This is a genomic window from Mesorhizobium sp. M0715 (assembly GCF_040320355.1).
Taxonomy (GTDB): Bacteria; Pseudomonadota; Alphaproteobacteria; order Rhizobiales; family Rhizobiaceae; genus Mesorhizobium.
Window position 1 is genome coordinate 115,344 of sequence record NZ_JAMYPL010000001.1, and the last position, 56,309, is coordinate 171,652.

A 56,309-nucleotide genomic window follows, 5' to 3' on the forward strand; every position below is an offset into this window, starting at 1 on the left:
GCAGCGCCGCGGCCAGCGTGCCCTCGTCGAGATAGTCGAGTTCGCCGCCGACAGGCACGCCATGCGCCAGTCGTGTCACCTTGATATCGAAGCCGGACAGCTGATCGGTGAGGTAATGCGCGGTCGTCTGGCCCTCCACCGTAGCATTGACGGCGAGGATGATCTCCTTGACCTCGCCACCGGCGACGCGGTCGATCAGCGAGCGCATGTTGAGCTGCTCGGGGCCGATGCCGTCGAGCGGGGACAGCGTGCCGCCGAGAACGTGGTAACGCACATTCATCGCCGCCGCGCGCTCCAGCGCCCACAGGTCGGAGACGTCCTCGACGACAATGATGGTGCCGGCATCTCGGCGCGGATCGGTGCAGATCATGCAAGGGTCCGATGTATCGACATTGCCGCAGGTCGAGCAGATGCGCACCTTGTCGGCCGCCTCGGCCATGGCGGCGGCCAGCGGCGACAGAAGCTGCTCCTTCTTCTTGATCAGATGAAGGGCGGCACGCCTGGCCGAACGGGGACCCAGCCCCGGCACCTTGGCCAGGAGCTGGATCAGACGTTCGATCTCGGGACCGGCGATTCGCTTCGACATCGCTCTGATCTAGGATTTTTCAGAGCGCTTTGGAACATCCGCATACGCATGACCGCCATATTGGCCTTGGCGGACCAAAATGGGCGGGGCCCATGGGATCATGGAGAGCAGATCAGTTGGTTTCGAGCGGCCGGCCCTGGCTGACGATCATCGCGCCGACAGCGTCGGTGTTCTCAGGCGTCGACTGGAAACCCATAGACGCCTCTTGCGGCGCTTCCTCGACCGAGGAGATGACCCTCGTCCTTGTGTTCAAGGTTCCGCCAAAACGGGCGGCATCCGGTTCCTCCATCGGCTCCTGCATCGCCACCACCGTCGGCTCCGCCGAGACACGCGCAGATTTCGCGGCCGGCGCGGCGGCCGCGGTCATATAGGTCTGTTGGGCAGGAGCGGACCGGACGGTGGCCGGCTTGGCCGGACGCACCGGCTCGGCGGACGCGACCATCGTCACCGGCTCCGCCGGCTTCTGCGGCGCCGCCGAGGCAATGGCGACCTGCGGCTCGTCCGGCAGCGGCTGCCAGTTGCGGCCGCGCTTCTCGTAAAAGGCATTGCCGCCGGCAACCATGGTGTAGTGCATGTTCTTGTAGGGGAAGCGTAGGCCGGCGGTGTGGAAGAACATGGTGTTCTTGAGCTTGGACTTGCGCTCCCCCTTCAGCACCGCGTCGGCGGCTTCCTCGACATCGGGCATTGCGCGTGAATTCATCGGCCTTGTCATGACGCCGGGGGCAAACTGCCCGCGCTCGCCCACCACCGCGCAGATGGTGCTGCCGTGCTTGCCGGAGCGCAGCCGGTTCATCACCACCGTGCCGACCGCGATCATGCCGTCGCGGCTCGAGCGGTTGGATTCAAAGAACATCGCCCGTTCCAGGCATTCCTTGTCCTTCGGCGTGTGGCTGTACGCCCGGGAGCTCAGGAAACCCGGCGTGATGGCGTCGGTCAGGCTGGCGACGGACATGCCGTGTGAAGTGGTCTGGCTACAGGCAGCCAAAAACAGGGGTGAAATGACGGCGCCGAGCAACAGCGGCGTCTTCCATCGCGTAGAAATCAACAGGTAACCCTCTCACTTCGTGCCCGCCCCCAGGCTGCGGCAAGAATGAGACACTTTCGGGCAAAATGATGGCCAAAACGTTATTAACAACGCGCTGTTGCCAAATTGGCACAATTTCCTGGTTTTCCAGATAGATCGCACCCATCATTTCACAAAGGCGATGACCTCTCTCTCTTTGTTTCGCCGCAATTGCCCCAAGGGAAAGCACTACGCGCTTTTCCCGGGCAAACGCTGTTAATTTCTCCTGGAACCGGTCTGCAGCCCGGCCGCAATCACGGCCGCTGGCCAGGCTCAAGCTCCTCGACCTTCTCCGAAAACAGGCCGCGCCGGAGGAACAGCGTCCGCGCCTCCCTGGCCGTCGGGGCGATCTTTCCCGGCCAGTCGCTGTCAATGAACTCAGCCTTGGTGAAGTCCGGATTTGTCTCGCTTGCCGCCTCCAGGAATTCGGCGATCTCCAGCACGATCGCGCGCTCGTCCTTCGAAAGCGCCGATGTGCCGGCTTCGATCGAAGGGCGATGGACGAAATCCTCGAACAGATAGAAATAACCCTTGATGCCGACGAGATCGACGCCGTCGTCACAATCGGCCAGGATTTCCAGGATCTCGTAGATCCTGTTGCGGATACGCTGCTCGATCAGTCTTTCGGAGGGCTCTTCGGTCATGTCGATGATGGGCGCGCACGCCGAATGCTAGAAGGGCAGTTTCATTCCCGGCGGGATCGGCAGACCTGCGGTCAGCGCCTTGGTCTTTTCCTGCATGATCTGCTCGACCTTGGTCTTGGCGTCGTTGTGAGCGGCCAGCACCAGGTCTTCCAGGATCTCGACATCGTCTTCCTTGAACAGAGACGGATCGATCTTCAGCGACTTCATCTCGAATTTTCCGGTCAGCGTCACATTGACCAGGCCGCCGCCGGCCTGGCCGGACGCTTCCAGCGTGGCGATCTCGTCCTGCATGGCCTGGAACTTGGCCTGCATTTCCTTCGCCTTGCCCATCAGGCCGAGAAGATCTTTCATGGTCGGGTCCTTTGCGGATTCGTGGCTGGATTAGGGTTCATCGTCGTCAGCCGGCGGCTCGACCGGCACTTCAGCCTCTGTCGTTTCGGCTTCCGGCGCGTCTGGAATGCGCACGTCGATGATCTTGGCGCCGGGAAAGCGCGCCAGGATAGCGGCCACGGTCGGGTCGCTCTTGGCATCGAGAAAAGCCGTCTCGCGCTTGGCCGATTCCATTTCGGCGAGCGTCTGGCCGCCCTCTTCCTTCGACAGCGAGACCAGCCAGCTGCGGCCGGTCCAGGCGCGCAATTTCGTCGTCAGGTCGTTGAGCAGCATCTTGGGCGCATCGCCGGTCAGGCCGACGTCGATGCGGCCGGGCTCGATGCGCACAAACCGGATGCAGCTCTTGACCAGCACCTTGAAGGCGATGTCACGCTGCGCATCGGCGAGCGCAATGATGTCGGCCAGCGATTTCAGCGGCGCCGATTCCATGGCCGGCTCCGGAGGAGCGACGTAGGCAACGGCAGCAGGCGAGGCTTCGACCAGCCGCATGGTCTGCGCACCGCCAGGACCGGCGGGCATGCGCGTCTGCGCCACCGCGCCGGCGCCACCGCCGTTGCCGGAACTTGCAGGCGCGCCATTCGGGCGCGGCGCGCCGCTTTGGACCGACGCTCCGCCCTCGAGCGATCTCAACGCCTCGTCCAGCGTCGGCAGGTCGGCGGCATGCGCCAGCCGGATCAGCACCATTTCGGCGGCACTGACCGGCCGGTTGGAGGACTGCACTTCGGGAATGCCCTTGAGCAGCATCTGCCATGTCCGCGACAGCACCCTGACCGACAGCGTCCTTGCGAAATCGGCGCCGCGCTGCCGCTCGTCCTCGGACAGCGAGGCATCCTCGATGGCCGTCGGCACGAAACGCAGCCGGGTGACGAGGTGGTTGAACTCGGCAAGATCGGTCAGCACGGCTGCCGGATCGGCGCCGGTGTCGTATTGCGCGCGGAATTCGCCGAGCGCTGCCGCCACATCGCCCTTCATCACATGTTCGAACAGGTCGACGATGCGGGCGCGGTCGGCAAGTCCCAACATCGCCCGCACAGCCGCGGCACCGACAGTGCCGGCGCCATGGGCAATCGCCTGGTCGAGGATGGAGAGCGAATCACGGGCCGAGCCTTCGGCGGCGCGCGCGATCATCGCCAGCGCGTCGTCGTCGACCGCAATGCCTTCCTGGGCCGAAATCGAGCCGAGATGCGCGACCAGCGCGCCGGCGTCGATGCGCCTCAGGTCGAAGCGCTGGCAGCGCGACAGGACAGTGATCGGGACCTTGCGGATTTCGGTGGTGGCGAAGATGAATTTGACGTGCGGCGGCGGCTCTTCCAGCGTCTTCAGCAGGCCGTTGAAGGCCTGCGTCGACAGCATGTGCACTTCGTCGATGATATAGACCTTGTAACGGGCCGACACCGGCGCATAGCGCACGCGCTCGATGATATCCCTGATGTCGTCGATGCCGGTATGCGAGGCGGCGTCCATCTCGATGACGTCGACATGGCGGCCCTCCATGATCGCCTGGCAATGCTCGCCGAGCACCGCGAGGTCGACCGAAGGCTGGTCGATATCAGCGGTTTTATAATTCAGGGCCCGCGCGAGGATGCGCGCCGTCGTGGTCTTGCCGACGCCGCGCACCCCGGTCAGCATCCAGGCCTGGGCGATGCGGCCGGTGGCAAAGGCATTGGTGAGGGTGCGCACCATCGGCTCCTGGCCGACCAGCTCGGAGAAGTTCGAAGGACGGTACTTGCGCGCCAGCACGCGATAGGCGGCGGCCTTGCCTATCTCCAGGCTTTTTGGTCCCGAATTTCCGGCTTCGCTCATACGCCCGTAAAGCTCCAAATGGCCGCGCCCGAAGGCGGCCGATTCCTGCGCGTAGTCTCGCCCGCGCTGCAATGCGTCGTCAATGTCGCGAGAGGGGCCGATGAGGTGGGAGGCTGGAACAATGACCCGTTCCGGGCTCGTTAGGGCTGCTTCCTTCCGGACCTGACCCGGTTGGCGAGTGGATCGTCCACCACCAACCTCCCGCTTTCCATATCGGCAATTGCGCGACGAAATGCAAGTCCGCCGAAGAAATCGCAAAAATATGGAATTGGCGCACCAATGGGTGAGGGGCGCAATGATTCGCTTGCAGCCCCCTTGCCGCCGCTCTAGCCTTCATGTGTTGAGCAAACCAAGAAAAGCAAGGGAAACGCCGATGCTGCCGGGCCTGGAGGCCGGATTTACGCTGGACGCACGGCTGGAGGCGGACAGCGAACAGTTGATGTGGCTTGGGCTGTGCGAATTGCGGGTGATGAACGACCGCCGCTGGCCATGGCTGCTGCTGGTGCCGCAGCGGCCCGGCGCGGAGGAAATCCATGACATGACGCCGCTCGACCAGACGATGCTGACCTTCGAGACCAATATGGTGGCGCAGGCGCTGAAGAAGGCGACCGGCTGCACCAAGATCAACACCGGCGCGCTCGGCAACATCGTGCGCCAGTTGCACATCCATGTCATCGCGCGTTCGGAAGGCGATCCCGGCTGGCCAGGCCCTGTGTGGGGACATGGTCTGCGAGAGCCCTATCAACGTTCCGACTTGCGACGGTTTGCCGAAACGATCAAGGCGGCGCTATAAGCGTTCCCCGTGTCCATCCCTCAACGTATCCCAGAGTCCCCATGAGCTTCCGCCTGTTTGACGCGCCTTTGCGCGAGCCGAGCCAGTTCGTCGGCTTTGCCGGCAACATGATCGACCGGCAGTCCGAGAACCGCGCCGACGATTCGGTCGACAAGGCGCTGGCCGACCCGGCGACGCGGCTGCTTCTGATGCATGGCGGCCGGCTCTATCTGAAGCTCGGCGCTGGCGGCGCTCTCGACCCTTGGTTCGGCGCGACCGAGAGCGAGCCCTTCAAGGTTTCCCTGGCGCAAGGCATCCTGCTCGGCTTTTCCGAACGAGGACCGGTGCTGGCCGTGCCCGCCGGCGTCGAACCCGAACAGCTTCCGGAAGCAGTCAAGGCCATCGACTACCGCTCGGTCTACATGCAAGGGCTGATCGACGAGGCGGCGGCTGGCGCGATGGCGCAAGGGGCGGCCCTGCTTGCCTGGCATGCCAGCCATCGCTTCTGCAGCAAATGTGGTACGGAATCGCAGATGCGGGCCGGCGGCTACAAGCGCCATTGCCCGAATTGCGGCACCGAGCATTTTCCGCGCACCGACCCGGTGGCGATCATGCTGACGGCGACGCGGGAAAAATGCCTGCTCGGACGCGGCCGGCATTTCGCGCCGGGCATGTACTCGGCCCTTGCCGGCTTCATCGAGCCGGGCGAGACGATCGAGGCGGCGGTGCGCCGCGAGACGCTGGAAGAGGCCGGTATCCGGCTTGGCCGCGTCGTCTACCACGCCAGCCAGCCCTGGCCGTTCCCCTATTCGCTGATGATCGGCTGCTTCGGCGAGCCGCTCAATGACGATATCCAGGCCGACCTCAACGAGCTTGAGGACTGCCGCTGGTTTTTTCGCGACGAGGTGCGCCTGATGCTGGAAAGGACGCACAAGGACAATCTGGTCACGCCGCCGAAAGGCGCCATTGCGCATCACCTCATCCGCGCCTGGGTCAATTCAGAATGATGGCAGCGAACACCGAAAGACATTGCAGGAGCAGGACATGATCCGTCACACCGTCGTTTTCACGCTGAAGCATCCGCCGCATTCGCTGGAGGAAAAGCGGTTCCTGGTCGACGCCAAGAAAATCCTAACCGCGATCAGAGGCGTCACGCATTTCGAGCAATTGCGGCAGATCAGCCCCAAGAACGACTATCATTTCGGCTTCTCGATGGAGTTCGCCGACCAGGCCGCCTACAACAGGTACAACGACCATCCAGACCATGTCGCCTTCGTGCGCGACCGCTGGGTGCCGGAGGTCGAGGCCTTCATGGAGATCGACTATGTGCCGCTGGGCGCGGTGATTTAGGGCATGGTCCCGAAAAGTGGAAACCGGTTTTTGGACAAGATCATGCCCAGTAGCGATCAGTCCGCCACTTTCCACTGCTCACGCGACTCGCTGGCCGGATAGACGCCGAGAATCCGCACTTCGCGCGAGAAGAAACGAAGCTCGTCCAGCGCCAGCTTGACCAGCGGATCGTCGGGATGGCCCTCGATGTCGGCGTAGAACAGCGTCGCCGTAAACGCCCCCAACTGGTAGCTCTCCAGCTTGGTCATGTTGATGCCGTTGGTGGCAAAACCGCCCATCGCCTTGTAGAGCGCGGCCGGCACGTTGCGGACGCGAAAGATGAAGGTCGTCATCATCTTGACGTCGGGTGATGGGCGTTCGGCCCATTGCTTGTTCTTGGTCAGGACGACAAAGCGGGTGACGTTGCTGTCGGTGTCCTCGACGTTTTGCTCGATGATATCGAGCCCGTAGAGGGTCGCTGCCAGTGCGGGCGACAGTGCCGCCATGGTGCGGTCCTTGACCTCGGAGACCATCTTGGCGGCGCCAGCCGTGTCGCCAGCGACGATCGCCTTCCAGCCGTTCTTGCGGATGTATTTGCGGCACTGGCCAAGCGCGTGGATGTGGCTGTGCACGGTCTCGATCTCGTCGCGCTTCACGCCCGGCAGCACCATCAGCTGGAAATGGATCGGCAGAAAATATTCGCCGACGATGTGCAGCTTCGATTCCGGCAGCAGATGATGGATATCGGCGACGCGTCCGGCAATGGTGTTCTCGATCGGGATCATGGCGAGATCGGCCTTGCCGGTCTCGACCGCGTTGAACGCATCCTCGAAGGTCGGGCACGGCAACGGCTCCATCGATGGATAGACGTTGCGGGAGGCGGTGTCGGAATTGGCGCCCGGCTCGCCCTGGAAGGATATTCTGTTGGTCTTTTCAGGCATGCCGATATCTCAGGTTGAAAGGATCTGTCTGGCGCGTTCGAGGTCTTCCGGCGTGTCGACGCCGAGCGGCAGCGACTGGACGATCTCGGCGTCGATGCGCATGCCGGCTTCCAGCGCCCGCAACTGTTCCAGCCGCTCGCGCCGTTCGAGCGGCGACGGCTTCAGCGCGACGAAACGCTCAAGTGCTTCGCGGCGATAGGCGTAGAGGCCGACATGATGATAGAGCGGCCCCTCGCCCCAAGGCGCCGTGGCACGGGTGAAATAGAGCGCCCTCAGCCTGCTGCCGGAAAGCGGCGAACCGACGATCTTGACGACATTGGGATTGGTCTTTTCCTCGTCGCGGACGATCTCGACGCCGAGCGTGGCGATGTCCACCGCACTGTCCTCGAAAGGCCTGAGCGACGCGGCGATAATCTGCGGATCGATGGTCGGCAGGTCGCCTTGCACATTGACGATGGTTTCGACCTTGCGCCCGGGGTCGAGCGCGATCAGCGCCTCGTGGATGCGGTCGGAGCCGGATTCGTGATCCGTGCGCGTCATCACGGCCTCGAACCCGTGCGCGCGCACCGCTTGCGCCACGCTTTGCGTGTCGGTCGCCACCACCACCCGGCCAAGGCCGGCTTCGGCGGCGCGGCGGGCGACATGGACGATCATCGGGGCGCCTGCGATGTCGGCCAGCGGCTTGCCCGGCAGGCGGGTCGAGGCCATGCGGGCCGGGATCAGGATCAGCGTGGACATTTCGGGTGCAAGGCGTCTCGAAAGAGGACAGGGAAAGTGGCAAAAGGTCTCACTGGAAGCGCCCTTATAGGTGTTGCAACGCCGCAGCAAAAGACCTAGTTTCCGCCCGATTTGACCGCCCTGGCAGGACGGGTCACGATACCGACGGACGGAGTGGACGGTTCTGTCCGCCGGAAAAGGGAGCAAGGGGCGTATGGATTCCAACGAAGTCAACAAACTGCTCGCCGGATTGCTCGGAACCGTTTTCGTCGTCTTCTCGGTCGGCATTGTGTCCGATGCGCTGTTTGCCTCGCCTGCGCCGGAAAAGCCCGGCTTCGCCATCGAGGCCGCGGAGCCCGCCGAAGGCGGCCCGGCCGCTCCTGCCGCAGCCGAAAAGCCGATCGCAGATCTTCTGGCCAATGCAAATGCCGAACAGGGCGCTGCCATCTTCAAGAAGTGCCAGGCCTGCCATTCCGGCGAAAAAGGCGGTCCTAACAAGGTCGGCCCCGATCTGTGGGATATCGTCGACCGTCCGGTCGCCTCTCACGAGGGCTTCGCCTATTCGGCGGGCATGAAGGAATATTCCAAGGGCGGCACAGAGAAGTGGACCTACGATAACCTCAACCACTTCATCACGTCGCCCAAGAAGGACGTTAAAGGCACGGCGATGGGCTTTGCCGGCCTGCCGAAGGAAGAAGACCGCGCCAACGTCATCGCCTATCTGCGCACGCTGTCCGACAATCCCAAGCCGCTGCCGGCACCGGGTGCCGCCGCCGATGCAGGCGCGCCCGCCAAGCCTGCCGATGCAGCCGCTCCGGCAAAGCCGGCTGATGGTGCCGCGCCCGCGAAACCGGCCGCTCCTGCCGCCCCGGCTCCGGCCGCACCCGCACCGGCGCCTGCCCAATAACCAGATATCATCTCGACGACCTTGAAAAAGCCGGGTTCAGCCCGGCTTTTTTGTTGGGAAAACCGCATAGGCGGCGACAAAGCCGCGCATGGCGGTTTTCACGAGCGCCAAATCATCTAGATTGCCCATGAGCGGGCATTGCGAAGAGGATAGTGCATGACGGTTGGCCGAACGCTTCTCAAGTCGTTCCTGGCGGCAGCCCTTCTGGCGGCGGGATTGCAGGCTGCCCGCGCCGACGAATGGCGCACCACCTCATCGCTGATCGGCGAGTCCAAATACGGCGCCAATTTCCAGCACTACGACTACGTCAACCCCGACGCGCCCAAGGGCGGCACGCTGAACTCGGTGGTGCCAGGTACATTCGACAGCTTCAATCCCTACGTCGTCCAGGGGTCGCCGGCTGCCGGCCTCGTCGGGTTCGGTGGCGGTCTGCTCTACGACACTCTGATGGAGCAGGCGACCGATGAAGGCAGCACCAGCCATCCGCTGATCGCCGATGCTTACAAATATCCGGCCGACTATTCCTCCGCGACCTATCGGCTCGATCCGCGCGCCAAATGGCATGACGGCCAGCCGATCACCGTCAATGACGTGATCTGGTCGTTCCAGGTGCTCAAGGCCAACAGCCCGCAATACAGCCGCTATTTCGAGAATGTTATCGATGCGGTGGCGATTTCGGATCGCGAGGTGGAGTTCCATTTCAACCAGAAGGGCAATCGCGAACTGCCCAAGATAATCGGCGACCTCGCCGTACTGCCGAAACATTGGTGGGAAGGCACCGATGCCAACGGCAAGAAACGCGACGTGACCAAGCCGACCCTGGAAATCCCGCTCGGTTCGGCGGCCTACAAGATCGCCAGCTTCAAGCCGGGCTCGGAGATCATCTGGCAGCGTGTGCCGGATTACTGGGCGGCCAAGCTGCCGGTGAAGATCGGCCGCGAGAACTTCGACACGCGGCGCTACACCTATATCCTCGACGACAACGCCGCCTGGCTCGCCTTCACCAAGGGCGGGCTGGAAGACATCAACCGCGAATACAGTTCGCGCAAATGGGCGACGGCTTACAATTTCCCGGCATTCCAGGCCGGCGATGTCATCAAGAAGGATTTTCAGACCCAGGCGCCGGAACCGATGCAGGGCTTCGTCCTCAACCAGCGGCGGCCGCTGTTCCAGGACCGGCTGGTGCGTGAAGCGCTGACCATTCCATTCGATTTCGAGAGCATGAACCGCACCCTGTTCTTCGGCTTCAACACCCGCACATCAAGCTATTTCCAGGGCACCGAACTGGCCTCGAGCGGGTTGCCGCAGGGCAAGGAGCTGGAGATCCTGGAAAAATATCGCGACAAGCTGCCGCCCGAACTTTTCACCCAGGAGTTCAAGCTGCCGGTCTATGATACGCCGCAGGCGGAACGGAAGTACCTGAAACAGGCGGTCGATCTCTTCGCCAAGGCGGGATGGGTGATCAAGGCCGGCAAGATGGTCAATGCCAAGACCGGCGCGCCGTTCAAGTTCGAAATCCTCGGCTGGAACGACACAGACCAGGTGATCGCCAGCCCCTACATCGCCAATCTGCGCAAGATCGGTATCGACGCCACTTTGCGCATCATCGACCAGACGCAGTACATCAACCGCGTCAATAATTTCGATTTCGATGTCGTGACCGGGATTCTGCAGCAGTCGGATTCGCCGGGCAACGAGCAGCGCGACTTCTGGAGCTCTAGAGCTGCCGATTCGCCCGGTTCGCGCAATCTGATGGGCATCAAGGACCCGACCGTCGACGCCCTGGTCGATCGCATTATCTTCGCGACCGATCGAGACGATCTCGTCGCCGCCACCCATGCGCTCGACCGCATCCTGCTGTGGAACTTCTATGTCTTGCCGCAATATTACCGGTCGGCGGTGTGGCTGGCCTATTGGGACAAGTTCAAATTCCCCGACAAGCAGCCTGCCTATATCGGAGCCGACATCGATTCTTGGTGGATCGACCCGGACAAGGAGAAGGCGCTGGCGGCCAAATACAAGGGTGGCAATTGATGGCGGCCCTTGCCCGCCGCGACTTTCTCGCCCTGGGCAGTGCCGCGGCAGCCGCCGCCTTGCTGCCCGGCAGGGCCTTCGCCGACATTGCGACCGGCACCAAGCTGCATGGCCTGTCGGCCTTCGGCGACCTCAAATATAAGCCCGATTTCGCGCATTTCGACTACGTCAATCCGGACGCCCCAAAGGGCGGCCAGATGAATTTCGCGCCGCCGAACTCGACCCTCAATCAGAGCTTCCTGACCTTCAACACATTGAACTCACTGGTGTTGAAGGGGGAGGCGCCGCCGCGCACCGAACTCTGTTTCGATTCGCTGATGACAAGCGCGCTCGATGAGCCGGATGCGGTCTATGGCCTGCTTGCAGAAACCGTTTCCCTGTCGCCGGACCGCAACGGCTTCCGCTTCGTGCTTCGACCGCAAGCGCGTTTCCACGACGGCTCGCCGCTGACCGCGCAGGACGTTGTCTTCGCGCTGAAGCTTTACAAAGACAAGGGCCATCCGAACCTTTCCCAGGCGTTGCGGTACATGACCGACGCGGTTGCGGTCGATCCCGCCACCGTCAACCTCACTTTCAACGGCGAACAGTCCGCGCAAAACATCCTAGCGATCGTGGGGATGCCGATCGTCTCCAAGGCGTTTTACACGGCCAATGATTTCGATGCTTCGACCATGACACCGCCGCTTGGCTCGGGTCCCTACAAGATTGGACGCGTGGCGGCCGGACAGACTGTCGAATATGACCGCGTGGCCGACTATTGGGGCCGCAATCTCCCAGTGAACCGCGGCCTCTACAATTTCGACCGCATCCGCATCGACTTCTATCTTGACCGGCAGGCGGCGTTCGAAGCCTTCAAGAAAGGCGACACGCATTTTCGCGAGGAATTCACCTCGCGGGTATGGGCGACCGGCTACGACTTTCCGGCGCTGAAGGACGGCAAGGTCGTCAAACGGGAATTTCCCGGCGAAAAAACGCCCTCCATGCAGGCTGCCGCAGTGAACCAGCGGCGACCGCAGTTCCGCGATGAGCGGGTGCGGCGGGCGATCGCCAGATGCTTCGATTTCGAATGGATGAAGCGGGCGCTGTTTTACGGCTCCTACGAGCGCTCTCATTCGAATTTCGAACGGTCGGATTACAAGGCCGAAGGCCTGCCCTCACCTGACGAATTGAACCTGCTGGAGCCGTTCCGGGCCGAGTTGCCGCCAGAGGTCTTTGGTGAAGCGGTGACGCAGCCCCTTTCCGACGGTTCGGGCCATGACCGCAAGCTGCTGGGCGAGGCTTCGAGATTGCTTGCGCAAGCCGGCTGGAAGCGTACAGGCAGTTTCGTCGTCAACGACAAAGGCGAGCGGCTGCGGGTGGAAATGCTGGCCGAAGACGACGGCATGGTTCGCATCTTCACCCCATGGTCGGAAAGTATGAAGGCGATCGGGATCGACGCCTCGATCCGGCAAGTCGATTCGGCGCAATATGAACAGCGGCAGAGCGATTTCGACTTCGACCTCATCGTGCTCGCATGGTCGATCGGGGCGACGCCGACCGACGACAGCCTGCAGATGCTCTATAATTCCCGGATGGCTAAAATCCCGGGGCAGCGCAACTATCCGGGCACGGTAAGCAAGGCCATCGACGCCCTGATCGCGGCAGCCGGCAAGGCGAAAGACCGTATAGAACTCGTCACGGCGCTCAGAGCGCTCGACCGGGTCTTGCGCGCGCGGCTCGACTGGATTCCAACATACTATCTGGCGAATCACCGCGTCGCCTATTGGGACATGTTCGGCTTTGTCGAACAGAAGCCCGATTTCGGCTTTCCGGTCGAGACGCTGTGGTGGTTCGATAAGGGCAAGGCGGCAAGAATTGGCAAAGGCTGAGATGTTCGCTCAACGAGGGCAGAAGGCCTGATGGGCGCCTATATCCTGCGCCGCATCCTTTTGATGATCCCGACGCTGTTCGGCATCATGGCGATATCCTTCGCCGTCATCCAGTTCGCCCCCGGCGGTCCGGTCGAACAGGTCATCGCCCGGCTGACCAATCAGGGCGGCAGCGACCGCCTCGGCGGCGGTGGTGGCGACGCGGGCGCTGGCGGCAATTTCGACGCCGCCGGTGACGTCAGTTCGAAATATCGCGGTGCGCAGGGGCTCGATCCGGAATTCATCAAGAAGCTGGAGAAGCAGTTCGGCTTCGACAAGCCGCCGCTCGAGCGCTTCGGCATGATGCTGTGGAACTATGCCCGCTTTGATTTCGGCGACAGCTATTTCCGTGACATTTCGGTGCTCGATCTGATCCTGGAAAAAATGCCGGTGTCGATCTCGATCGGACTGTGGATCACGCTTTTGTCCTACCTGATCTCGATCCCGCTCGGCATCCGCAAGGCGGTCAAGGACGGCACTCCCTTCGACGTCTGGACCAGCGGCGTCGTCATCGTCGGCTATGCCATCCCGGGCTTCCTGTTCGGCATCATGCTGATGGTGCTGTTTGCCGGCGGGTCTTTCTGGGACTGGTTTCCGTTGCGCGGCCTCACCTCGGACAATTGGGATCAATTGTCCTGGTGGGGAAAGATCGTCGACTATTTCTGGCATATGACCTTGCCGCTGACCGCGCTGGTGCTGTCGGCCTTCGCCACCACGACGCTGCTGACCAAGAACTCGTTCCTCGAAGAAATCCGCAAGCAGTATGTGGTGACGGCGCGGGCCAAGGGCCTGTCGGAACGGCAGGTGCTCTACGGCCACGTCTTCCGCAATGCCATGCTGATCGTCATCGCCGGCTTTCCCGGCGCCTTCATCTCGGCCTTCTTCACCGGCTCGCTGCTGATCGAGAACATCTTTTCCCTCGACGGCCTCGGCCTGCTCGGCTTCCGGTCGGTGGTCGAGCGCGACTATCCCGTGGTGTTCGCCAATCTTTACATCTTCTCGCTGCTGGGGCTGTTCGTCGGTCTCTTGTCCGACCTGCTCTACACCTGGGTCGATCCGCGCATCGATTTCGAGCGGAGAGACGTCTGATGTCGGAGGCTACAGTCCCCGTGGACGCGGCACCCGCGCGGATAAAGCGGCCGTTTCTGTCGCCGCTCAACAAGCGGCGCCTGCAGAACTTCAGAGCCAACCGGCGCGGCTACTGGTCGCTGTGGATCTTCCTCGTCCTGTTCGTGCTGTCGCTGTTTTCCGAGTTCATCGCCAACGACAAGCCGATCATCGCCTCCTACAAGGGCGAGATCCTGTTTCCGGTGCTGGTCGCCTACCCCGAGGAAAAATTCGGCGGTTTCTATGCCGTCACCGATTATCGCGACCCGGTCATCCAGGACGAGATCAACGCCAATGGCTGGATGATCTGGCCACCGGTGCGCTACTCCTATCAGACCGTCAACAACGCCATTCCGGAAGCAGCGCCGGCCAGGCCGTCGTGGCAGTATGACGCAACGAAGCGCTGCAACCAGTATCCGCAGGGTGCCGCCGACCCCGCCTGCATGGTCGGCAACTGGAATTGGCTCGGCACCGACGACCAGGCGCGCGACGTGCTGGCGCGTGTCATCTACGGCTTCCGCATTTCGGTGCTGTTCGGCCTGATCCTGACCGCCGGCTCGGCCTTGATCGGCGTCGCGGCCGGCGCCGTGCAAGGCTATTTCGGCGGCTGGACGGATCTCTTGTTCCAGCGTTTCATCGAAATCTGGTCCGCCATCCCGGTGCTCTATCTCCTGCTCATCGTCGCCGCCATCCTGCCGCCGGGCTTCTTCATCCTGCTCGGCCTGATGCTGCTGTTCTCCTGGGTGGCGCTGGTCGGCGTGGTGCGGGCCGAGTTCCTGCGCGCCCGCAATTTCGAATATGTCAACGCGGCCCGGGCGCTCGGCGTGCCCAACCGCACCATCATGTTCCGGCACCTGCTGCCCAACGCCATGGTGGCGACATTGACCTTCATGCCCTTCCTGCTCTCAGGCTCGATCTCGACGCTGACCTCGCTCGACTACCTTGGTTTCGGCCTGCCGCCCGGCTCCGCCTCGCTCGGCGAACTGCTCAAGCAGGCACAGCGGAACCTTAATGCGCCGTGGCTCGGCATCTCCGGCTTCGTCGTCATCTCGCTGATGCTGTCGCTGCTGGTCTTCGTCGGCGAGGCTACGCGCGATGCCTTCGATCCGCGCAAGACGTTCAGATGAGCGAAGCCCCCTTGCTCAGTGTACAGGACCTCAGCGTCGCCTTCAGCCAGGGCGGCAGCCAGTCGTTGGCCGTCGACCACATCTCGTTCGACATCGCCAAGGGCGAGACGGTGGCGCTGGTCGGCGAATCCGGCTCCGGCAAATCGGTCTCGGCGCTTTCGGTGCTGAAGCTGCTGCCCTATCCAAGCGCCAGCCACCCCTCGGGAAAGATCCTGTTCCAGGGCGCCGACCTGCTTGCGATGAGCGAGAAGCAGTTGCGGCAGGTGCGCGGCAACAAGATCACCATGATCTTTCAGGAGCCGATGACTTCGCTCAATCCGCTGCACACGATCGAGCAGCAGATCGTCGAGATCCTGAAGCTGCATCAGGGCATGGCCGACCGCCCGGCCAAGGAACGCACACTGGCCTTGCTCAACGAGGTCGGCATCCGCGATCCGCACAAGCGCCTCGATGCCTATCCACACCAGTTGTCCGGCGGCCAGCGTCAGCGCGTGATGATCGCCATGGCGCTGGCCAACGAGCCCGAACTTCTGATCGCCGACGAGCCGACGACGGCACTCGACGTCACCGTGCAGGCGCAGATCCTCGAACTGCTGGCCGGCTTGAAGAGCCGCAAGGGGATGTCGATGCTGTTCATCACCCATGATCTCGGCATCGTGCGCAAGATTGCCGACCGCGTCTGCGTGATGACCAAGGGCAAGATCGTCGAGACCGGGCCGACCAAGGAGATCTTCGCCAATCCGCAGCATGCCTATACGCGGCATCTGCTGGCGGCCGAGCCGAAGGGCAAGCCGCCGGCCGCCAATGCCGGTGCCAAGCCTGTCATGACCGGCAAGGACATAAAGGTCTGGTTCCCGATCAAGCAGGGCTTCTTCCGCCGCACTGTCGACAATGTGAAGGCGGTCGACGGCATCGATGTCACCGTGCGCGCCGGCCAGACGCTTGGCGTGGTCGGCGAATCCGGCTCCGGCAAGACGACGCTCGGCCTGGCGCTGGCACGCATGATCTCGTCGACCGGAACGATCCAGTTCAACGGCCGCGACATCAACCAGCTGACTTTCAACGCCATGCGGCCGCTCAGGCGCGAATTGCAGATCGTCTTCCAGGATCCGTTCGGCTCGCTCAGCCCGCGCATGTCGATCGCCGAGATCATCGAAGAAGGCCTCAAGATCCACGAGCCGAAGCTGTCGCCCGACGAGCGCGACGACAAGGTGGCCGCCGTGCTGAAGGAGGTTGGGCTAGACCCGGCGACACGCAACCGCTATCCGCACGAGTTTTCCGGCGGCCAGCGCCAGCGCGTCGCCATCGCACGCGCCATGGTGCTCAACCCGCGCTTCGTCATGCTGGACGAGCCGACATCGGCACTCGACATGAGCGTGCAGGCGCAGGTCGTCGATCTGCTGCGCAGCCTGCAGGCCAAGCACGGCCTCGCCTATCTTTTCATCAGCCATGATTTGAAAGTCATCCGGGCGCTCGCCAACGACGTCATCGTCATGCGCAATGGCAGGATCGTCGAAGCCGGTCCTTCCCAGCAGATTTTTGAAAATCCGCAAACCGACTATACTCGGGCGCTGATCTCGGCCGCCTTCAAGATCGAGACGGCACCGGTCGGCATCGTCAGCGAGTGATTTGCGTAGAGAGGAACTAAAAGACCGCAATGGAAAAAGGCCGTATCCTGCTTGCCGTCACCGGCTTTCATCCGCAGCGCTGGCGCGAGCTCCTGTCGGCCGAGCGCGAGGTGGTGCTGGAGCCGGACGGCGCCAGCGACCCCTCGATCACCTATGCCGTGGTGTGGAAGCAGAAGCCGAACCTGTTGTCGTCGCTGCCCAATCTGCGCGCCATCTTCTCGATCGGCGCCGGCGTCGACCATATCTTCGCCGATCCCGGCCTGCCCGACGTGCCGATCGTCAAGGTCGTCGCCGACAACCTCACCCAGTACATGACCGAATATGTCGTCTGGCGGGTTCTCGACCATCATCGCCAGGGCCTGCTCTACCGGTCGCAGCAGCCGAAGAAGATCTGGCACGAGCCGCAGCAGAGGCCTGCCGGTGACATTTCGGTTGGCATCATGGGCCTCGGCAGTCTCGGCCGCGCCGCGGCCTCGGTGCTTTTGTCGCTCGGCTTTGCCGTCAATGGCTGGTCGCGCACCGACAAGGCCATGGAAGGCGTCGCGACCTATTCCGGCGAGGCTGGACTGATCCCCTTCCTCAAGGCGACCGACATCCTGGTGGTGCTTTTGCCGCTGACGCCGGAGACCAAGGGCATTATCAACTACGGCGTGCTGAAGGAGCTGCGGAAACGCAACGGCCTCGGCGGCTCGGTGCTGATCAATGCCGGGCGCGGCCGGCTGCAGAAGGACGCCGACATTTTACGGGCACTGGATGACGGCACGCTGAAGGAGGCAAGCCTCGACGTGTTCGAGGTCGAACCGTTGCCGAAGACCAGTCCGCTGTGGGGGCATCCAAAAGTGTTCGTGACGCCGCACGCGGCAGCGACCTCCGATCCGGTGCATCTGGCGCCGATCATGCTGCGCCAGATGGACGCCTTCGAACGCGGCGAAAAGCTCGACAATCTGGTGGACCGCAAGGCGGGGTATTAACCAGGCAGCGCCAATTTCTTCTGCTTGTCCGGATGCTCACAGTCGCGGCGATCAATCGACCGGTTCATGGCATCGATCTCACCGCTCGCCTTGTCGGTATCGCGCTTGGCCTTGGAGCGCATGTCAGGCGTGAACGGGCCGAAGCCCATCGCCGGATTGGAGAATGTCGGCTTGGCCTTCGTCGCAAGGCTGTATTGCTGCGCCAGCCCGTTGCGCTGCGCCAGCAACTGGTCGCAGGGCACGTTGTCATATTGCAGGGAGGACTGGACGTTCGCATCCTGCTGTTCCGACATCGAAGTGCCGCCGACACAGCCGGCGGTCAGCAGGCAAGAGGCCAAGATCATCATGTTCCAGCGCATCGGCTATGCTCCTCCTGATATCCCACCCTGATGCGAGCAGATCGCAAATATCAGTCGCGCATGCAAATCGGACTTTTTCACAGCAAGAATGTTTGCGAGGCGGCGCCGGACCCCTTCGCCGGCAGCTTCCCTGCCACAACAGGGCTGCGAGCTCGGGGCAACGGGTTCCTTCGGAGCCTTGGCCGGCGCGTGGCTGACGGAGCATCAACGAAAAACCCGCCTGTGCGGCGGGTGACTGGCACAAATCAGCACCATGGGCCAAAATGTACCATAGCTGAGGGCATGGTGTCAAGAAAAAATTCCTATCGCGCTGCCCGGCAAAAACGGCGGACACCGCCGAACTGGCTGTCGTCAGGTCTTTGCTAGGCTGAGTTCGGAGCCCCGGCCACAACGACCAGCCCGTTGACGTGTTCCCCGCGATCCTGCCGGATCACGGTTGGTTCCAGTGACAAGACCGAAAGCCCGTTGGCGGCCAGGACATCGCGCACATAGTGTTGCGCATGCGCGTAGCGGCGCGACGGCAGCAGCACGAAATCGCCGTTGCCAGCCAGCGTCTCCACGGAAAATGCGAACAGGCCATCCGTGGCCAGCAAGCCGGCAATCGTCTTCACCACGCCGGCCAGCGCACCGACATAGATGAAAACATCGGCCACCGTCACCAGATCGGCTTTCGGACCGGCATAGGGAAAATCCCGCAGATCGGCCTTATCAAGGAAATCGTAGACGCCCTTGGCCCGCGCCTTTCTCAGCATCCTGGCCGAAATGTCATATCCCTCCAGCCGGTCGGCGATCGGCCGCAGCCTCTGTCCCGTCAGGCCGGTGCCGCAGCCAAGATCGAGCGCCAGCGCGAAGCGGCCCGGCCTTGCCGCTCGAATGGCCTGGTCGAGCATCTCAGGCAGCCGGTACCCCAGCCTGCCGACCAGGGACTCGTCGAAGCTCTCGGCATAATGGTCGAACAGTGTCTCGACGAAGGCGCTGGGGAGCGCGTCGAGCGCCGGCGCCTTGCCGATCAATTGCAGGTTCAGTGCAGCGCCCTGACGATCCAATGGGTCGAGTTGCAGCGACATCGTCCAGGCCTGCGCGGCCAGATCCGCCGCGCCCGCCGCCTGCTGCATCTCGCCGAGGCGAAACCAGCCCATGGCCCATTGCGGTGTCATTTCCAGCGCCCCGAGCAGCAATTCCGCCGCTGCTGCGTGATCGCCATCCGCGTGCAGCATCTCGGCATAATCGGCACGACGATCGGCGTTCAAGTCGCCGGACGAGGCCTGAAGCGGTTTCATGGCGATGGGTCCTGCCGGCGGATCGAGCCGGCGGTGCTGTATGCGGGAGTCAGCAGTGAGTTACAACAGGCTTCCCGCCGCGGAATTATATCCTATCTTGGGATCATGCGCGCCAGCGACCTGCTTCATCCCCGGCCCGAGGGCCTCTATTGCCCGCCGGGCGATTTCTTCATCGACCCGGTGCGGCCGGTCGATCGGGCACTCATCACGCATGGCCATTCCGACCATGCGCGTTCCGGCCACCGCTCTGTGCTGGCGACGCGGCAGACACTCGACATTATGGGCCTGCGCTACGGCGAAGATTTCGCTGGCACGACGCAAGCGGCACAGCTCGGCGAGACGATTGCACTCAATGCCATCAGCGTCAGCTTCCATCCAGCCGGCCATGTGCTGGGCTCGGCGCAGATAGCGGTCGAGCATCAGGGCACGCGCATCGTCGCTTCCGGCGACTACAAGCGGCAGAGAGACGCGACCTGCGCGCCATTCGAGCCGATCCAGTGCGATGTGTTCATCACCGAAGCGACCTTCGGCCTGCCGGTGTTTCGCCATCCCCCCGATACCGAAGAGATCGCCCGCCTGCTGAAATCGGCAGCGCAGTTCCCCGAGCGCTCGCATCTGGTCGGCGCCTATGCGCTGGGCAAGGCGCAAAGGGTGATGCGGCTGTTGCGCGACGCCGGCTACGACAGGCCGCTCTACATCCATGGCGCGCTGGCCAAACTCAGTGAGTATTACCAGAGCCAAGGCATAGACCTTGGGCAACTGGAGCCGGCAACCGTCGAAAGCGGGGGCAAGGATGATTTTACCGGCGCCATCGTCGTCGGCCCGCCATCGGCCTTCGCCGACCGCTGGGCGCGGCGCTTTCCCGATCCGATCTCGTGCTTCGCGTCAGGCTGGATGCGCATTCGCCAGCGCGCCAAGCAAGGCGGCGTCGAACTGCCGCTGATCATCTCGGACCATGCCGACTGGGATGAGCTGACCGCCACCATTAGGGAGACCGGAGCCGAGGAAATCTGGGTGACGCATGGCCGCGAGGAAGCGCTGGTGCGCTGGTGCGAGCTCGAAGGCATCGCGGCGCGACCACTGCACCTGGTAGGGTACGAGGACGAGGGCGATTGATGCTAGTTGCTGATCCACCAATCACCGGCGCCGCGATCCTTCACACCCCCCTCTGGCCTGCCGGCCATCTCCCCCGCAAGGGGGGAGATCAGATGTCACCGCCGCTTTCGCTAATCACCAACCGCGCAAGGAGAGTGCTGGCATCGAAGCTGTCAATCTCCCCCCTTGCGGGGGAGATGTCCGGCAGGACAGAGGGGGGTGTGCCGAAGTGCCAAGCCCATCCAGTAGTGTCACCATGAACCGCTTCGCCGAGCTTCTCGACCGCCTGGTGCTGACGCCGTCGCGCAATGGCAAGCTGACCTTGCTGACCGACTATTTCCGAGCCGTGGAGGATCCCGATCGCGGGCTGGCGCTGGCTGCCATCACCGGCGATCTCCACATTGCCGCGGTCAAGCCGGCGATGCTGCGCATGCTGGTCACCGAGCGCATGGATCCGGTGCTGTTCGGCTATTCCTACGACTATGTCGGCGATCTCGCCGAAACGGTGTCGCTGGTCTGGCCGCAAACGCCCGGAAACCTTCCGAACCGCGAGCCGACGCTTGGCGAGGTCGTGGCCAGACTGCAGGCGGCGAGCCGCTCCGACGGGCCGAAGGTACTGGCCGGGCTGCTCGACAGCGCCGGCACCTCGGCGCGCTTTGCCATCATCAAATTGGTCACCGGCGGGCTGCGCATCGGCGTATCGGCGCGGCTGGCCAAACAGGCGCTGGCCGATTTCGGCAAGGTCGAAGTGGCCGAGATCGAGGAGCTCTGGCACGGGCTGTCACCGCCTTACACAGCGCTGTTCGCGTGGCTGGAGGGCAAGGCCGAAAAGCCCAGGAACACGGCGTTGGCATTGTTTCGCCCGGTAATGCTGTCGAACCCGCTCAGTGAAGGCGATCTCGAAAAGCTCGATCCGGCGGATTATGCCGCAGAATGGAAATGGGACGGCATCCGTGTCCAGGCGGTGGCCGAGGGCGGCATCCGCCGGCTCTATTCGCGCACCGGCGATGACGTTTCGGGTGCCTTTCCGGACCTCGCCGATGCCATGCATTTTTCCGCAACGCTGGACGGCGAACTGCTTGTCGGCGATCCCCGGCAGGCGACGGGAACGTTCTCGGATCTGCAGCAGCGGCTGAACCGCAAGACGGTGACACCGAAGATGCAGCAGCAATACCCGGCCTTCATGCGCTGCTACGATCTGCTCCAGGTCGGCGGCGAGGATCTGCGCGCGCTGTCGTTTCGCGAGCGGCGCGGCCGGCTGGAAGCGTTTGTCGGAACGCTCGACCCGAGCCGTTTCGATATTTCGCCATTCGTCGACTTCACGGATTGGCAAACGCTGGAGGAACTGCGCCGGGTGCCGCCGCATCCGATCATCGAAGGCGTCATGCTGAAGCGCTGGGACTCAGCCTATGTCGCCGGCCGGCCGAAAGGTCCATGGTTCAAATGGAAACGCGATCCGCACACGGTGGACGCCGTGCTGATGTATGCCCAGCGCGGCCACGGCAAACGCTCGAGCTTCTATTCCGACTATACGTTCGGTGTCTGGACAGGTGCCGAAGGCGAGGAGGAACTGGTGCCGGTCGGCAAGGCCTATTTCGGCTTCACCGATGCGGAGCTGAAGCAGATCGACAAATATGTCCGCGACAACACGATCGAGCGTTTCGGGCCGGTGCGTTCGGTGCGGGCCGACCGCGACAACGGCCTGGTGCTGGAAGTCGCCTTCGAAGGGCTGAACCGCTCGACCCGGCACAAATCCGGCGTCGCCATGCGCTTTCCCCGCATTTCGCGGCTGCGCTGGGACAAGCCGGCCAACGAGGCCGACCGCATCGAGACGCTGCAGGCGTTGCTCGACCGCTAGCCGTTCAGCGCTCTTACGGCTCGATCGAAACGCGGATTTCGTAGATGTCCGCGGCCTTACCCTGCTTGTCGAAGTCGGAATTGATGGCAATGGTGCCGGCCGAGCCCGGATGCTTGTCCGGAAACTGCACATCGAACAGATATTCGTTCTGCTGCTGGCCGACCGCATAGCGCTTGCGGCCGCAGTCGCCGAGTTCGCCGAAATTGCAGTCGACCGAAATCTGCGTCTCCTTGCCTTCTTCGGAGCGGGCAATGATGTCGAACACGGCATGTTTGCCGGCGAGCTTCTCCAGCACGCCTTGTCCGACGTCGAAACTGATCGCCGAACCGGACGCGCCGGAACGGATGCGCAGGAACGAACCGGTATCGTCCTTCATCACCTCGGCCCTGGCGTCAGACGGCGCGCTGACATGGGATGCATCGGCCGGCGAAAACACATTGATCCAGTCGCGCGCCTGGTCCGCGGCGCCGGGTTTTGCCGGACCGCCGTCGGCCGGTGTGAAATCGTCGTCCTCGACGGTCGGCGGCGCCTGCGGCGGGGCGGTGTCGAGTTGCGCGGATGTCTTGAACACGCCGGTCTGCACGGCGAAGAACAGGCCGATGCCAACCGCGGCGAGCAGTGTCACGGTCAGGAAGATGGCGGTCAGCGGCAGGCGACGTCCCCTTATGCGCCGTTCATCGCGGTCGGGCGCCACTTCCGTCGTCGCACCGGCCGAGGCCGGAACCGACATGTCGATGGCCGGAGCATCGGGAAGCGTGGCGTCCGGCATGATATCGGGAACGACGGGCAGGACGCGGGAGCGCGGCGCATCGGCAGCGGATTGCACGGGTCCGTCGACGACGACATCGGGGGACGATGCCTGTCGGCCGGTTTCGACCGCGGGCGCCGGGTCCGCTCCGAGTTCGACCGCCGGTGCATCGCCCTGCGGGCCGGCATCCGGCACCGCCGGCAGGAACTCGGATTCGATTTCGGTGATTTTCGCCTGGATTGCCTTGCGGCGCTTGATGGCGACCTCAACGGTCACACCGGGATTGGCCTGGAGCGCGCGATCGAGCGCGGCAAAAGCCGAGCGATAGACCCTCTCGCGGAACGCGCGGTCCTCGGCATTGCCTTTCTCCAAGGCGTTCCGGATCGCTTTTTCGATCGCGTCCAAGCAGGTCCCTCTGTCTTTGCCAACCTTGCCGTGATCGTTAGCCGCAGGCGACCAATCAATCAACGGGCGAGCGGCGTATTCTGCCTCGCAGAGGTGTGCAAAGTCCATTCCGGCGCTGTTCCGGCAACAAAATCAGCATGCTTCGCCGATTTTCGCGCACAGGGAGCGCACGCACCGTGCGCCGTATTCCCTTGGCGATTGACTCGCGGACAAGGCGGCGGCGGCCGGCTTTCGAGGGTGCCATGACGCCGACGCAGGAATTGCCAAGTCGCATCTTGAATTCGCGCCCGGTTGCGTCTATCACCGCCGCATCTTGGAGGCCTTGGCTTCCCGGGCCGCTTTAGCTCAGTTGGTAGAGCACCGCATTCGTAATGCGGGGGTCGCGTGTTCGAGTCACGCAAGCGGCACCATTCCTCCTCCGTTTTGTCGTCTGCCCCTTCGCAGTTGGTGCAAAGGACTGCGACGCCGGCCTGGCAGATCTGCCATTGTCGAGACCCCGGTTTGGTGTGAAACTCATGGCCTCAGCATGGGAGGTCAAAAAATGCCCAACAATTTCAAGACCGGAGACGTCGTCAGGCTGAAATCCGGAGGCCCCAGGATGACGATCAGCGATGGCGCAGCCTCGGGCATGTATCTGTGCCACTGGTTCAATCGCGAGGGCGAGGTGTGGACCCCGCAACATGCCGGGTTCAAGCCCGAACAACTGATTGCGGCCGACCAGTCGGACTAGAGTTTCTTCCATCCCGATCAGATCGGGATGGGCACCCTCTGTTGTCCGGGCTTGAACGGATCAGCACGCGCGACCGACGGATTTTCCGGGTCGCGGCGTTTAACGGTTGAAGCGCGATGGCGGCACAAGCCGTCTGCGTCGCGCCAACCTGGAGACGCACAACATGATCAGTCGTTCGATATCAGTCGTTGCCTTGAGTTTGCAGACCGTTGCGGCTTTCGCCCAGGCAGCGACGCCGCCTGCACCGTCAACGGCCGCGCCACTTGCCGCGCCAGGCGCTTCGGGGACCAGGTCCGACATCACGCTGGCCAAATTCCAGAAGCGGCGCGAAAAGGCGATCATGGCGGCCGACACGGATGGCGACGGCAAGATCAGCCTGCTGGAATGGGACGCCTTTCAGACGAAGCGCAACGCCAAAGGCGACGCCGCCAAATCCTTCGCGCGGATCGATTCCAACCATGACGGCTTCATCGATCGCGCCGAACTCGATGCATTCTTCGCCAAGCGCTTCGCCCGGCTGGACAAGAATGCCGACGGCATTTTAACGGCCGACGAACTGCCGGGCCACAAAACCGCTCCCAAGCAGGAACAATGACCAAGAGGCAATGACGCGCGATGAACATCGGGAGTGCGCCGACTGATGGCTGCGGATCCGGACGAGGAGCTGGTTCGCCGTGTTGGCGCCGGCGAGCCCGCAGCCGTGCAAACGCTCGTCGCGCGCAAGCTGCCGCGTATCCTGGCGCTTGCCGTGCGCATGCTCGGCGATGCGGCGGAGGCCGAGGATGTCGCGCAGGAAACCTTCGTGCGGATCTGGCGCCATGCCGCGAGCTGGCGGCGCGGCAATGCGCGCTTCGACAGCTGGATCCACCGGGTGACGCTCAACCTTTGCTACGACCGGCTGCGTCGCAGGCGCGAATGGGTGACCGGCGACCTGCCGGACGTGGTCGACCCTGCGGCACTTCCCGACGCCCCTCGCCAAGAGGACGCGCTTCGGGTCGAACGGGCACTGCAAGCCATAGCGCCGCGCCAGCGCGAAGCGATCGTTCTGGTCTACTATCAGGAGATGTCCAATATCGAGGCGGCAGCGACCTTGCAGATCAGCGTCGATGCCCTGGAGAGCCTGCTTGCGCGCGGCCGGCGGTCGCTGCAGGCGATCCTGACGGGGGATGGCGCCGATGAGTAAGCACCGGGCAAGCACCAACGCACTACGGCCATTGCGCCTTGCTGGTGCCGCCTGGCGCTCGGCGCCGACGGGCAAGGAGGAGACACATGGCTGAAGGGTCCAGAAACGAAATGGATGCCAGGCGCTTTGCCGCCTTGGCACAGGCCTATGGCGGCGACTTGCGGCGATGGCCCGAGGCTGAGCGAATGGCCGGCACGGTCTTTGCCGCGAGCGGCGCGGGCAAGGCCATCTTGAGGCAGGCGGGGGCACTTGACGCGCTGCTCGACAGCTACCGCGTCGACGCCACGGACAAGGCGCTGCACAGCAGCATTCTGCAGGCTGCCGGCCGGCACCTCGTCCAGCGCCGGCGTCAGTGGTTCTGGTGGCTGGGACTTGGACTTGCCGGTATTGGTCTGGCCGGTGCCGTGGCAGGACTGGCCCTGGTGACCATCGTCACGCCGGAGGTCCAGCCGGACCATTATGTGCTGGATGCCAATGTGACGGCGTTTGGCGATGCCGGCCCCGATGCCGAGAACGGTGAGGAAAACCTATGAGCCCCCGCTGGATCCGTGGCCTGGTCATTGCTTCCGTGGTGCTGAACGTCTTTCTTGCAGGCGCATTTGCCGGCGGTGCGGTCTGGCTGAGAAATGCCAAATCGGGTGTCTCGCTGGAATCGGCTGGCCGACAGCTTCCCAACCAGGACCGCAAGGCGTTCCGCCTGGCGCTGCGCCAGGTTCGCGTGGAGTCCCGGCAGATCATTCTAGATGGCCAGCAGGCGAGGCAGGAGGCAGCGGACCTGTTGCAGCAGCCTGTCATGGACAAGGCCGCCTTGTCCGCCGCGCTGGAGCGGGCACGCAATGCCGATGTGACGGTGCGCAGCCGGCTTGAACAGGCCATTGTCGACTTCGCGGCGAACACGTCACACGAAAACCGGAGCGTGCTGGCACAGGCATTGCTGCGCCATATGGAACGCCGCGCCGCCGTTGCGCCGAAAAAATCGCCATGACGACCGACGGAAAAGGCCGGAGACGCCGTTTAACGATGCGAAGGGACAAGCCTGCCCGATCGCACCATGCAGGGCGGCCATCTTCAAACTCGAAAGCACTCGGAGTCCAATTATGAGTCGCCTGAAAAACTACGCAGCAGCCGCTATGCTGGCCCTCAGCGGAACGGTCGTGACAGCCACCGCGTCCAGCGCAATGCCCATCGTGTCCGTTGCCCAGCCGGCCGCCCAGGCATCGGTCGAGCATGTCCGCTGGGGCTGCGGCATCGGCTGGCATCCGAACAGATGGGGACGTTGCGTGCCGAGCGGCGTCGTCATCGTGCGCCCGCGCTACCACTACTGGCACGCTCCGGTCCACGTCTGGCATCCGCACCATCGCTGGCATCGCTGGCACCACTACTGATCGAAGCACGGTAGGGCCAGGCGCTTGTGAAACCTGGTCCCGCCGTTGCGGACAGCGCGATCCCCGGAATTAAGGTTAAATTCACTATAGATTTGTTCTCAGCCCGCAAATAATCGAAGAGTTTCCCGAAACTATGCTCAGGCATATTCATGGGAAAATCTGTGGCTCAGCTTCAAATCCTTGGGCGGGTGCTCTGTCATCCGCTGACGCTGGTCGTGGTCAGCTTAGCCGGTGTCTTCGCCGCCGGACGGGCCGAGCACGAATGGCTGTCGGTGCCGTTCTCGCTGGCGCTGGTGGCTGCCCTTGCCGGACTTCTCTTCCTGGCTTCGGGGCGCCTTGTCTTTTCCGTCTATCTCGCCTGGATGGGCATCGCTTTCATCACAGTGGTGTCAGCGATTAAATTCAGGATGAAGGGGTTTTCGCTGCACTTCTACGACACGGTCTTCGTGTCGAAGGATCCGGAAGTGTACCGCTTCCTGCTCGGCTCCTACCTCCATCTGATCGCGCCGGTCGTTGTTGCCCTGGTGCTCGGCATCGGGGCTGCGATCCTTCTGTTCCGGATCGATCGAAAAATCGGCTGGTCGGTGTCGGCACGCGTTCTGGTGATGTCGGCGCTCGTCGTCCTGGTGCCGCTGACCTTTCCGGCCGAGGCCTCGAAGGACCGCTATTTCTACTACATGCAGGGCCGGCACATGTCGGCCTTCTTCGTCTCGCTGCTGGATTTGCACAACCTCGTTGTTGAATCGGGCTTCGAAAAGCGGCTGCAAGCCGTCGCGCCGCAGCAGCCTTTTGCCGACACGGTCGATTGCGGCGACCGGGCTGATCTTCCCGACGTCTTTTTCGTGCTCAGCGAAAGCCAATCCGATCCCGGCTATTTTCCGCAGGTCGGCAATGGCGCGGGATTCCTGCAGAGGTTCGCACCGGGGGCCGGCACGCCGCATCCGATGCAGGTCGAGACATTTGGCGGCGGCACCTGGATCACCAATCTGTCGCTGATGACCGGCCTGTCGGCCACCGATTTCGGCTGGCGAAGCCCCTATCTGACCATCACCCTGCAGGACAAGGTCGCCGGCGCCTTGCCGGAGGTGCTGGCGCGCTGCGGCTATCGAACTGTCGTGATGACGCCGATGGACTTTTCGTTCGTCAATGAAGGGCCGTTCCTGAAATCGATCGGTTTCGAGACCGTGCTCGACATCAAGGACATCGCCGCGCCCTTCTACCACCTGCGCGATATCTTTTATTACCAGGCGGCCGAGGCATTCATCGCCAGGCACCGCAAGGAAGACGGCCGGCCGCTGTTCCTCGAAATCCAGACCATGTTTCCGCACTCCCCCTATGAGGGGCGGATGGAGCCCGAGTTGAAGGTCGAGGGCGAGCCTTTCTCGGGCGATTTCCAGGCCAATGAGTATCTGCGCCGGATGGCGGTAGCGCGCGGCGATTTCCAGCATTTCCTCGACAAGAGGGAAGCGGATGCCGGTGAACGCGGCGCCGTGGTGCTCGAGTTCGGCGATCACCAGTCGTCGGCGACCAAGCCGTTCGTCGACGCGATCGCCGGGGACGACGCCTTGGCGACCCCTGGCTCGCTTGCCTACCGCACCTTCTACACGCTCACCACCTTCAACCATCCTTTGCGCCATCCGATGCCTGACCTGGCGCCGCTCGACGTCGGCTTCCTCAGTGCAAGCCTGCTCGACGCGGCGGGCCTGCCGATGTCGCCTGTCATGGCCGATCTCGTGCGCCTGCGCGACCATTGCGGCGGCAGGTTCCATGGCTGCAAGGACAGGGCAGAAGTGGACGCGCATCTGCGCCGGCGCGTCGATTCAGGGCTGCTGCATCTGTTCCCGGAGGCGGTGCCGTTGCGTTCGCTGGCGCCGCTCCAATCGGTAGACGCCCGCTAGATATTCAGTCGATTTTATCCGGTCCCAGCGTCGCCACCGTCTTCAGCGCACCATCCAGCATGTCGCCCTTCTCGTCTTTCAGCGCCATCTCGCGCAGGCGGCGGATCCAGTCGGCGGCGTCCGTGCGGCCCTTGACCAGATCGAGCGCCGACAGCACCCGGTCGAATTTCGATTGCGCACGGACATGGGTGTCGCTGTAGCCCTTGATCAGGCGGCGGCAGTTGAGGATTTCGACCGCCAGCGCATAATCCCTAGGCACATGGTCGAGCGCCAGCGCGTACCAGCGATCAAGATGCGCGACCTCGACCTTGTGGCGCAGCAGACTACGGCGCCAACGGCGCAGGCCGCCGATGAACCACAGTGCTGCAAAGCCGGCAAAACTGTCGGTGCGGATGCGGCGGCCATGATTGATGCGGCGGTCGAGAAAGGCGGCGAGCTTCGGCCGGCTTTCGATGTAGCTGCCCAGTCCCGCCGGCAGCGTGCCGCAGAACTCCTCGATGCGCGGATGGAAATATTCGGTGACCTGCAGGATCGAGCCGTCCTTGACGCCGATCTCGCGGCGCACGCGTTTGTCACGCGTCGAGCGCGTCTTGAGATCGGCAACGCGGATCATGTCGTCGTAGCATAGGGCGTTGGCCAGATGCTTTGCGGCAGCGATGGACAGGCCATAGCCGCGGTTCGGCCCGTCCAGCGCGACGGCCTGGTCCAGCCAGTCGAGATACTCGCGCCCGTAAGCGATGTCCTGATAGTCGACGACCTTTCTCAAGCCCCGAAGTGCCATGTCGCGTACGGCCACCGGCAACAGGTCGATGCGGGCAGCCAAGGTCTGCCAGCCCTGCAGCAGGTTTTGCGGGCCACTCACCTGTCCTGTGCCCAGGGCAGATTCGACTATCGCGGGCTCGGCCGGCTTCGGCGCCGGTGCTGCCGTGCCGCGCGCGCGGTCAAACGCAGCGCCGAAGGCAGCGAGGCTGGCCTTGACGCCCCGGCCGCCGGCACCGATCGCCTGTTCGTAGCTCTCGCGGGTGAAGGGCAGCGCATCGGACCCCGCCAGCGCGCCAAGCAGGCTGGCCGAGATCATCGAACCATTGTCGGCGGCGATCTTTTCCATGTCGAAAGCGATGAAGCGCTTCGATGCTGCTTCCGCCGTCGCATGAACCTTGGAGGACGAGGCCCGGCCATCGCCCGGCTCGATCTTTTCCGACACGGCGGCGATGCGGTGCGAGGAGGCGATCAGCGTCGTCCGCTCGGGCGTGACGAAGCCGCGAATGATGGCACGGCCGGCTTCCATCAATTCGGCGGCGATCAGGATGTCGACGTCGCCCTGCGACGGCGACAGCGCGAAGACCGGCAGCCGGCCGGTGTCGCGGGCCATCTCCACATAGTAAATGGTGGCGCCAGTACGCTGGGCGACGCCGGCGACCGAGGTCGATTGCGCAACAAAGCCGTTGCGCTCGGCGACATCGGTGATCCAGTCGGCGAGCACGCCACCGCCCTGGCCGCCGACCGCCAGCACGGCGAGCTTGATGACACGCTCGCTATCCTGAGCGCCGGCGCGGGCGCGAAGTGGGGGGACGGCGTCAAGCATCGGCGAAGGTCAGGCGCCGGCTTTCGCGGCGGCGCTGCAACAGGCTGATGGTGGCACGGCGCGCGGCTTCCAGGAAGCGATCCCAGCGGCTCGGATTGTGCACGACGTCGGCGCGATAGAAGGACGGGCACAGCACCGCCGCATCGGCGACCTCGCCGCAATTGCCGCAGCCGACGCAGCTCTGGTCGATATGCGCCACCGGATCGTCGCGCAACGGGTCGTCGAGCGACTTCACCGACAGCGACGGGCAGCCGGACAGACGCATGCAGGCATGGTCGCCGGTGCAGATATCCTCGTCGACACCGAACTTCGGTTTCACGACACGGGTCCCGCCCTTGATCGCCTTGTCGACCAGCGGCTTTTCGCGGCGCTGCCGGTTGAGCATGCATTCGGACGAGGCGACAATGACCTTCGGCCCTTTCTCTTCCGTCGTCAGCGCCTCACGCAGCGTGTCCTGCATCCTGGTCACATCATAGGTACGGTCGACATGGCGCAACCATTTGACGCCCATGCCTTTCACCGCCTCGGTGATCGGGTGCTTCGTCGACTTGGTCTTGTTGCCCGCGCGCGATGACAGGATGTCCTGCCCGCCGGTCGCAGCCGAATAGAAATTGTCGACGATGACGATGACGCCGTCGTTCTTGTTGAACACCGCATTGCCGATCGAGGAGGTCAGGCCGTTGTGCCAGAAGCCGCCATCGCCGACGAAGGAGATCGAGCGGCGCTTGGCATCCGGCGAATTGAACGCCGAGGCCGAGGCGGGCCCCAGCCCGTAGCCCATGGTGGTGGCGCCGAGTTCGAAGGGCGGCATGATCGAGAAGAGGTGGCAACCGATGTCGGAGGCGATGTGATGTTTGCCGAGTTCCTGCTCGACCAGTTTTGTCGCGGCAAAGATCGGCCGTTCCGGGCAGCCGATGCAGAAACCGGGCGGTCGTCCTGGAACGACGTTGATCAGGTCGGCTGCGTCGACGCCATCGCCGACCTTGTTGGGCGCCCGCACTTCGCCGGGCAGCAGATGCGGCGCCTCGGCGCGCAGGAAGGCGCCGATGCCGTCGAGCATGACCTGGCCGGTGTATTCGCCGGCCATCGGCAAATGCTCCTTGCCGACCAGCCTGGTGCCGCGACCGGCCTTGTGCAGCATCGAAGCGAAGGCCTGTTCAATGTAGTTGGGCTGGCCTTCCTCGACGACCAGCACCGACTGCTTGCCCTCGCAGAAGGACAGGAACTCGTCATCAATCAAGGGATAGACGGCGTTGAGCACATAGAGCGGCACGTCGGTGTCGCCATAAGTGTCGGCAAGGCCTAGCCGCTGCAGCGCGCGGATGACCGAATTGTACATGCCGCCCTGCATGACGATGCCGACCGAGCCATGATCCGACCCGAAGAATTCGTTGATCTTGTTCTTGCGGATGAAATCGACCGCCGCCGGCCAGCGCTTCTGCACCTTCTCCTTCTCATGCAGGAAGGAAGCGGGCGGCAAAACGATGCGGCCGGTGTCGCGGCGCGGCGCGTCAAGCGCATCGGCGACCGTCATCGGCGGCCGCTTATTGTCCTTGGCGATGAAATGGCCGTGGACGTGGCAGCAGCGGATGCGAACCTGCAGCATGACCGGCGTGTTGGAAATCTCCGACAGTTCGAAACCGTCCTCCACCGCCTTGACAATCGACGGCAGGTTGGGGCGCGGGTCGAGCAGCCAGACCTGGCTTTTCATGGCGAAGGCATGACTGCGTTCCTGCATGATCGAGGAGCCTTCGCCATAGTCCTCGCCGACAATGATCAGCGCGCCGCCGGTGACGCCGCCGGAGGCGAGGTTGGCCAGCGCATCGGAGGCGACATTGGTGCCGACCGTCGACTTGAAGGTCGCCGCACCGCGGATCGGGTAATGCACCGAGGCGGCCAGCATGGCGGTGGCGGTGGCTTCGGAAGCGCTGGCTTCGAAGTGCACGCCGAGTTCGCCCAGAATGTCCTGTGCGTCGGCCAGCACGTCCATCAGATGGCTGATCGGCGCGCCCTGGTAGCCGCCGACATAGCCGACGCCGCATTGCAGCAGCGCTTTAGTGATGGCGAGGATGCCTTCGCCGGCAAATTCCTCGCCGGCACCCAGCCGAAGCTTTTCGACTTCCTTGGCAAAAGAGCGTTCGGCCATTTTTTTCTCCTTCCGGTACCGCCCGGGGTTTGGCGGCGCGTAGGTCTAGATGTCGTGCTTGCGAATGTTCTTCAGCATCTTCAAAAGCGTGGCGATAAGTGCGGAATATTCGGCGTCGTCGATATCGTCGAACATCGCCTCGAACGCGTCATGCATGGCCGGCCAGGCGCGCGCGAACTCGGCGCGGCCGTCGTCGGTCAGGAACACGTGGCGGATGCGGCTGTCGGTGACGCCCTGTTCGCGTCGTACCAGGCCCTGGCCCTCCAGCGAGTCGAGCGTCCGGCTCAAGGTCGACTGCTCGATGACCGTATAGACCGAGAGGTCGTTGACGGTGATGCCGTCGGTGACCGACAGCACGGCCAGCGTGCGCACCTGCGGAATGGTCAGGCCCTGCTTGCGGAAATCGTCGCGCAAGGTGGCGTTATAGCGGCCCATGATGCGGTTCATCAGATAGGGCGCGAATTGCTGCAGGCCGATCTGCCCCAGGGTCGAAATGCGCTGGCGCTTCTCAGTGACCTTCTCTTCCATCACAGCCTCCCCGCAAGGAGAAAGCCGGAGCCGCCGCCAAGGCCGGCACCCGGATGGGTCGAGGCGCCGATATGGTAGAGGCCCTTGATGCCGGTCTGATGGTTGCGGCTGCTCTTGAACGGCCGCCACAGGAACGACTGGTCGATGGTCGAGGAACCGCCATAGGGGTCGCCGCCGACGAGATTGATGTTCATCGCCTCGAGATCGGCCGGCGAATAGGCACGGCGCGCGATCACGCTGGCCTTGAAGCCCTCAATGTGGCCGGCGAGGATGGCCTCGGCGCGATCGGCATAGGCTTCGCGTAGCGCAACGGTCCACTGCCCGTCTGCCGGTGCCTGCAGCTTGCCGGCTGCGTCACCCTTGATGTGGCGAGGCGCCTCGGGCAGTTGCAGCCACAGGATCGCCTTGCCTTCGGGGCAGCGCGACGGATCGAGCGCATGCGGCTGGCCGGCACAGATGGTCGGCACCTCCGGCAGCATGCCGCGCGCCGCCTCGTTGCAGGCTTTCGAGACGCCATCCAGTCCCGGCGTCAGATGCAGCAGCGCCACCTTGTCCAGGCCTTCGCCCCGCCATGCGGGCGGCTTGCTCAGAGCATAATGGATCTGGAAATTGCCCTTGCCGTATCGGTATTTCTGCGTCGCCTCGACATCGGCTTGGGGAGCGTCGGCTCCAAGCAGCCTGCCGTAGAGCTGCGTCGGCGTGACTGAGCAGATGACGCTCTTGTTGGCATGGACCGTTTCGCCCGAGGCCAGTCGCACGCCGGTCGCGCGGCCATTGCTTTGAACGATCGAAGCGACATCGGCGCCGGTGCGGATGTCGCCGCCGCGTTCCCGGATCAAAGCCTCGAAGGCCGCCAGCAGGTTTTTTGCCCCGCCCTTGACGATCGGCGCGCCCGCCGCCTCAAGCGCGAAGGCGATAACCCTAGCGATCTGGCCGGAGAATGCATCTTCAGGGCCTAATCCAGCATGCAGCACCCAGGGCGCCCACAGCGCGCGGATGGTTTCGGACCGGTAGGTGTTTTCCAGCCAGCCGCGCGCCGGCACCAGTGCCTCGCCGAGAAAGGCGGCAAGACCGCGCGGGCCGCGCCGCCAGCCATCGCCGGCCAGCAGCTTGGCGGTCGGATAGGACCACAGGCTGCCGCCGAGCAAGCCGAACAGCAGGCCGGCATTGCGCTCGATGCCGCCGACATCATCCGCGTGCCGGTCACCGTCGCCTGCCGCGATCGCATTGAGGGCCGCGACGTTGGCGGCACGGTCGGTGCTGAGCACGGCGTGGCTGCCGTCCGGCCGCAGCACGCCGGTCGGCGTGCCCGTGTGGCAGAACTCCAGCCCGTGCCGTGCAAGGTCGGCGCCCAGCGCCGCAAAGGCCGGCGAGGTGATGAACAGCACGAAGGTCGTCGCCATCACATCATGGATGAAGCCGGGCGCGGTGATCTCCTCGGTGCGCATGCAACCGCCAATGCGGTCGTTGCGCTCCAGGACGAGCACACGCGCCCCTTTGCCGCCGAGCATCGCCGCGCAGACCAGCGCGTTGATGCCGCTGCCGACGATGATGTGATCCGGCTGGGTCACGGCAAACGCTTTCGCTTAGCCCTTCGACACCAGCGCCAGCGCGCGGATCGGGCTGCCGGTGCCGTGCTCGATCTTGAGCGGCGCCGCGACCAGGATGGCGCCCTTTGGCGGCAGCTGGTCGAGGTTGCAAAGGCTGGCGAGGCCATAGCGGTTGGCTTTGTGCATCAGCGTGTGCGCCGGGAATGGCGGCTCCATGCCACCGGCTTTGCCGGCATCGGTGCCGATCGTCTCCGAGCCCCAGCCCTTGATGTCCTTGCTGATCAGGAACTGGATGGCTTCGGCCGTCGGGCCGGGCGTGTGCGGGCCGGTCTCGTTGGCGTTGAGGAACTCGGCTTCCGAGCCGTTGCGCTTGTACCAGTCGGTGCGCATCACCACCCATTCGCCGGCATTGATCGCGCCATGCTCGGCTTCCCATGCCTTGATGTGGTCGACGGTGAGCAGGAAATCGGGGTCTGCGGCGGCTTCCTTCGAACAGTCGATGACATTGACCGGGCCGACGAAATTCTGCGCCGGAATGGTGTCGGTGGCACCGTCCGGATAATCCTTGCCGCTGATCCAGTGCTGCGGCGCATCGAAATGCGTGCCGGAATGCTCGCCGAGCTTCAGCCAGTTCCAGGCCCACCACGGGCCGTTCTTGTCGTAACGGGAGATGTTGTGGATCTCGACCTTCGGCGTGTCGACGGCGAGTTCCGGCGGCAGCTTGATCAACGGCGTGTCCGGCCCGAGCGGCGCCGACAGGTCGACCACCTTGATGGCGCCTGAAAGAAGCTGGCCGGCGACTTCGCCGAGGAGTTTTTGCGTGTCCATGGTCTGAAGTTCCCTCTTTCGTGTGATGATCAAGGCTCGTCTCGGCCCTTAATATCCTACTAGACGAAAACATATGCATCTGCAATTATCTTTAAGCATAAAGGAAATGGGGACGGGGCGTGAGCGAGTTCGACGCCATCTTTGTTGGGGCGGGCCACAACAGTCTGGCATGCGCCGCGCATTTGGCGCTCAAAGGCTGGAAAACCGGGATTTTCGAGCGCAGCGCAGCGATCGGCGGCGCCGTCCAGACGCGCGAATTCACCCTTCCCGGCTTCCGCCACGATTTCGGCGCGATGAATCTGAGCCTGTTCGCCGGCTCGGCCTTCCACCGGAAATATGCAAATGAATTGAAAGCGCAGGGGCTGGAGTTCGCGCCCGTTGCCGACTGTTTTGCCAGCGCGTTCCCGGACGGACGCTGGTTCGGCGTCAGCAACGATATGGAAAAGACCACTGCGCGCATGGCCGCCTTCTCCGCCACTGACGCCACGACATGGCGCAGGCTGGTCGCCGCCTTCCCGGCGGAGGCCGAACATCTGTTCCGGCTGCTGGGCTCGCCGATGAGCGCCCGCGCGCTTGCCGGCATCGCGTGGAACCTGTGGCGCAAGAAGGGCATGTCTGGGGCGCTCGATACAGGCCGGCTGCTGTTGTCCTCGCCCCGCGCCTGGCTGGAGGAAAATTTCCAGTCGCTGCATATCAGGGCAACGCTCGCCACCTGGGGCATGCATCTCGACTTCGCGCCCGACATCGCCGGCGGCGCCGTCTTCCCCTATCTGGAATCGATGGCCAACCAGAGTTTCGGCATGGTGCTGGGCAAAGGCGGCGCCGACACCATCATCCGCGCCCTGTCGGGCATGGTGACCTCTGCCGGCGGCAAGATCGTCACCGGCGCCGAAGTGGCCGAGATCACCGTTTCCGCCGGCAAGGCGACTGGCGTGCGGCTCGCTTCGGGCGAGACGCATACCGCCACCAAAGCGGTCATTGCCGGCGTCACGCCCACGGCACTGACCGGCAAACTGCTGCCCAATGGTTCGGGCGACGCCGGCTTCGATACGGCGATGCAGAAATTCCGCTATGCGCCGGGCACGATGATGATCCATCTGGCGCTCGACGATCTGCCGGACTGGCGCGCCGGGCGCGAGCTTCGGCAGTTCGCCTATGTGCATCTGTCGCCGTCGCTCGACGCCATGTCGCGCACCTATCAGCAGGCGATGGCGGGCATGCTGCCGGACGAGCCGGTGCTGGTCGTCGGCCAGCCGACAGCGATCGACCCATCGCGTGCGCCGGAAGGCAAGCATGTGCTGTGGGTGCAGGTGCGGATGCTGCCCGCCGAAATCACAGGTGATGCGGCCGGCAAGATCGCGCCAGCGCATTGGGACGAGGTGAAGGACGCCTACGCCGAGCGTGTCCTCGACATCATCGAGACCTACGCACCCGGCCTGCGAAACAAGATCATCGCCCGGGCCGTGTTTTCGCCCATCGATCTCGAGCGCGAGAACCCGAACCTCGTCGGTGGCGACCAGGTCTGCGGCAGCCATCATCTGGCGCAGAACTTTTTATTCCGCCCGGCGCGCGGCTATGCCGGCTGGAACACGCCGGTGGCGCATCTGCACCTCACCGGAGCCGCGACATGGCCGGGCGCCGGCACCGGTGCGGCGTCGGGCTTCATGCTCGCACAACAGCTTGGCGGGAGGTAGGAGCCGGAGATTTCCTTGAGGCGACGAGGGGCAAGGCGCTGCTGCCCAAGAAGCCTGAACCAATGACCTAAGACGCCGCGCGCAGAAACAAAACCAACAAGGGGAACGACCATGACAATCAACAGACGTGAATTGCTGGGATACAGCGCCGCGGCACTCGGGGTGGCCGCCGTCGGCCTGCCGCAGATCGCCAAGGCGGCTGCCGGCGAACTGACCATCGCCTACAACGTCAACCTGCCATCCTGGGATCCAACCACCGGCCCCTCGGCCGTCAACCCGACCATCCAGGGGCTTTACCAGTCGGTGTTCGACCAGTTCATCCCGCAGAAGCCCGATTTGTCCTTCGCGCCGGGCCTGCTCACCGAGTGGGGCTGGAACGACGACCGCACCAAGATCACGATGACGGTGCGCGAAGGCGTGACCTGGCATGACGGCTCGCCGTTCACGCCAGAGGATGTGGTCTGGTCGCTGCAGCGGGCAGGTGACGAAAAGACCGGCAACCCGATCCAGTTCGTCTGGAAGAATGTCAACAACTTCAAGATCGACGGCAACAAGATCACCGGCGACGTCGTGCAGTTCGACCCGGTCTATTTCAAATGGATGTCGTTCCTGACCGGCTACATCATGCCGAAAGCCTACTACGAAAAGGTCGGCGCCGAAGGTTTCGAGAAGGCGCCGATCGGCACCGGCCCCTACATGGTGGAAAAGTTCGAGCGCAACGCCTTCCTGCGGCTCAAGGCAAACCCGAACTATTGGGGCGGCAAGCCGGCCTTCGAGAATGTGACGATCAAGTTCGTCGCCGATGCGGCAAGCCGCGTCGCCGAGATCGAATCCGGCTCCTCGCAGGTGACGCTCGAAATCCCCTATGAGGAGTATGACCGGCTGATCGCCAAGGACGGGCTGGCCGGCTCGTGCAAGAACGTTTCCGACATCGGCATGATCTTCTTCAACGACATCGAGGCGATGCTGGACAAGAACGTCCGCCAGGCCGCCGTGATGGCCGTCGACAAGAAGCTGCTGGTCGATCGCCTGCTGCGCGGCTACGGCCAGCCGATCGATACGCTGGAAACGCCGGAATACGCATCCTACGACGCGTCGATCAAGGTCGAGCACAATCCGGAAAAGGCCAAGGAATTGCTGGCCGCTTCCGGCTATTCGCCGGAAAAGCCGGTCAAGTTCACCATCCAGACGACCAAGGGCTTCAAGCCCAAGGACTATGAGATGATCCAGGCGATCGTCGGCATGTGGCGCAAGGTTGGCATCGAGGCGACGATCGAAGTCTACGAGATCGCCAAGCACTACGAACTGCGCGCCGCCGACAAGCTGGCGCCGGCGGCCTTCTATAATTGGGGCAATGCCATCGGCGATCCGACCACCTCGACCGGCTTTGCCATGTACGGCCCGAGCCCGCATTCGGTGTGGGACAGCCAGGATTTGATCGACATGATCAATCCGCTGTGGGGCGAAAAGGACGAGGCCAAGCGCATCGCCGGCTGGAAGGCTGTCGACAAATACATCGCCGAGCAGGCCTATGTGCTGCCGCTGATCCAGTATGCGCAACCGATCGTGCATGCCAAGGGCGTCAATGTGGTGCAGCATGTGTCCGGCGCGCTGCTGCCGGCTCTGATGACCCCGGCCTGACCAATATGGGAGGGCACGCTGTCGCGAGACGGCGTGTCTTCTTTAACGACGCAGGCCCCTCATCCGGCCCTTCGGGCCACCTTCTCCCCGCTGGGGAGAAGAGACTGGCTGAGCCGTCGTCGACCTCTTCTCCCCTCGGGGAGAAGGTGGCCGCGAAGCGGCCGGATGAGGGGGCTGTTCGTTCCACCTGTCACTGAAACGCATTAGGCCTACGCCAGAATGCTCCTGCAAAGATTCCTGATCCGTCTGCTGACGATGCTGATCACGCTGTTCGGCGTGGCCGTCGTCGTCTTTGTCGTGATCCGCGTCGCGCCCGGCGATCCGATCGCCATGATGCTGCCACCGGGCGCGACGGATGCCGACATCGCCCGGCTGCGCGCGCTCTATGGGCTCGACAAGACCATCGTCCAGCAATTCTTCATCTGGCTCTCGGGCGTCGCCAGGGGCGATTTCGGCACCTCGATCTCGCTCAGCCAAGATGTGCTCGGCCTCGTCTTCAACCGGCTACCGGCGACGCTGGAACTCGCCATCGTCGCGCTTGTGATGGCGGTGACGCTCGGCGGCACCACGGCGATCATCGGCGCACGCGAGCGCGGCACGGCGGTCGAGGCCGGCATCGACATCGCCAGTGGTGCCGCGCTCTCGATACCCGATTTCCTGTGGGGCCTGGTGCTGATCCTGCTGTTCGGCGTGCTGGTGCCGATCTTCGACATTTCCGGCCGGGTGTCGCCGCAGCTCGACTTGCCCTTCGTCACCCAATTCTATCTGTTCGAGAGCCTGTTGCGCCTGCGCCTCGACCTCACCTGGGATCTCCTGAAGCACATGCTGATGCCGGCCGTGGCGCTTGCGCTGCCGCTGGCGGCAATCATCTCGCAGCTCTTGAAACAGTCCCTGAAGGAAGTGCTCGATCTCGACTATGTCGTGCTGGCGCGGGTGAAGGGGTTCTCGGAAACGCAGGTCATCCTGCGCGAGGCCTTGAAGAATGCCGCTTTGCCGACGCTGACACTGGTCGGCGTGCAGTTCACCTTCCTCATCGGCGGCACCGTCATCGTCGAGCGGCTGTTTTCCTATGAAGGCCTCGGCAATATGGCGATCGACGCCGTCATCAACCGCGACCTGCCGCTGATCCAGGGCATCGTGCTGGTCTTCGCGCTGCTGTTCGTGCTGATCAACCTCAGCGTCGACATGATGTACGCGCTGCTCAATCCGAGGCTGCGCCATGGATGAGGGCCGCGCACGAAGGCGAGGTGTGTCGCCACGCCTGTGGCTGGCCGGCGGCTGGCTGCTGCTGGCGCTGTTGGCCGCGATCTTCGCGCCGCTTGTCGCGCCGCAGGATCCGCTGGCGCAGGATTTGATGCTGGAACGACTGCCACCGTTCTGGGTGAGCGGTGCTGAGCCCGGCTATTGGCTGGGCACCGACAGCCTCGGCCGCGATCTGTTGTCGAGGCTGATCTTCGGCGGCCGCATCGCCTTCATCGTCGCCTTGTCCGCAGCCATCGCTGCGTGCCTGGTCGGCTCGACGCTGGGCCTGATCGCAGGCTATTTCGGCGGTTGGGCCGACCGCATCATCTCGCGCGTCGTCGATGTTTGGATGGCGTTTCCGCCGGTGCTGTTCGCCATATTGCTGGTGGCGGTGCTCGGCACGGGCTTGAGTTCCGTCATCCTTGCCATCGCCATCATCGACTGGACGCGCTTTTGCCGGGTGATCCGTGCCGAGACGATGGGTCAGTCGCGCATGGACTATGTCGAGAATGCCCGCATCGCCGGCTACGGCCGCATCGGCATCATGCTGCGCGAAGTGCTGCCCAATGTGGTGCCGTCGATCGTCGCATTGCTGTCGCTAGAAATGGGCATCGCCGTCATCGTCGAGGCGATCCTGTCCTTCGTCAATCTGTCGATCTCGACCGACGATCCGACCTGGGGAGGCATCATCGCCGAGGGCCGGCTGTCGATCCATCAGGCCTGGTGGGTGCTGGTGTTCCCGCTGATCACGATGATCCTGACCGTGCTGTCGTTCAGCCAGTTCGGCGAGGCGCTGAAGACGCGTTTCGATCCGGTGCTGCGATGAGCGCCTGTCTCGACATCAGGGATCTGAGCGCGGTGCTGCCCAACGGCCAGCGCGTGCTGCGATCGGTGTCGCTTGCGGTCCAGCCCGGTGAAGTCCGCGCGCTGGTCGGCGAAAGCGGCGCCGGCAAGACGATGATCGGCAAGGCGGTGCTCGGCGTCCTGCCTTCGAGTGTGCGCATTGTCGAAGGCGACATGCGGCTTGAAGGCGAAGACCTCGGCAAGCTTCCGCCCAAGGCACGGCGCACGCTGATCGGGGCACGCACGGCGCTGATCCCGCAGGACCCGCTGACAGCGCTTAACCCGTCGCGCCGCGTCGGCTCGCAGATGACTGACCGGCTGGTGCGCATCCTCGGCTGGAGTGGCGAGAGGGCCGATACCCGCATTCGGCAATTGCTGGACGAGGTGCAAATCCGCGATCCCGACCGTGTGCTGAAAAGCTATCCGCACGAACTGTCAGGCGGCATGCGCCAGCGCGTGCTGATCGCCGCCGCCTTCGCCGCGGAGCCAAGGCTGATCGTCGCCGACGAGCCGACCACGGCTCTCGATGTGACCGTACAAAAACAGATCCTGCGGCTGATCGTGCAGTTGCAGCGCGAGCACGGCACGGCGATCCTGTTCGTCACCCATGACCTCGGCGTCGTCGCCAAGATCAGCCAGAAGGTATCGGTGCTCTATGCCGGCAAGGTGGTGGAGGAGGCCGAGACCGCAGCGCTCTTCGCCGCGCCGCAGCACCCCTATACACGAGCGCTGATGGCGGCGACGCCACGCTACACCGATCCTTTCGCCTCGCTGAAGCCGGTGGACGAGGCGGTTCTGGCCGGGCTTGCTTCGGAGATCGCTGCCGCCGACCAAGCCTGGAGGCGGCCGCATGGCTGAGCCACTGTTCTCCGTGCGCGGGCTGAAGGTCGCGCTGCCCGACATGACGCGCAAGCCACTGATCGGCCGCGCGCCATTGGTCGAAATCCTGAAGGGCCTGGACTTCGACCTGCCCAAGGGCTCGGTGACCGGCATCGTCGGCGAATCCGGATCGGGAAAATCAACGCTCGGCCGCGCTTTGGTACGCCTGCTGCAACCCAGCGCAGGCAGCATCACTTTCGACGGCCGCGACATCACCCATCTGCCGGAAGCCGAACTGCGGCCGCTGCGCCGCAATCTGCAGATGATCTTCCAGGATCCGATGTCGTCGCTCAACCCGCGCCGCACCATTGCCAGCATCATCGCCGCGCCGCTGAAACAGAACGGCCTTGGCGACAATCTGAAGGCACGCGTCGCCGAGGCGCTGCAGCGTGTCGGCCTGCCGCAGAGTTTTGCCAGCCGCTACCGCCACGAACTGTCGGGCGGCCAGCGCCAGCGCGTCGGCATTGCGCGCGCTCTGGCGCTGTCGCCGAAATTCGTGCTGGCCGACGAGATCGTCTCCGGCCTCGACGTATCGACGCAAGCGCAGATCCTGACCCTGCTGGAAAAGCTGGCGGCGGAGATGGGGCTGACCGTCGCTTTCATCAGCCACGATCTGTCTGTTATTCGGCGGCTGTGCCGGCAAGTGATTGTCATGCGCGAAGGCATGATCGTCGAAGCGAGCGCCACCGACGCCTTGTTCGACAAGCCGCAGCAGGCCTACACGCGCGATCTCATCGCGGCCATTCCGCTGCCCGAGATCGATGCTGGCTGGCTGGACATCCCCGCCGCCGCCAAGGCGCCGACATGAATGCATACGCACGCCGAAGAGCGGGCCTCGGACGTGCGACCACAAAGACCCAAGTCCCGCCAAATGGAGAGGACTGACATGAAGACCACAATCGCAATTGCAACGGTGGCCGCCGCGATGCTCGGCAGCGCCGGCATGGCCTCGGCGGATTCGATCCCAGGCATGCGCGGCCACGACCACACCGGCATCACCGTTCCCGACATGAAGCAAGCGGTCGACTTCTTCACCGAAGTGGTCGGCTGCAAGAAGGCGATGTCGTTCGGTCCGTTCGCCGACGACAAGGGCACCTTCATGCAGGATCTCCTGGGCGTCGACCCGAAGGCGGTGATCGAAGAGGTCACCATGGTCCGCTGCGGTTATGGCTCGAACATCGAGCTGTTCAAATACACAGCACCGGACCAGAAGGCCCTGACGCCGAAGAACAGCGACATTGGCGGCTTCCATATCGCCTTCTATGTCGACGATGTCGCAGCCGCGAAGGCCTATCTCGAAGCCAAGGGCGTCAAGACAAGGATGGGACCATTGCCGGTCAACGAAGGACCCGCCGCCGGCCAGACCATCCTCTACTTCCAGGCGCCGTGGGGTCTGCAACTGGAGGCGATCAGCTATCCGTCGGGTATGGCCTACGAGAAGGGCGCCGAGACCGTTTTGTGGAGCCCGAAGAACCCGGGAAAATGATGGAACGCGTGCTTGCGGATGCTCTGCAAGCACGCCACACAAATGCGACGTTGAATCATTTCGATATGAAACTTTAAGCTTGAAATAATTTACCTTCGGCGCGATACTCGAAACCAGCAAGCGAAGAGGAGATCGCAGACATGAAGGTTGCGGTTCTCGGCGGTGGACCAGCCGGCCTCTACTTTGCCATTTCTATGAAGCTCAGGGACGCCGCGCACGATGTGACGGTGTTCGAGCGCAACCGCGCCGACGACACGTTCGGCTGGGGTGTCGTGCTGTCGGCCGAGACGCTCGACAATCTGTCGAAAAACGATCCGGTCAGTGCCGTCTGGATCAAGAAGCACTTTGCGTATTGGGACGACATCGCCGTCATCCATAACGGCGTGCGCACGGTCTCATCAGGGCACGGTTTCTGCGGCATCGGCCGCAAGCGGCTGCTGGTCCTGCTGCAGCGCCGGGCGCGCGAACTCGGCGTCAAGCTGATGTTCGAGACCGACATTGCAGATCCCAAGCCCTACATGGAGACGCATGATCTGGTCGTCGCGGCCGACGGCCTGAACTCCAGGGCGCGCAACAGTTTCGTCGACATCTTCAAGCCCGACATCGACACCCGCAAATGCAAGTTCGTCTGGCTCGGCACCCAACAGAAATTCGACGACGCCTTCACCTTTATCTTCGAGAAGACCGAGCATGGCTGGGTGTGGGCGCACGCCTACCAGTTCGACAGCGACACCGCGACCTTCATCGTCGAGTGCAGCGAACAGACCTGGACTGCTTTCGGCTTCGGCGCGATGTCGCAGCAGGAATCGATTGCCGTTTGTGAGCGGATCTTCGAAAAACATCTCGGCGGCCACGCGCTGATGACCAACGCCAACCACATCCGTGGTTCCGCCTGGATCAATTTTCCGCGCGTGCTGTGCGAGCGCTGGTCCTACAAGAATCTGGCACTGATGGGCGATGCGGCGGCATCGGCGCATTTCTCGATCGGCTCCGGCACCAAGCTGGCGCTGGAAAGTGCTGTGGCGCTGGCCGAATATGTCGAAACCGAGCCGAACCTTGAGGCCGCGTTCCGCAGATATGAGGATGCCCGCCGCACCGAGGTGCTGAAGCTGCAATCGGCGGCGCGCAATTCGCTGGAATGGTTCGAGGAGGTCGAGCGCTATCTCGGCCTCGATCCGGTGCAGTTCAACTATTCGCTCTTGACCCGCTCGCAGCGCATCAGCCATGAGAATTTGCGGCTGCGCGATGCCGAATGGCTTGAAAGCGCGGAGGAATGGTTCCAGCGCCAGGCAGGCGCCGGCGGCAACAGCCTGCGCCGCGCGCCGATGTTCGCCCCGTTCAAGCTGCGCGACATGAGGCTGCAGAACCGCGTCGTCGTCTCGCCGATGGCGCAATACAAGGCGGTCGACGGTTGCCCGACCGACTGGCATTTCACCCATTATGCCGAGCGGGCCAAGGGCGGCGCCGGCCTCCTCTATATCGAGATGACCTGCGTCAGCCCGGAAGGGCGGATCACGCCCGGTTGTCCGGGCTTCTATGCGCCCGAGCATGAGGTGGCGTGGAAGCGGCTGGTCGATTTTGTCCATACCGAGACCGAAACGAAGATCTGCGCCCAGATCGGCCATTCCGGCGCCAAGGGCTCGACCCGGCTCGGCTGGGAGGGCACCGACGTGCCGTTGGTCTCAGGCAACTGGCCTGTGATGGCGGCCTCGGCCGTTGCGTGGTCGCCGCAAAACCAGGTGCCGAAGGCGATGGATCGCGCCGACATGGACAAAGTGCGCGACGAATTCGTGGCCTCTGCCGAGATGGCCGATCGTTGCGGCTTCGACATGCTAGAGATCCACGCCGCGCATGGCTATCTCTTGTCGTCCTTCATCACGCCGGTCACCAACCGGCGCACGGATGAATATGGCGGTTCGCTGGAAAACCGCATGCGCTATCCCCTCGAAATCTTCCGCGCGGTGCGCGCCGCCTGGCCGGCGGAGAAGCCGATCTCGATGCGCATTTCGGCCAATGACTGGGTCGGCATCGAGGGTGTCACACCGGCCGACGCGGTCGAGATCGCACGGCTGCTGCATGAGGCCGGCGTCGACATTTGCGACGTCTCGGCAGGCCAGACCTCGGCGCTGGCCAAGCCGGTCTATGGCCGCATGTTCCAGACGCCGTTTTCCGACCGCATCCGCAACGAGGTCGGCATGGCGACGATGGCGGTCGGCAACATCTACGAGCCGGACCATGTCAATTCGATCCTGATGGCCGGCCGCGCCGATCTGGTGGCGCTGGCACGGCCGCATCTCGCCGATCCCTACTGGACGCTGCATGCCGCCGTCACGCTCGGCGACCGTGGCGTCAAATGGCCGGATCCCTATCTGCCTGGGCGCGATCAACTCTACCGGCTGGCCGAGCGCGACGCGGCAGCGGGGCTGAAAGTATGAGTACCGTCTCGACGATCGCGGGCAAGCATGCGCTGGTCACAGGCGGCGGCTCCGGCGTCGGCCGGGCCATCGCGCTGGCGCTGGCTGCTGCCGGCATCGACGTGACCATCTGCGGCCGCCGGGAACCGGAGCTCACTGAGGTGGCCGGCGAGAACGACCGCATCTTCGGCATTGTCGCCGATGTCACCGACGAGGCGGCAATGGCGGCGCTCTACGAGAGGGCGCAAGCCGCGCGTGGCCCCTTCGACATCGTCGTCGCCAATGCCGGCATGGCCGGCAGCGCCCCGGCGCACAAAACCGCGCTCAGCGACTGGCAGCGGACGCTCGACGTCAATCTGACCGGCGCCTTCCTGACCGTGAAGCCGGCGCTGGCCGGCATGGCCGCGCGGAAAACGGGACGAATTGTTTTCATCGCCTCGACCGCCGGCCTGAAAGGCTACGCCTACGTCGCGTCTTACGTCGCCGCCAAGCATGGCGTCATCGGCCTGATGCGGGCTCTTGCCGCCGAAACAGTGAAATCGGGCGTCACCGTCAACGCCGTGTGCCCAGGCTTTGTGGAAACCGAAATGCTGGAAGAGTCCATCCAGCGCATCATCGAGAAGACCGGCCGCTCGGTCGAGCAAGCGCGGTCAAGCCTCGCCTCGACCAACCCGCAAGGCCGCTTCATCCAGCCGGATGAGGTCGCCGCGGCTGTGCTGTGGCTCTGCGGCGACGCCGCCCAGTCGATAACGGGACAGGCGATTTCCATCTCAGGAGGCGAAACATGGTAGCCGGCCCCCTGCCCGCGCCGTCGGGACCCGGCAAGGACCGCTTGCGGCTGTGGATCAGGCTGCTGCGTGCCTCGCGCACGATCGAGGCTGAACTGCGCGAACGCCTGAAGAAGGAGTTCAACACGACGCTGCCGCGCTTCGACGTGATGGCCGCGCTCTACCGCGCGCCGGAAGGCATGCTGATGAGCGACCTGTCGCGCTTCCTGCTGGTCTCCAACGGCAATGTCACGGGCATCGTCGACCGGCTGGTTTCGGAAGGGCTGGTTGCCCGCGCTAGGCGCAATGGCGACCGCCGCACGTCGATGGTGCGGCTGACCGAGGAAGGCACGCAGGCCTTTGCCACCATCGCCGCGGCGCATGAGGGCTGGATCGGTGAATTGCTGGGCAAGGTCAGCGAGGACGACGCGCGCCGGCTGACCGGCATGCTGACCTCGTTCCGCAGCAACTGGGAGGGACGCGAATGACCGCAATGGCCGGACGCAAGCCGAAGCATTTCCTCTGGGAGGTCGCGGGCAGGATCGCAAAGGTCCGGCTCGACCGGCCCGAGCGCAAGAACCCGCTGACCTTCGACAGCTATGCGGAACTCCGCGACACATTCCGCGACCTCGTCTATGCCGATGACGTCGACGCCGTGGTGTTCCTGTCCAATGGCGGCAATTTCTGCTCCGGCGGCGATGTCCACGACATCATCGGCCCGCTGGTCAATATGGACATGAAGCAGCTTCTCGCCTTCACCCGCATGACCGGCGATTTCGTCAAGGCGATGCTGAATTGCGGCAAGCCGATCATTGCGGCGGTCGACGGCGTCGCGGTCGGCGCCGGTGCCATCATTGCGATGAGCTCCGATATCCGCATCGCCACGCCGGAAGCCAAGACCGCATTCCTGTTCACCCGCGTCGGCCTCGCCGGCTGCGACATGGGCGCCTGCGCGATCCTGCCGCGCATCATCGGCCAGGGCCGCGCCGCCGAACTGCTCTACACCGGCCGTACCATGACGGCGGCGGAAGGCGAACGCTGGGGTTTCTACAACCGGCTGGTCGATGCCGCCTCGCTGGAGGCCGACGCGCTCGATATGGCGGCGCGCATCGTCTCCGGCCCGACCTTTGCGCACGGCATCACCAAGACGCAGCTGAACCAGGAATGGTCGATGGGTCTCGACCAGGCGATCGAGGCGGAAGCGCAGGCGCAAGCGATCTGCATGCAGACCCGCGACTTCGAGCGCGCCTACAAGGCGTTCGTGGCCAAAGAAAAGCCGGTGTTCGAGGGGGATTGAGGATGACAGGTTTGCGCCCAGGCACCCCCCTCTGCCCTGCCGGGCATCTCCCCCGCAAGGGGGGAGATCAGCGGTTTCGTTGGCAGCGCCCATACTGCAATTTTGGAGATTGGCGAAAGCCAAAACAACGTCCGATCTCCCCCCTTGCGGGGGAGATGCCCGGCAGGGCAGAGGGGGGTGTGAAGGATCGCTGCGCGGAAGGAGGCGCCCATGCCTGACCGTTCCTTCCTCTCCTGGCCGTTCTTCGAAGACCACCACCGCCAGCTTGCCGAGCGCCTCGAGGCATGGTGCGCTAAAAACCTGCCAGTCGATCACCATGATGTCGACGCCGCCTGCCGCGAGCTGGTCAGCAAGCTCGGGCGAGACGGCTGGCTGAAGCCGACGGCGCTCGACACGGACAATCCTGGCCCCCTCGACGTCCGCACTTTGTGCATCACGCGCGAGACACTCGCCCGTCATGACGGGTTGGCCGATTTCGCCTTCGCCATGCAGGGGCTCGGCACCGGCGCGCTCAGCCTGTTCGGCACGCCGGAACAACAGCAATGGCTTTCGAAGACGCGCGCCGGCAAGGCGATATCAGCCTTCGCCCTGTCGGAGCCGCGCTCGGGATCGGATGTGGCCAACACGGAGATGACGGCGACCCGCGACGGCGACAGCTATGTTCTTTCCGGTGAAAAAACCTGGATCTCCAATGGCGGCATCGCCGATCTCTATGTCGTCTTTGCCCGCACCGGCGAGGCGCCGGGCGCCAAGGGGCTTTCCGCCTTCCTCGTGCCTGGCGACGCCAGGGGCCTTGGCATCGCCGAACGGCTGGAAGTAATCGCGCCGCATCCGCTGGCGCGGCTGTCTTTCGACCAGGTCCGCCTGCCGGCCGCCGCACTGATCGGCAAACCGGGCGATGGCTTCCGCATCGCCATGTCGGTGCTCGACGTGTTCCGTTCGACCGTCGGCGCGGCGGCGCTTGGCTTTGCCCGCCGCGCACTGGACGAAAGCATCAAACGGGTAGCCGAACGCAAACTGTTCGGCGCCCCAATGGCCGAACTGCAGATGGTGCAGGGTCATATCGCCGATATGGCGCTCGACGTCGATGCGGCGGCGCTCCTGGTCTACCGCGCTGCGTGGACCAAGGACATGGGTGCCGCGCGGGTCACACGCGAGGCGGCGATGGCCAAGCTGTTTGCCACCGACAAGGCGCAAGAGGTGATCGACAGGGCCGTGCAGTTGCATGGCGGCGACGGCGTCCGCAAAGGCCACATCGTCGAAAGCCTGTATCGCGAGATCCGCGCGCTGCGCATCTATGAAGGTGCCTCCGACGTGCAGAAAGTGGTGATTGCACGGCAAGTGATGGGCGCGGCCTGACGGCAGAGATTTTGACGAGTGTTCGATTTTGAATTGGGTTTTGGAATACCGGGAGGTTTTGAATGCACAGGATTCTGCAGCCCGAAGGCTGGGCAAAACCTGTCGGCTACGCCAATGGCGTCGCGGCACGCGGGCAGCTCGTCTTCGTCGGCGGACAGGTCGGCTGGAACGGGCAATGCCAGTTCGAGACCGACGATTTTGTCGGCCAGGTGCGGCAAACGCTTCAGAACATCGTCGCGGTGCTGGCGGAAGCCGGTGCCGGGCCGCAGCACATCACCTCGATGACCTGGTATTTCACCGACAAGGCCGAATACCTCGCCAATCTCAGGGGCATCGGTGAGGCCTATCGCGAGGTGATCGGCCGGCACTTTCCGGCGATGGCCGCCATGCAGGTGATGGCGCTGGTCGAGGACCGCGCCAAGGTGGAGATTCAGGCGACTGCGGTCATCCCGGAATAGGGAATTCGTTCGTCCGGAGTAAACGCCCATTACTTCGTCATCCACGGGCGAAGCAAGGAGCGAAGCGACGCGGCGCAGACCCGAGGATCCATGCCGGGACTCCAAAGCGTCACCACGGTCCAGAATTCTGCACCGCTGCACTCCACGGCCGAAGTCGCGGCATGGATCCCAGGGTCTCCGCGACGGAGCTGCGCTCCTGCTTCGCCCAGGGATGACGACGTTGGGGAGGGCTTCGGCTAATTCCGAATATCCGCGATGATCCACCGCAACTGATCACCACTACTATGCGCGAAGCCCCGCCTTCCGCAAAATCGGCAGCACGTGATCGCAGAAATAGGGCAACTCCCTGGTGTAATTGACGAAGGACAGCGCGATGCCCTGGTAGCCATGCCCGGCAATGGCGACCATGTCGGCGGCGATCGTTTCCGGCGTTCCGATCAGCGGGTAGGTGCCGGCGCCGCCGGCGAAACGCTGCCGGTAGCGGTCATAGGCGTGCGGGTCGTGCGACTGCGAGAATTCCTTCTTGCCGGCCATGTGGGCATCGACGGCGTCGTGGTCGGCCATATGGACCGCATAGCGCGTGTAATATGCCCGCGCCTCTTCCATCGTCGGGCGGCAGACGACATGCGCCACGGTGTAGACGCCGACATCACGGCCCACCTTGTCTGCCCGCTCGCTGATGTCGGCGACATGTTTGCCGGCATCGCCCATTTCGGAAAAGGTCGTGAACAGATAGTCGCATCTCGCGGCGGCGAAATCGCGGCCGGGCCCGCCGAAAGCGGCGTTCATGGTCACCGGGCGCGGCACCTGCAGACTGGCCGGACGGCTGACGGCTTCCTTGAGGCGGTAGTAGGTGCCCTCATAGTCGAGCGGGTCGGGCGAGGCATAAAGCTTTTCGAGGATTTCGATCCATTCCGCTGCCTGGTCGTAGCCCTTCTCGACCAGAGGCGTGCCGAACATGCCGAATTCCTTCGGATTCCAGCCGCAGACGATATTCAGGCCGGCGCGACCCTGGCTGATGTGGTCGACCGTCGCCAGCGCCTTGGCGGCATAGAGCGGATGCACCAGCGGCACATGCACGGTCATGAACAGGCCGATCTGCTCGGTGGCCATGGCAAGGGCCGCCGCCCAGGTGAAGGTCTCGAACGACCATTCCCGCACCTTGTTGCGGCCGCCAAAACCGCGCCAGCGGGCGATCGGCAGCATGAACTCCAGCCCGGCACGGTCGGCGATCTGGGCTGCGGTCAGATTGTCCTGCCAGCTTGCCGTCCAGCGTTCAGGCACATCGGTTATGGCCAGCCCGCCATCGGCATTGGTCGAAAAGACCCCCAGCTTCAATCTGTTCGGGCCGTGCAAGGGGTGTGGTTTGTTCATGTCGCGACCTCCCGGCGAGAGAGCACACGCTAGGCCCGCGCGGAGATATTTCAAGCCTGAAATAGCTTCGCGTCGCCATCGCTCGCGGGTATCGGGTTCCAGCGGGCCGCACCGTGTCCGCCACGCAACGGACACCGCAGCTTTTTAAGCTTAAAACTTTCGCCTTGAAAAGCGCCGCACTTTGGATAAGCATTCCAGAGTCGATGGCGATTGCCGTGCCGGACGGGCTTGCCGGCCAGTACATCGTGCAGACCAGTCCATCGTGCCGGCCAGTCCATCTTGGGTGCTCCGGGTGGGAGTCTCAGTTCTTGTCGTTCATACTGCCCCAGTCATCATCCAACACGCGCCATGCCTTCGATGAAGTGCGCGCGCAGATCCGCGATCTGCAACACAAAACGTCGCTAACCATGACCGCATGGTCGCTGCCATGAATTGACGCCCTGCGTGAAGCGGGGCGGCAAAAAACCGTGCGGGAGCAACCCGCCCGATCAACAACAGAGGGAACACAAATGAGCTTCACGCGTCGCAAATTGCTTCTTCTCGCCGCCGCCATCGGCATCGCCGCCGGCCCTGCCACCGCTTATGCCGCGGACGTGCTAAATGTCGGCGCCTACCCGACCAACCCGCCCTTCGAATACAAGAACGAGAGCGGCACCTTCGAAGGCTTTGAGGTCGACATCGTCAACGAAGCCGCCAAGCGCATCGGCATGACCACCGACATCGCCGACCTCGGCTTCCAGGCGCTGTTTGCCGCCACCACCTCGAAGCGCATCGATGTCGCCATCTCGTCGATCACCATCACGGCCGAGCGGCTGAAGTCACAGTCGTTCACGCAGCCCTATTACGATTCCGACATGGGCATCGCCACCAAGGCCGACAGCCCGATCAAGGCCGAGGCCGACCTCAAGGGCAAGATCGTCGGCGTGCTGTCCGGCTCGACCGGCGAAACCTGGGTCAAGGCACATCAGGAAGCCGGCGGCTTCAGCGACGTGAAGGGTTACGACACGCAGCAGAACCTGCTCCTCGACCTCAGCGCCGGTCGCGTCGATGCGGCCGTCAGCGACATTCCGGGCATGGAGTATTCCTTCACCAAGATGAAGGACCTGGTCGTCAAGGAGCGCATCAAGACCGGTGAGCAATACGGCCTGATGATGACCAAGGACCACCCGCTGCTCGGCAAGCTGAACGATGCGCTGAGCGCGATGAAGAAGGACGGCACGCTGGCCGCGATCCACAAGAAGTGGTTCGGCAGCGACGCGCCCGCCGACTCTTCGACCATGAAGGAAATGCCGCTGCCGAAGGCCTGAGCTGAAAGCTGCGCTGACATCGTGCCGGCTTTCCAGGCCGGCACGATTCTTTTCACGCTTTGGCGCCGGCTTCTGCCGCAGATCACCTCGCCGTCGACGAGGCCGATTGATTTTAACGTGAGCACTCTTTGCTCTGGGGTTCGGGAACGCTCCGATGTCGCTGATCGACACCTTCTTCAACCCCGATGTCATCATGTCCAGCCTGCCGGCGCTGTTGCGCGGCTTTCTGAACACGCTGCTGCTTGGCATCCTGAGCATCGGCATCGGCATCCCCATCGGGCTCGGGATCAGCCTGGTGCGGCTCTATGCGCCGAAGCCGCTGCGGTGGCTCGCGGTCGGCTACACCGACATCTTCCGCGCCCTGCCGGTGCTGGTCGTGCTGATCCTGATCTACTACGCGCTGCCGTTCCTCGGCATCCGTTTGTCGTCCTGGGCCTCGGCGGTGACTGCCTTCGCCTTCATCATGTCGGCCTACTCGGCCGAGGTGTTCCGTTCCGGCATCGAGAGCATTCCGCGCGGCCAGTTCGAGGCGTCGCAGGCGCTTGGCCTGCCGTTCCTCCTGACCTTGCGCAAGGTGGTGCTGCCGCAGGCGATCCGCGTCGTCATTCCGCCGATGACCAGCAACTGCGTCTCGATGTTCAAGGACACCTCGCTCGCCTCTACGGTGGCGCTGCCGGAACTCTTGAAGGAAGCAACCAACGCGCAGTCGCTTTACGCCAACCCCTCGCCGCTGATCGGCGCAGCCCTTGTCTATCTCATCTTTCTCTGGCCGATGGTCCGCCTCGTCAGCCTGCTTGAGGAGCGCTTCAAGACCGAAAAGAAGCGCTGACCTCGTCAACCGATCCCACCCCGCCAAGTCCTCCGCAGGAGCCTACCCCGTGAACAAGCACCAGACCGACAATGCGAACGCCACCGCATTCCCCGTCGACACCATCCGCGCCATGTTTCCAGCCTTGCAGCGGGCTGGCGACTTCATCTTTTTGGACAATGCCGCCGGCGCGCAGATCCCGCAGAGCGTGCTCGACGCGGTGACCAACCATCTGGTTTCGCACAATGTGCAGCGCGGCGGCCGCTATGGCCGCAGCGTCACCGTCGACCAGTCGGTCGCCGATGCTCGGACAAGCGTAGCGCTGCTCATCAACGCCTATAGCCCGGCGGAAATCTGCTTCGGCATGAACGCCACCTCGTTCATCCGCCTGGTCAGCCTCGGCATCGGCCAGATGCTGCAAGAGCGCGACGAGATCGTCGTCACCGACATGGACCACGACGCCAACATCGCGACCTGGCTGGCGCTGGAATCGGCCGGTGCGAAATACAAATGGTGGCGGATGCGCGAGGACGGCAATCTGCATGTCGACGATCTGCGTCCGCTGGTTTCCGACCGCACCCGTCTCGTCGCCTGCACGGTCACCGCGCACTCGATCGGCTCGATCGTCGATGTCGCCGCGGTGGCCAAGATCGCGCACGCGGCCGGCGCCGAAGTGTTCCTCGACTGCGTGCATTACGGACCGCACGGGCTGATCGACGTGCAGGCCTGGGACTGCGACTATCTCGTCTGCTCCGGCTACAAGAATTTCTCGCCGCATATGGGCTTCCTCTGGGGTCGTTTCGAAACGCTGAAACGGCTGCCGACCTTCCGCGAGGATTTCATCCCCAACGAGCCGCCCTACAAGGTCGAGGCAGGCACGTTCATCTACGAGAACGTCTCCGGCATGGATGCCGCCGTGCAGTACCTGGAACTGATCGGCCGCAATCTCGCACCCTCCAACAACCGCTCGCGGCGCGACAACATCGTTGCCGGCATGGGCGCCATCCGCGACTACGAATTGGTGCTGGCGCGCGAGATGCTTGCGGTGCTGAAAGGTTGCGGCGCGACCATCTATGGCGTCGCAGACGAGGCCCGCATCACCGAACGCGTGCCGACGTTCTGCTTCAACATCGGCACACTGTCGCCGCAGCGGATCGTCGAAGAGATGGCCGAGATGCAGATCGGCATCCGCGACGGCCACATGTATGCGCCGCGGCTGATGAAGCGCCTCAACCTATCGATGGACAGCGGCGCCATCCGCGCCTCACTGGTCCACTACAACACAGTCGAGGAAGTCCGGCGCTTCGGCGAAGCGCTACGCAGCATCATCGCCAAGCTGTCCTGAGCGAGCTGAATGCTACGGCCTGACGCCGCGGCGTCAGGCGGCTTTCTTCTTCGCTAGCCTCGCCTTGATCGAGGCGACGTCGGCGCGCGGGGTCGCCGCGAACAGCGTCCTGGTGTAGCTGTGCTTGGGGTCGGCGAAGACCTCGTCGCGCGAGCCGTATTCGACCGCTTCGCCGAAATACATCACCATCACATCGTCGGCGATGTAGCGCACCACGGACAGATCGTGGCTGATGAAGACATAGGTCAGCTGGAACTCGTCCTGCAGGTCGGCGAGCAGGTTGAGCACCTGTGCCTGCACGGAAAGATCGAGCGCCGAGACCGGCTCGTCCAGCACCAGCAGGCTTGGGTTGAGCATCAGCGCACGGGCAATGGCAATGCGCTGGCGCTGGCCGCCCGAGAACATGTGCGGGTAGCGGTTGTAGTGCTCGTGACCGAGGCCGACCTTCTTCAGCATCTTCATCGCCAGGTCGCGCCGCTCGGCCGCCGGCTTGTCGGTGTTGATCAGCAGGGGCTCGCCCAGCACGTCGCCGATCTTCTGGCGCGGATTGAGCGATCCATAGGGGTTCTGGAAGACGATCTGCACCTTGCGGCGCATCTCTTTGGTCAATCCGCCCTTGGCGATGTCGACCTTGTTGCCGTCGATGAACAGGTCGCCTGACGTCGCCGGATCGATCAGCGTGATGATGCGGGCGAGCGTGGACTTGCCGCAGCCGCTTTCGCCGACGATGGCCAGCGTCTTGCCCTTGTCGACCTTGAACGAGACGCCCTTGACCGCGTGCACTGTGCGCGGCCCGGTGAACAGGCCACCACCGATATGGTAGTCGCGGACGATGTTCTTGCCTTCGAGGACCGTGGTGCTCATCAGGCGGCTCCAACTGCCGAAGGCGCCGGCTCGAACATCATGTCGGAAACGGTAGGCAGCCGGTCGCCGACGGCGTTCTCCGGCAGCGCCGACAAAAGCGCCCGCGTGTAATTGCTCTTCGGCGATTCAAACAGCGACAGCACGTCGGCCTCTTCCATCTTGCGGCCCTTGTACTGGACGATGACACGGTCGGCGGTCTCGGCCACCACGCCCATATTGTGGGTGATCATGATCAGGCCCATACCGTATTTGGCCTGCAGCGAAACCAGCAGATCGAGGATCTGCTTCTGGATGGTGACGTCGAGCGCCGTCGTCGGCTCGTCGGCGATCAGCAGCTTCGGATTGCAGGCGATGGCGATGGCGATCATGACGCGCTGGCATTGGCCGCCCGACATCTGGTGCGGAAACGAGCTAAGCCGTTCTTCCGGATCGGCGATGCCGACCAGCTTCATCAACTCGATGGCCCGCGCGCGCCGCTGAGCGCGATCCATACCCATATGGAAGCGCAGCACCTCCTCGATCTGGAAGCCGACGGTGAAGCACGGATTGAGGCTGGCGATCGGCTCCTGGAAGATCATCGAGATGTCCTTGCCGACGATCTTGCGGCGTTCGGACGGGCTGAGCTTCAGGAGATCGACGCCGTCGAAGGCCATGCGGTCTGCCTTGACGGTTGCGGTGTTGGGCAACAGGCCCATTACCGCGAGCATCGCCACAGACTTGCCGGAACCGGACTCGCCGACGATCGCCAGCACTTCGCGCGGCTCGATCGAGAGGTCGATGCCTTGCACGGCCATGAACGGTCCGGCCGCGGTGTCGAAGGAAACGGTGAGGTTCTTGATCTCGAGCAGAGGCATGCTCACGACCTCTTCAGCTTGGGGTCGAGCGCGTCGCGCAGGCCGTCGCCGATCAGGTTGATGGCGAAGACGGTGATCAGGATGGCGAGACCCGGGAAAGTAACCACCCACCAGGCACGCAGGATGAACTCGCGCGCCTCGGCCAGCATGGTGCCCCACTCCGGCGTCGGCGG

Annotated in this window: 56 protein-coding genes, 1 tRNA gene and 1 other RNA gene (2 of these 58 cut by a window edge); 37 read left to right on the plus strand and 21 right to left on the minus strand. The window is 63.6% G+C overall.

The annotated features are described in order from the left end of the window. The 7 genes from recR to ffs form a co-directional block, all read right to left on the minus strand. Positions 1–586, minus strand: the 5' portion of a protein-coding gene (gene recR, locus NKI21_RS00520; RefSeq protein ID WP_128305643.1) for a recombination mediator RecR. The gene continues 20 nt to the left of window position 1, outside the view; the window shows 586 of its 606 coding nt (coding positions 1–586); its start codon is at positions 584–586; the stop codon falls past the left edge of the window. Between the two features lie 112 nt (positions 587–698). Then, on the minus strand, positions 699–1,631 hold the full coding sequence (locus tag NKI21_RS00525; RefSeq protein ID WP_128305644.1) for a cell wall hydrolase: 933 nt from the start codon (positions 1,629–1,631) through the stop codon (positions 699–701). Next, on the minus strand, positions 1,558–1,926 hold the full coding sequence (locus NKI21_RS00530; protein ID WP_352610764.1) for a hypothetical protein: 369 nt from the start codon (positions 1,924–1,926) through the stop codon (positions 1,558–1,560). Before NKI21_RS00530 ends, NKI21_RS00525 begins: the two co-directional genes overlap by 74 nt. After that, positions 1,904–2,293, minus strand: coding sequence for a hypothetical protein (locus NKI21_RS00535; RefSeq protein WP_127293990.1), 390 nt, complete (start codon positions 2,291–2,293; stop codon positions 1,904–1,906). Before NKI21_RS00535 ends, NKI21_RS00530 begins: the two co-directional genes overlap by 23 nt. A gap of 27 nt (positions 2,294–2,320) precedes the next feature. After that, positions 2,321–2,644, minus strand: coding sequence for a YbaB/EbfC family nucleoid-associated protein (locus tag NKI21_RS00540; protein ID WP_013527931.1), 324 nt, complete (start codon positions 2,642–2,644; stop codon positions 2,321–2,323). Positions 2,645–2,674: 30 nt separating this feature from the next. Next, the gene (locus tag NKI21_RS00545) at positions 2,675–4,486 is read right to left on the minus strand and encodes a DNA polymerase III subunit gamma/tau (protein ID WP_128305646.1); all 1,812 of its coding nucleotides are present in this window, start codon (positions 4,484–4,486) and stop codon (positions 2,675–2,677) included. A 105-nt stretch (positions 4,487–4,591) separates the two neighbouring features. After that, an RNA gene (ffs, locus tag NKI21_RS00550) (signal recognition particle sRNA small type) lies at positions 4,592–4,688 on the minus strand. 171 nt (positions 4,689–4,859) lie between these two features. Between ffs and NKI21_RS00555 the strand changes: the two genes are divergently transcribed. From NKI21_RS00555 to NKI21_RS00565, 3 genes are read left to right on the plus strand one after another with little or no spacing between them, the layout of a single operon-like run. Further along, on the plus strand, positions 4,860–5,279 hold the full coding sequence (locus NKI21_RS00555) for an HIT domain-containing protein (RefSeq protein WP_127293986.1): 420 nt from the start codon (positions 4,860–4,862) through the stop codon (positions 5,277–5,279). A gap of 41 nt (positions 5,280–5,320) precedes the next feature. Beyond that, positions 5,321–6,265, plus strand: a complete 945-nt coding sequence (gene nudC, locus NKI21_RS00560; protein WP_352864093.1) for an NAD(+) diphosphatase — start codon at positions 5,321–5,323, stop codon at positions 6,263–6,265. 37 nt (positions 6,266–6,302) lie between these two features. Further along, a complete protein-coding gene (locus tag NKI21_RS00565) occupies positions 6,303–6,608 on the plus strand; it encodes a Dabb family protein (protein ID WP_127293984.1) in 306 nt (101 codons plus the stop codon). A gap of 56 nt (positions 6,609–6,664) precedes the next feature. Here the strand turns inward: NKI21_RS00565 and NKI21_RS00570 are convergent, their stop codons facing one another. Together NKI21_RS00570 and NKI21_RS00575 are read right to left on the minus strand one after the other, a co-directional pair. Continuing rightward, a complete protein-coding gene (locus NKI21_RS00570; protein ID WP_352728993.1) occupies positions 6,665–7,528 on the minus strand; it encodes a prephenate dehydratase in 864 nt (287 codons plus the stop codon). Between the two features lie 9 nt (positions 7,529–7,537). Further along, positions 7,538–8,266 (minus strand): 3-deoxy-manno-octulosonate cytidylyltransferase, encoded by a 729-nt coding sequence (locus NKI21_RS00575; protein WP_352864097.1) that lies wholly within the window; start codon positions 8,264–8,266, stop codon positions 7,538–7,540. Positions 8,267–8,459: 193 nt separating this feature from the next. Between NKI21_RS00575 and NKI21_RS00580 the strand changes: the two genes are divergently transcribed. The 7 genes from NKI21_RS00580 to NKI21_RS00610 all read left to right on the plus strand — a co-directional run bounded on the left by NKI21_RS00580 (position 8,460) and on the right by NKI21_RS00610 (position 17,926). Next, complete coding sequence (locus NKI21_RS00580; protein WP_352439668.1) at positions 8,460–9,152, plus strand: c-type cytochrome; 693 nt, start codon at positions 8,460–8,462, stop codon at positions 9,150–9,152. 156 nt (positions 9,153–9,308) lie between these two features. Next, positions 9,309–11,186, plus strand: a complete 1,878-nt coding sequence (locus NKI21_RS00585) for an extracellular solute-binding protein (RefSeq protein WP_352864100.1) — start codon at positions 9,309–9,311, stop codon at positions 11,184–11,186. Beyond that, entirely contained in the window at positions 11,186–13,054 is a 1,869-nt protein-coding gene (locus NKI21_RS00590; protein WP_352864103.1) for an extracellular solute-binding protein, read from the plus strand. The genes NKI21_RS00585 and NKI21_RS00590 overlap by 1 nt, the downstream gene beginning before the upstream one ends. 30 nt (positions 13,055–13,084) lie before the next feature. Then, positions 13,085–14,182, plus strand: coding sequence for a microcin C ABC transporter permease YejB (locus NKI21_RS00595; protein WP_013527941.1), 1,098 nt, complete (start codon positions 13,085–13,087; stop codon positions 14,180–14,182). Continuing rightward, a complete protein-coding gene (locus tag NKI21_RS00600; RefSeq protein ID WP_127321003.1) occupies positions 14,182–15,327 on the plus strand; it encodes an ABC transporter permease in 1,146 nt (381 codons plus the stop codon). Before NKI21_RS00595 ends, NKI21_RS00600 begins: the two co-directional genes overlap by 1 nt. Beyond that, on the plus strand, positions 15,324–16,955 hold the full coding sequence (locus NKI21_RS00605; RefSeq protein WP_352864107.1) for an ABC transporter ATP-binding protein: 1,632 nt from the start codon (positions 15,324–15,326) through the stop codon (positions 16,953–16,955). Before NKI21_RS00600 ends, NKI21_RS00605 begins: the two co-directional genes overlap by 4 nt. 29 nt (positions 16,956–16,984) lie before the next feature. Further along, a complete protein-coding gene (locus NKI21_RS00610) occupies positions 16,985–17,926 on the plus strand; it encodes a 2-hydroxyacid dehydrogenase (protein WP_127321001.1) in 942 nt (313 codons plus the stop codon). Here the strand turns inward: NKI21_RS00610 and NKI21_RS00615 are convergent. Next, the gene (locus NKI21_RS00615; protein WP_352439675.1) at positions 17,923–18,285 is read right to left on the minus strand and encodes a hypothetical protein; all 363 of its coding nucleotides are present in this window, start codon (positions 18,283–18,285) and stop codon (positions 17,923–17,925) included. The two genes, NKI21_RS00610 and NKI21_RS00615, sit on opposite strands and share 4 nt — an antisense overlap. 362 nt (positions 18,286–18,647) lie before the next feature. Next, a complete protein-coding gene (locus NKI21_RS00620) occupies positions 18,648–19,565 on the minus strand; it encodes a class I SAM-dependent DNA methyltransferase (RefSeq protein WP_352864112.1) in 918 nt (305 codons plus the stop codon). Positions 19,566–19,670: 105 nt separating this feature from the next. On the opposite strand from NKI21_RS00620, the gene NKI21_RS00625 reads away from it, so the two are divergent. Continuing rightward, a complete protein-coding gene (locus tag NKI21_RS00625; protein WP_352864115.1) occupies positions 19,671–20,681 on the plus strand; it encodes a ligase-associated DNA damage response exonuclease in 1,011 nt (336 codons plus the stop codon). Between the two features lie 235 nt (positions 20,682–20,916). After that, positions 20,917–22,518: a cisplatin damage response ATP-dependent DNA ligase gene (locus tag NKI21_RS00630; protein WP_023811452.1), complete on the plus strand. Its 1,602-nt coding sequence runs from the start codon at positions 20,917–20,919 to the stop codon at positions 22,516–22,518. 13 nt (positions 22,519–22,531) lie between these two features. Here the strand turns inward: NKI21_RS00630 and NKI21_RS00635 are convergent, their stop codons facing one another. Further along, on the minus strand, positions 22,532–23,671 hold the full coding sequence (locus NKI21_RS00635) for a hypothetical protein (RefSeq protein WP_352773451.1): 1,140 nt from the start codon (positions 23,669–23,671) through the stop codon (positions 22,532–22,534). Positions 23,672–24,005: 334 nt separating this feature from the next. On the opposite strand from NKI21_RS00635, the gene NKI21_RS00640 reads away from it, so the two are divergent. From NKI21_RS00640 to NKI21_RS00675, 8 genes are all read left to right on the plus strand, one after another. Then, positions 24,006–24,081: transfer RNA gene (locus tag NKI21_RS00640), tRNA-Thr, on the plus strand. A 131-nt stretch (positions 24,082–24,212) separates the two neighbouring features. Beyond that, positions 24,213–24,401 (plus strand): YodC family protein, encoded by a 189-nt coding sequence (locus tag NKI21_RS00645; protein ID WP_023811455.1) that lies wholly within the window; start codon positions 24,213–24,215, stop codon positions 24,399–24,401. A 163-nt stretch (positions 24,402–24,564) separates the two neighbouring features. Further along, complete coding sequence (locus tag NKI21_RS00650) at positions 24,565–24,996, plus strand: EF-hand domain-containing protein (protein WP_352773453.1); 432 nt, start codon at positions 24,565–24,567, stop codon at positions 24,994–24,996. A 45-nt stretch (positions 24,997–25,041) separates the two neighbouring features. Beyond that, complete coding sequence (locus tag NKI21_RS00655; RefSeq protein WP_023811457.1) at positions 25,042–25,584, plus strand: RNA polymerase sigma factor; 543 nt, start codon at positions 25,042–25,044, stop codon at positions 25,582–25,584. 86 nt (positions 25,585–25,670) lie between these two features. Continuing rightward, positions 25,671–26,117 carry a hypothetical protein gene (locus NKI21_RS00660; RefSeq protein ID WP_352610779.1) on the plus strand — a complete coding sequence of 149 codons (447 nt, stop codon included), beginning with the start codon at positions 25,671–25,673 and terminating at the stop codon, positions 26,115–26,117. Continuing rightward, positions 26,114–26,569, plus strand: coding sequence for a periplasmic heavy metal sensor (locus NKI21_RS00665; RefSeq protein ID WP_352610780.1), 456 nt, complete (start codon positions 26,114–26,116; stop codon positions 26,567–26,569). The genes NKI21_RS00660 and NKI21_RS00665 overlap by 4 nt, the downstream gene beginning before the upstream one ends. Before the next feature lie 112 nt (positions 26,570–26,681). After that, positions 26,682–26,969: a GCG_CRPN prefix-to-repeats domain-containing protein gene (locus NKI21_RS00670; RefSeq protein ID WP_023811460.1), complete on the plus strand. Its 288-nt coding sequence runs from the start codon at positions 26,682–26,684 to the stop codon at positions 26,967–26,969. Between the two features lie 161 nt (positions 26,970–27,130). After that, entirely contained in the window at positions 27,131–28,867 is a 1,737-nt protein-coding gene (locus NKI21_RS00675) for a sulfatase-like hydrolase/transferase (RefSeq protein ID WP_352796993.1), read from the plus strand. A 4-nt stretch (positions 28,868–28,871) separates the two neighbouring features. On the opposite strand, the gene NKI21_RS00680 is transcribed toward NKI21_RS00675, so the two are convergent. From NKI21_RS00680 to NKI21_RS00700, 5 genes are read right to left on the minus strand one after another with little or no spacing between them, the layout of a single operon-like run. Next, the gene (locus NKI21_RS00680; RefSeq protein WP_352796990.1) at positions 28,872–30,452 is read right to left on the minus strand and encodes an indolepyruvate oxidoreductase subunit beta family protein; all 1,581 of its coding nucleotides are present in this window, start codon (positions 30,450–30,452) and stop codon (positions 28,872–28,874) included. Beyond that, on the minus strand, positions 30,445–32,598 hold the full coding sequence (locus NKI21_RS00685; RefSeq protein WP_023811463.1) for a thiamine pyrophosphate-dependent enzyme: 2,154 nt from the start codon (positions 32,596–32,598) through the stop codon (positions 30,445–30,447). The genes NKI21_RS00680 and NKI21_RS00685 overlap by 8 nt, the downstream gene beginning before the upstream one ends. 45 nt (positions 32,599–32,643) lie before the next feature. Further along, positions 32,644–33,126, minus strand: a complete 483-nt coding sequence (locus tag NKI21_RS00690) for a MarR family winged helix-turn-helix transcriptional regulator (protein WP_023811464.1) — start codon at positions 33,124–33,126, stop codon at positions 32,644–32,646. Further along, complete coding sequence (locus NKI21_RS00695; RefSeq protein ID WP_352864119.1) at positions 33,126–34,697, minus strand: phytoene desaturase family protein; 1,572 nt, start codon at positions 34,695–34,697, stop codon at positions 33,126–33,128. Before NKI21_RS00695 ends, NKI21_RS00690 begins: the two co-directional genes overlap by 1 nt. A gap of 15 nt (positions 34,698–34,712) precedes the next feature. Then, complete coding sequence (locus NKI21_RS00700; RefSeq protein WP_352864122.1) at positions 34,713–35,504, minus strand: cyclase family protein; 792 nt, start codon at positions 35,502–35,504, stop codon at positions 34,713–34,715. A 119-nt stretch (positions 35,505–35,623) separates the two neighbouring features. Here NKI21_RS00700 and NKI21_RS00705 point away from each other — a divergent pair, with 119 nt between their 5' ends. The 13 genes from NKI21_RS00705 to NKI21_RS00765 all read left to right on the plus strand — a co-directional run bounded on the left by NKI21_RS00705 (position 35,624) and on the right by NKI21_RS00765 (position 49,584). Further along, positions 35,624–37,198, plus strand: coding sequence for a phytoene desaturase family protein (locus NKI21_RS00705; protein WP_352864125.1), 1,575 nt, complete (start codon positions 35,624–35,626; stop codon positions 37,196–37,198). A gap of 111 nt (positions 37,199–37,309) precedes the next feature. Then, positions 37,310–38,839, plus strand: coding sequence for an ABC transporter substrate-binding protein (locus tag NKI21_RS00710; protein ID WP_352864127.1), 1,530 nt, complete (start codon positions 37,310–37,312; stop codon positions 38,837–38,839). 219 nt (positions 38,840–39,058) lie between these two features. After that, entirely contained in the window at positions 39,059–40,066 is a 1,008-nt protein-coding gene (locus NKI21_RS00715; RefSeq protein ID WP_352631111.1) for an ABC transporter permease, read from the plus strand. Beyond that, positions 40,059–40,907 carry an ABC transporter permease gene (locus NKI21_RS00720; protein WP_352631109.1) on the plus strand — a complete coding sequence of 283 codons (849 nt, stop codon included), beginning with the start codon at positions 40,059–40,061 and terminating at the stop codon, positions 40,905–40,907. Before NKI21_RS00715 ends, NKI21_RS00720 begins: the two co-directional genes overlap by 8 nt. Continuing rightward, positions 40,904–41,782: an ABC transporter ATP-binding protein gene (locus NKI21_RS00725; RefSeq protein WP_352631107.1), complete on the plus strand. Its 879-nt coding sequence runs from the start codon at positions 40,904–40,906 to the stop codon at positions 41,780–41,782. The genes NKI21_RS00720 and NKI21_RS00725 overlap by 4 nt, the downstream gene beginning before the upstream one ends. After that, entirely contained in the window at positions 41,775–42,611 is an 837-nt protein-coding gene (locus NKI21_RS00730) for an ATP-binding cassette domain-containing protein (RefSeq protein ID WP_352631105.1), read from the plus strand. Before NKI21_RS00725 ends, NKI21_RS00730 begins: the two co-directional genes overlap by 8 nt. Positions 42,612–42,689: 78 nt before the next feature. Further along, positions 42,690–43,289 (plus strand): VOC family protein, encoded by a 600-nt coding sequence (locus NKI21_RS00735; protein ID WP_352864133.1) that lies wholly within the window; start codon positions 42,690–42,692, stop codon positions 43,287–43,289. Positions 43,290–43,429: 140 nt separating this feature from the next. Further along, positions 43,430–45,724, plus strand: coding sequence for a bifunctional salicylyl-CoA 5-hydroxylase/oxidoreductase (locus tag NKI21_RS00740; protein ID WP_352864136.1), 2,295 nt, complete (start codon positions 43,430–43,432; stop codon positions 45,722–45,724). Further along, positions 45,721–46,494 (plus strand): SDR family NAD(P)-dependent oxidoreductase, encoded by a 774-nt coding sequence (locus NKI21_RS00745; RefSeq protein ID WP_352864139.1) that lies wholly within the window; start codon positions 45,721–45,723, stop codon positions 46,492–46,494. Before NKI21_RS00740 ends, NKI21_RS00745 begins: the two co-directional genes overlap by 4 nt. Then, positions 46,488–46,958 (plus strand): MarR family winged helix-turn-helix transcriptional regulator, encoded by a 471-nt coding sequence (locus tag NKI21_RS00750; protein WP_023811475.1) that lies wholly within the window; start codon positions 46,488–46,490, stop codon positions 46,956–46,958. The genes NKI21_RS00745 and NKI21_RS00750 overlap by 7 nt, the downstream gene beginning before the upstream one ends. Then, positions 46,955–47,767 (plus strand): enoyl-CoA hydratase family protein, encoded by an 813-nt coding sequence (locus NKI21_RS00755; RefSeq protein WP_352864142.1) that lies wholly within the window; start codon positions 46,955–46,957, stop codon positions 47,765–47,767. The genes NKI21_RS00750 and NKI21_RS00755 overlap by 4 nt, the downstream gene beginning before the upstream one ends. A 210-nt stretch (positions 47,768–47,977) precedes the next feature. Continuing rightward, the gene (locus NKI21_RS00760) at positions 47,978–49,126 is read left to right on the plus strand and encodes an acyl-CoA dehydrogenase family protein (protein WP_352864145.1); all 1,149 of its coding nucleotides are present in this window, start codon (positions 47,978–47,980) and stop codon (positions 49,124–49,126) included. A 62-nt stretch (positions 49,127–49,188) separates the two neighbouring features. After that, positions 49,189–49,584, plus strand: coding sequence for a RidA family protein (locus tag NKI21_RS00765; protein WP_127381544.1), 396 nt, complete (start codon positions 49,189–49,191; stop codon positions 49,582–49,584). A gap of 282 nt (positions 49,585–49,866) precedes the next feature. On the opposite strand, the gene NKI21_RS00770 is transcribed toward NKI21_RS00765, so the two are convergent. Continuing rightward, positions 49,867–50,958 carry an LLM class flavin-dependent oxidoreductase gene (locus tag NKI21_RS00770; protein ID WP_023811479.1) on the minus strand — a complete coding sequence of 364 codons (1,092 nt, stop codon included), beginning with the start codon at positions 50,956–50,958 and terminating at the stop codon, positions 49,867–49,869. Positions 50,959–51,071: 113 nt separating this feature from the next. On the opposite strand from NKI21_RS00770, the gene NKI21_RS00775 reads away from it, so the two are divergent. The 4 genes from NKI21_RS00775 (at position 51,072) to NKI21_RS00790 (ending at position 54,418) form a co-directional block, all read left to right on the plus strand. Continuing rightward, positions 51,072–51,389 carry a hypothetical protein gene (locus NKI21_RS00775; protein ID WP_352864150.1) on the plus strand — a complete coding sequence of 106 codons (318 nt, stop codon included), beginning with the start codon at positions 51,072–51,074 and terminating at the stop codon, positions 51,387–51,389. A gap of 78 nt (positions 51,390–51,467) precedes the next feature. After that, positions 51,468–52,265, plus strand: a complete 798-nt coding sequence (locus NKI21_RS00780) for an ABC transporter substrate-binding protein (RefSeq protein WP_128309303.1) — start codon at positions 51,468–51,470, stop codon at positions 52,263–52,265. 154 nt (positions 52,266–52,419) lie between these two features. Further along, complete coding sequence (locus NKI21_RS00785; RefSeq protein WP_013527987.1) at positions 52,420–53,094, plus strand: amino acid ABC transporter permease; 675 nt, start codon at positions 52,420–52,422, stop codon at positions 53,092–53,094. A gap of 49 nt (positions 53,095–53,143) precedes the next feature. Further along, positions 53,144–54,418 (plus strand): cysteine desulfurase-like protein, encoded by a 1,275-nt coding sequence (locus tag NKI21_RS00790; protein WP_352864155.1) that lies wholly within the window; start codon positions 53,144–53,146, stop codon positions 54,416–54,418. Between the two features lie 33 nt (positions 54,419–54,451). Here the strand turns inward: NKI21_RS00790 and NKI21_RS00795 are convergent, their stop codons facing one another. The 3 genes in view from NKI21_RS00795 to NKI21_RS00805 are tightly spaced (at most 2 nt apart) and all read right to left on the minus strand, a layout consistent with a single transcriptional unit that may run on beyond the window. Continuing rightward, entirely contained in the window at positions 54,452–55,282 is an 831-nt protein-coding gene (locus tag NKI21_RS00795; RefSeq protein WP_023811483.1) for a dipeptide ABC transporter ATP-binding protein, read from the minus strand. Beyond that, positions 55,282–56,136, minus strand: coding sequence for an ABC transporter ATP-binding protein (locus tag NKI21_RS00800; protein ID WP_023811484.1), 855 nt, complete (start codon positions 56,134–56,136; stop codon positions 55,282–55,284). Before NKI21_RS00800 ends, NKI21_RS00795 begins: the two co-directional genes overlap by 1 nt. 2 nt (positions 56,137–56,138) lie before the next feature. Further along, positions 56,139–56,309, minus strand: partial view of an ABC transporter permease subunit gene (locus tag NKI21_RS00805; RefSeq protein WP_224618710.1) — the 3' portion only. 684 nt of this gene lie beyond the right edge of the window; only the last 171 of its 855 coding nucleotides appear in the window; the start codon falls outside the window, past its right edge; it ends in the stop codon at positions 56,139–56,141.

Bases quoted from the DNA above. Each gene is read 5' to 3' on its own strand.
- NKI21_RS00795 (WP_023811483.1), bottom strand. From the start codon at position 55,282: ATGAGCACCACGGTCCTCGAAGGCAAGAACATCGTCCGCGACTACCAT.
- NKI21_RS00670 (WP_023811460.1), top strand. From the start codon at position 26,682: ATGAGTCGCCTGAAAAACTACGCAGCAGCCGCTATGCTGGCCCTCAGC.
- NKI21_RS00605 (WP_352864107.1), top strand. From the start codon at position 15,324: ATGAGCGAAGCCCCCTTGCTCAGTGTACAGGACCTCAGCGTCGCCTTC.
- NKI21_RS00650 (WP_352773453.1), top strand. From the start codon at position 24,565: ATGATCAGTCGTTCGATATCAGTCGTTGCCTTGAGTTTGCAGACCGTT.
- NKI21_RS00745 (WP_352864139.1), top strand. From the start codon at position 45,721: ATGAGTACCGTCTCGACGATCGCGGGCAAGCATGCGCTGGTCACAGGC.
- NKI21_RS00565 (WP_127293984.1), top strand. From the start codon at position 6,303: ATGATCCGTCACACCGTCGTTTTCACGCTGAAGCATCCGCCGCATTCG.
- NKI21_RS00740 (WP_352864136.1), top strand. From the start codon at position 43,430: ATGAAGGTTGCGGTTCTCGGCGGTGGACCAGCCGGCCTCTACTTTGCC.
- NKI21_RS00770 (WP_023811479.1), bottom strand. From the start codon at position 50,958: ATGAACAAACCACACCCCTTGCACGGCCCGAACAGATTGAAGCTGGGG.
- NKI21_RS00680 (WP_352796990.1), bottom strand. From the start codon at position 30,452: ATGCTTGACGCCGTCCCCCCACTTCGCGCCCGCGCCGGCGCTCAGGAT.
- NKI21_RS00735 (WP_352864133.1), top strand. From the start codon at position 42,690: ATGAAGACCACAATCGCAATTGCAACGGTGGCCGCCGCGATGCTCGGC.
- NKI21_RS00625 (WP_352864115.1), top strand. From the start codon at position 19,671: ATGCGCGCCAGCGACCTGCTTCATCCCCGGCCCGAGGGCCTCTATTGC.
- NKI21_RS00615 (WP_352439675.1), bottom strand. From the start codon at position 18,285: ATGCGCTGGAACATGATGATCTTGGCCTCTTGCCTGCTGACCGCCGGC.
- NKI21_RS00570 (WP_352728993.1), bottom strand. From the start codon at position 7,528: ATGCCTGAAAAGACCAACAGAATATCCTTCCAGGGCGAGCCGGGCGCC.
- nudC (WP_352864093.1), top strand. From the start codon at position 5,321: ATGAGCTTCCGCCTGTTTGACGCGCCTTTGCGCGAGCCGAGCCAGTTC.
- NKI21_RS00785 (WP_013527987.1), top strand. From the start codon at position 52,420: ATGTCGCTGATCGACACCTTCTTCAACCCCGATGTCATCATGTCCAGC.
- NKI21_RS00700 (WP_352864122.1), bottom strand. From the start codon at position 35,504: ATGGACACGCAAAAACTCCTCGGCGAAGTCGCCGGCCAGCTTCTTTCA.
- NKI21_RS00690 (WP_023811464.1), bottom strand. From the start codon at position 33,126: ATGGAAGAGAAGGTCACTGAGAAGCGCCAGCGCATTTCGACCCTGGGG.
- NKI21_RS00780 (WP_128309303.1), top strand. From the start codon at position 51,468: ATGAGCTTCACGCGTCGCAAATTGCTTCTTCTCGCCGCCGCCATCGGC.
- NKI21_RS00720 (WP_352631109.1), top strand. From the start codon at position 40,059: ATGGATGAGGGCCGCGCACGAAGGCGAGGTGTGTCGCCACGCCTGTGG.
- NKI21_RS00755 (WP_352864142.1), top strand. From the start codon at position 46,955: ATGACCGCAATGGCCGGACGCAAGCCGAAGCATTTCCTCTGGGAGGTC.
- NKI21_RS00555 (WP_127293986.1), top strand. From the start codon at position 4,860: ATGCTGCCGGGCCTGGAGGCCGGATTTACGCTGGACGCACGGCTGGAG.
- NKI21_RS00750 (WP_023811475.1), top strand. From the start codon at position 46,488: ATGGTAGCCGGCCCCCTGCCCGCGCCGTCGGGACCCGGCAAGGACCGC.
- NKI21_RS00620 (WP_352864112.1), bottom strand. From the start codon at position 19,565: ATGAAACCGCTTCAGGCCTCGTCCGGCGACTTGAACGCCGATCGTCGT.
- NKI21_RS00535 (WP_127293990.1), bottom strand. From the start codon at position 2,293: ATGACCGAAGAGCCCTCCGAAAGACTGATCGAGCAGCGTATCCGCAAC.
- NKI21_RS00630 (WP_023811452.1), top strand. From the start codon at position 20,917: ATGAACCGCTTCGCCGAGCTTCTCGACCGCCTGGTGCTGACGCCGTCG.
- NKI21_RS00665 (WP_352610780.1), top strand. From the start codon at position 26,114: ATGAGCCCCCGCTGGATCCGTGGCCTGGTCATTGCTTCCGTGGTGCTG.
- NKI21_RS00580 (WP_352439668.1), top strand. From the start codon at position 8,460: ATGGATTCCAACGAAGTCAACAAACTGCTCGCCGGATTGCTCGGAACC.
- NKI21_RS00715 (WP_352631111.1), top strand. From the start codon at position 39,059: ATGCTCCTGCAAAGATTCCTGATCCGTCTGCTGACGATGCTGATCACG.
- NKI21_RS00645 (WP_023811455.1), top strand. From the start codon at position 24,213: ATGCCCAACAATTTCAAGACCGGAGACGTCGTCAGGCTGAAATCCGGA.
- NKI21_RS00765 (WP_127381544.1), top strand. From the start codon at position 49,189: ATGCACAGGATTCTGCAGCCCGAAGGCTGGGCAAAACCTGTCGGCTAC.
- NKI21_RS00725 (WP_352631107.1), top strand. From the start codon at position 40,904: ATGAGCGCCTGTCTCGACATCAGGGATCTGAGCGCGGTGCTGCCCAAC.
- NKI21_RS00710 (WP_352864127.1), top strand. From the start codon at position 37,310: ATGACAATCAACAGACGTGAATTGCTGGGATACAGCGCCGCGGCACTC.
- NKI21_RS00730 (WP_352631105.1), top strand. From the start codon at position 41,775: ATGGCTGAGCCACTGTTCTCCGTGCGCGGGCTGAAGGTCGCGCTGCCC.
- NKI21_RS00545 (WP_128305646.1), bottom strand. From the start codon at position 4,486: ATGAGCGAAGCCGGAAATTCGGGACCAAAAAGCCTGGAGATAGGCAAG.
- NKI21_RS00595 (WP_013527941.1), top strand. From the start codon at position 13,085: ATGGGCGCCTATATCCTGCGCCGCATCCTTTTGATGATCCCGACGCTG.
- NKI21_RS00685 (WP_023811463.1), bottom strand. From the start codon at position 32,598: ATGGCCGAACGCTCTTTTGCCAAGGAAGTCGAAAAGCTTCGGCTGGGT.
- NKI21_RS00655 (WP_023811457.1), top strand. From the start codon at position 25,042: ATGGCTGCGGATCCGGACGAGGAGCTGGTTCGCCGTGTTGGCGCCGGC.
- NKI21_RS00585 (WP_352864100.1), top strand. From the start codon at position 9,309: ATGACGGTTGGCCGAACGCTTCTCAAGTCGTTCCTGGCGGCAGCCCTT.
- NKI21_RS00600 (WP_127321003.1), top strand. From the start codon at position 14,182: ATGTCGGAGGCTACAGTCCCCGTGGACGCGGCACCCGCGCGGATAAAG.
- NKI21_RS00590 (WP_352864103.1), top strand. From the start codon at position 11,186: ATGGCGGCCCTTGCCCGCCGCGACTTTCTCGCCCTGGGCAGTGCCGCG.
- NKI21_RS00575 (WP_352864097.1), bottom strand. From the start codon at position 8,266: ATGTCCACGCTGATCCTGATCCCGGCCCGCATGGCCTCGACCCGCCTG.
- NKI21_RS00610 (WP_127321001.1), top strand. From the start codon at position 16,985: ATGGAAAAAGGCCGTATCCTGCTTGCCGTCACCGGCTTTCATCCGCAG.
- NKI21_RS00760 (WP_352864145.1), top strand. From the start codon at position 47,978: ATGCCTGACCGTTCCTTCCTCTCCTGGCCGTTCTTCGAAGACCACCAC.
- NKI21_RS00660 (WP_352610779.1), top strand. From the start codon at position 25,671: ATGGCTGAAGGGTCCAGAAACGAAATGGATGCCAGGCGCTTTGCCGCC.
- NKI21_RS00540 (WP_013527931.1), bottom strand. From the start codon at position 2,644: ATGAAAGATCTTCTCGGCCTGATGGGCAAGGCGAAGGAAATGCAGGCC.
- NKI21_RS00800 (WP_023811484.1), bottom strand. From the start codon at position 56,136: ATGCCTCTGCTCGAGATCAAGAACCTCACCGTTTCCTTCGACACCGCG.